The organism is Fictibacillus aquaticus, from assembly GCF_002245695.1.
Classification (GTDB): Bacteria; Bacillota; Bacilli; order Bacillales; family Fictibacillaceae; genus Fictibacillus; species Fictibacillus aquaticus.
This window is the reverse complement of sequence record NZ_NOII01000001.1, coordinates 1,031,149-1,088,399: the sequence shown is the minus strand read 5'-3', so window position 1 is coordinate 1,088,399 and position 57,251 is coordinate 1,031,149. Positions and strand designations below refer to the sequence as shown.

Below are 57,251 nucleotides of genomic sequence, written 5' to 3'. Positions count from 1 at the left end.
AGGAAACTTTTAAAAAGAATCCATTTACAATGAAAAGACACCCAATTGTCAGAGAAGAGCAGATGCCTGTTTTTGTTGCGTTTCTTTATGATTTGATAATTGACATGAGAACATTGCCATCCCAAGATGAGTTTGTGCGAGCCTATATGAAAAAATATTATCACCATGTTTCTCCTAATGGTTTAATTTATCATGCGCTAGTTTATAAGACAACGAATGCATATCCTTCGTTAGTTCGTGACTTGCATTTTTACTTTAAACTAATAGAAAGCGAAAAATTTGATGATGTGTTACTCTCATATGCTTATGATATTGAGGCAAAGCAAGATTTAGTTGTCACTAAGCAGAACAAAAAACTAGGTTTGCAGCTATTTAGCGGGAACGACAGCCATATTCCCTTAAAGAAAAAGCAAAGCAATCGAAGGCATGTTACATTAGAGTATCCAGATTATTATTTGCCTTTATTTGGTTCAGAAGTAAATGCAGTAAATATCGGGACAGAACAAAATAGCTTTTATGTATATAGCACTTCTGATGTTAAAACGGTTTATAGCAAACTTCAAAATAGTAGTACATTAATGGATCAGATAGATGAATCTACATATATGTTTCCTATTGAGAAAAAGAAGCCAACAGTGGTTGAAAACGCAAAATCGTTATTTAAGAAGATTGTGAATCCTATAAATGTAGAGTTACCTTTACATTCTTATATTTATATTGGGAAAGATAAGGCTGACAACCATGAAGATTTCTTGAAAAAACTCTTAAAGAACGGGGTAAGAGTAGAATGGATTTCTCCGCATTTAATAGCAGAGTCTTTAGTAACACTAAAGAATTTAAGGGTTCATTCTTGGCGGGATGCATCAAAACATGATTTGAAGATTTTAGATGGAAAATATAGTTTCAAAGATGCTACCTTATTAGAACAAATCGGCAATGAATCTGCTTTTAATTTTGAACAATACAAAACAGAACATGCACAAACGGATAAACATTTAATTGTTGAAGCAGGAGCAGGCAGTGGAAAAACAGAAACGATGATTTCCCGTATTTTTTATCTTCTGCATATGGAATATCTAAAAACACTTGATGATATTGTAATGATTACTTTTACAAATGAAGCGGCAGACAATATGAAATCCAAACTTTCAAAAAGGCTTTATGAACTTTTTTTAATAACTGGTGACACTCGATATATTGGATGGAGTGAACAAGTTCCATCTATGCGTATTATGACAATTCCTTCCTTCGCGAAAACCCTACTTCAAGATTTTAGTACAAACTTAGGGCTGGGGAGTAATTTTTCGATACGAACACTAACCGTTGTTCGAAGAAAAATCATAGCGGATGAACTAGATAAATATATAAGAAATAACAATCTAACTTTTAAAGAACTAGGTGAAAATAAAGAATACGAATTAATTAAAATGGTAGATAGTTTTTGGGTCCAACTGGAACAAAAAGGAATTACGATAGAACAACATAGTAAGGTTAGTTGGGGAGATATACCTTCAGAAAAAATAAACAAAAACTACTATTATATGTTTATAAAAGTTCTTTTAGAATGTGAAAAAAGATTCAATGAACTGAAACTTAATAATAATACTCTTACAGTCAACGATCTTACACAAAAAATTAATGATATTAAAAAGTTTCTTGATTTGAAACATTTGAGAGCACCTTTTAAATACCTTTTCGTGGATGAGTTTCAAGACACTGACGACATCCAAATCAATTTAGTTAAAAGTTTAACAGAATTAACGAGTGCTCAATTATTTGTAGTTGGAGATATAAAGCAATCAATCTATCGATTTAGGGGTGCGAATTACACAGCGTTCGATGTGCTTAGTAAAGAGCTTGGACAGAAGAACATTAAAAGAGACTATAGATTAAAAAAGAACTATCGCACAAATGGAGTTCTCTTAAACAAGTTAGAAGACATATTTGATACGTGGAGAGATGATAATGATCAAATCCTTCCGTTAGCTGATAATGAAGGAAAATTTATAGAAAATCGGTTAATGCCTACTATATCGACTAATAAATACATTGAACAATATCGTTTTGAATCAATCGATGATATTAATAAATATGATTTTTCTCATAAGATTCAAGATCTTTATAAAACCCTTGAAAAAGATGATAAAAGTAAAAGTCCCGTGGAGCTAGCTATTTTGGTAAGAACAAATTACCAGGCTATAGAGATACGCAAAATTCTTGAAAAAATAAGAGAAGCGGATAGAAGCTTTAATTATGAGATCAAAACAGGAGGGGATTTATTTGCATCTGAAGCAGCTAAGGATTTATTAATCTTATTTAATGCTATGTGCTATGACGATGATCCTGAAAGTTATTTCGCTCTTTATCAAACTCCTTTCACTAAGAAGGCGTTTGATTTGCAACGTTTATTGCCACATGAAGGGGACAAAAGAAAAATACTGGCGGAAGAATTGTTTGACGAAATAGAAGGCCTTGAAGAAGCAAGAAAGGGTTTACGAATTAAACCTACGCTCCATGTAATTTACGAATTTTTAATGACCAATAGATTTGAAAATGTATTAGCCTCATCAAATAAACAACTACATGATATTCAAAAATATAGATTGAATCTATATAGAATGCTTGAACTTGCCGCTGAAGGGAATTCTGTAAGTGCAGTGAGCATTTATAACTTAAGATATTGGCTTGAAGTACAAATAGCTACAAATAGAAACGAAGACGAGATGGACGTAGACATCACGAACTGTGAAAAATTAGTACGAGTTATTACTGTTCATAAGGCGAAAGGATTAGAATTTGACACTGTATTCATACCTTTTACACAATCACCTTTTGAGAAAAAACCTAACCAAGAGATGATAGTGACAAAAGAGAACGACAATTTTAAAGCGGGCTGGAAATTAAAAGTAAACGTCTCGAGAACTGAGTCAATTGTGTCTCCATTATACGAGAATTTAAAAGAACAAGAGAAAAAAGAAATTATTAGAGAAGAAGCAAGACTTCTTTACGTAGCAATGACTAGGGCGAAACATCGTCTGTATGTCTTGACTCAAACACCAAAATATTTTAAAAACAACAAGTATAATTGGTCTGATCTTATTCGACTGGAACTGGGGAAGAAATAGATGAGAAAAATATTAACCTATCAAGCACCTTCGCAACTAATACGATCTGATTCGCGGTTTCAACAAGAGTATGTTGATTGTATTCATATTGTGGCAACCAACAGTCTTAAATCTGGAATAGGAGAATCTTTAAGAGCCTACCAATGGATTAAAGGGCCTATAATTACGTTTAAAGAACTATTTAAAGAATTAGCTGGTGATAGTTGGTCATCTTCTAAAGCTCAACTAAAACAGTTTCTCCAGTTATCTGAAGTGTTATCAAAGTTATGGGAAAAAGATAAGGGGGATAATCTTCTTAAATTGCAGGCAAAAGAAAGAAATCAAATGCAATTACTAAGTACACTTAGAACCCTTACTGAAATTGGCATAACTTCCAATGATATTTCTAAACAAGAAAAAGATTTAACTGACACAGAGAAACTGTTTAAAACAGTTTGGAGCGAAATGGAGTTTACCTTAAACAGGGATTCATTAATATTAAAAAGATTTCTTACAAAGGAGACAGAAATAAAAATATTTAAAGAATCGTTAATCAATTGGGCTAAAAAACTTTACCACGAAAAATCTACAGATGCGATAAAAACGGTAAAGAGAACAACAAGTAACCTACCACCTAAAAACTTTTCAGAAGCAATTGATACTTCTTTAAGAAATAAAAAGCTTATCCTGCATGGGTTTTACTTCATTACACCAATTCAGGAATTAATTTTTCAAGCACTTGAGAAAGAGTACGAACTTATTTTTCTGAATTCTTATGATCAGAGATTTCCTGAAACTTTTGAGACAGTAAAGTACTTTCTAGGCATGGATAAAAATAAGGTTTTGTCCTGCGTCGACCAACCTGTAGCTCTACATCCTCTTGCAGCCAAGCTAATAGAATCATTAGAAGGAGAATCAAATATTCAGATTGAACAAACGCTCACAGCTTACTTTGATCTTCCTCAATTTATTGAAGGCGAATCTAAGCTTCTTAAGAAAGATAAGGAAATACAAGAGTTAGATACTGAAATTTCTGAACAACCATATCATCTTGTTACTCCTAGAGCAAAAGAAGTAGAGGAACAATTGATTGCCAATGGTCTTGTTCCTTCTTCAACTCAAAAACTGACTGATTATCCTGTTGGTAGGTATTTGTATCAACTCCATAAGTTTAAAACTAGAACAACTAATTCAGTAACAGGTGATGTGAAATATCAGGAGAACGTAACACCTGAAGTGGTTCTCGACTGTTTCTCATCAGGATGTCTAGTTGTGAATGATGAAAATATGCGCTCGTATGTAAAATCTCTCGAGAAAATTATTCCCTATTGTGAAAACGTCACAACGTTCGAGGAATGGTATAGTAGGATTGAAAGTTTAATAAACGAAATTAAACTGTGGGATGAGAAGGTTCTTGAGAATAATGAACAAGCATTAGCTAATAGAACACACAAGTTTCATGCCCTCCCATTTAGGCAACTTTCATACTTTTCAGTTGAAGTTAACGAAATTAATGTAATTCTTAATGGAATAAAGCAGCTTGAAAAAATTCAAGAAGCATTGTTCTCTGGTTGGGATAACAATAGAGTTGATATGCAAACTCATTTAGGAAAATTGGAACAACTCGTATTAAAACAGGTGGAAAACTATTTCGACGATTCTGAAAGAGAAATTGTTAAGAGTATCATTAATGATATTTCTCAGTTAAAAGACGATGAACTTGAGTTTTCATTAAAGGATATAACAAATGGATTATTGTTCTATTTAGATGGTTCCCTGGATGAAAGCCAAGAGGATGGAGATATTGAAAAAATATTTAGTTTTGACAGTGCTGATGGAGCACCTTTTAGAATAAACAGAAACTATCATCTTGCATTCGTAGATCATAAAGCACTTCCCGTTGAACAGAAATATAATTTGTGGCCTATTTCAAGAGAACTTTTAAGTTCATTTGAAAAAAAAATACCTGAGCTCTCATTATTCGAAGAGAGAAAAAAACGCAATAGCACTATAACTAGGTATCTTCTATATGTTCTTTTGCATTCTGCAGATGATGTTCGTTTTTCTTATGTGAAAAATTTGGGTTCTGAGTCTAGATTAGAACCTAATTTATACATTAAGTTACTTGGTTGTAAAGAAGAACAAAGTAGTTGGAATTATAAACTTGATGAATCAGAGAAAAAAGAATCACCAACTAACTTAGCACTGCCAACAAAATGGACTTATACAATGAAAAGAGAAGCTCAAGTTTGCCCTAAAAGAGCATCTTTTAGCTTTATCTTAAATGAACATACTACTTTCACCTGCGATTTCCATCATGGCTTTTTGTATGAAAATTTCATTAGTGTTCTAAAATATTTAAACTTTTTCGGAAAAGAAACAAAAGATATCAAATCAATTGTAGATTCTTGGTTTCCACAATGGAGTAGTATGAAGAAAGACTTTCTCCATGACTATATAACAACAAAATATCGATATAGGGGAATATCTCCAAAAAAAGTGGAAGTGGATGGAGTTAGTTATAGTCAGGGAATTGGTTATCTAAGCTTATTGCCTACAAGCTATGCAGAAGCCAGGGGGAATTTAATTGGTGAAAAGGATATTTTCCTCCATGAGGCCAATCCCGGAAAACATTGTCGTTATTGCCCGTATATCAAAAGTTGTAAGGATGGTGTTTATTCTATTGATTTCGAAGAGGTTAAATAATCTGAAAAATAGTCAATAATTTTTTAGCCCAAGATATTCTTGGGCTTTTGTGTAGAGGAATTCACCATACGTTATTAATTAATACTTTTTAAAATCGTAATGGAAATTTTATGCGATAGAGTAGACTATAACATGGCTTCTGGAATTTATCCGTTTAATTTTCTAACAAGGAAGATCTGTCAAAGTTCTATAGGTGCGAAAAGAGATGAACTCCATAACGTTGGTAGGTCTGAATTCTTGACTAGGAAGGGAAGGCTACATAATGGTGAATAAGAAAAATAACGTAATAATCATTCCGGATCTAGAACCGTCAAAACGTTCAAGGGAATATAAAAAGTATAGTTACAATATTAGAGATACCATTATATATGAGTACATGTTTAATGCAAAACCACACAGATCATTAGATCAAAATATTTTAGGAATTGCATCAAATAAAAAAACAGGGCATGAATCAATGAATGTTCTTCACTATATAGGTCTTAGAGATAAACATAAAGGAATTTTTAAAAATATTAGTATAACGGAAGCCATAAATATTATGGAACAACAGGATAAAGATTTTGAATTAGTTATTCAGTCGCTTTATAGGCTCATTAATCAATTAGAGAATCAAAAACAGTTTGAAGAAGTAATTGCAAAGGATATTGATTCAGAAAAGGCGGAAGAAGATGATTATTATAAAGAGGGTATAGTTAAAGAATATTATGGGAAGCGGTATGAAAGAAACCTGGAAAACAGAAAAAAGGCGATCGAGATCCATGGAGTGACTTGTATAGTCTGTGGATTTAATTTTTCTTTAGTTTATGGAGATCGGGGAAAAGATTTCATCGAGGTTCATCATGTTATGCCATTAAGTACTCTTGGTCAAGAAGTTTTAATAAATCCAAAAGACGATTTAGTGCCAGTTTGTTCTAACTGTCATAGAATGATACATCGAAAAAAAGAAAACATTTTATCGATTAGTGAATTAAAAGAAATTATAGAATGTAATAGGAAGTCCAGTATTTGATGAAGTTAGAAAAAGGGTAAATTTATTTTGTGTCTTAAATATCTTACATTGCTGCTGAGTTAGTGATTTAAGTTGTTAAATTAGTTTTACATAATAAAAAAAGCGCTCCTCGATATGGAACGCTTTTTTTACATTTTAAATTCCAATTCCATTTGCCTACCATGTTTGAGATTTATATTTCCTTTTTCGGCAAAATATTGGTTTTTAATTTCTTTTGCAATAGCCGTAACAAAAAGAGGGGGGACCGCATTTCCAATTTGACGCCATTGCTCTTTAAAGTCTCCAAGAATTTCATAATCATCGTCAAATGTTTGAATTCGCTTTATTTCTAATATTCTCAGAAAGCGATTTTTCCAATGAAATGGTCCCATATTGTTTGAGTTACTTGCTTGAATCGTCCAAGATGGTCGATCAGGTGATAATTTTAAAAGAAATGACCAATATCGAGATCTCCATTTAAACTTTGGTTCAGGATGTCCTCTTTCAGCCGTGAAATAAAGATAATTGTCTCCGGGGGGAACTTCTCTAAGCAAATCTTTATGCTTTGATCCTGCTTGCATTTCGGCATCTTCAGGTAAATCAAAGTCTATATCGCCTATAGCTTGCCCACAAGTCACCCAAGGTTTTTTTCCCTGATCTTTAATGGAATCGTATTTATCAGGGATGTAATGTGTTGGCTTCGGAAAAACAAAAGGATCACCAAAATCTTTTCTTATACCTACACATATAAAACGTTCACGTGTTTGAGGAACACCGTATTCTGCTGTATTAAAAACATCCCAAGTGATATGGTAACCTAAACCATTTGCACGTTCTTTTAGTAAATCAAAAGCTGCTTGGTGGGGTTTGAAAATAAACCCATGGACATTTTCAAAGAAAAACACCTTTGGACGTAATTCTTCTAATGCTCGAAAATACTCATGTAAAGTAAAAGAATTTTCATCTTCTAATGCACGTTTCTTTTCAGTTCTGTAAAATCTAGATTTTGAATAGGCAGGACAAGGGGGTCCACCCACTAAACAATCAATTTCTTCTACTTCAAGACGTTTAGGTAAATTGAGAAAATCTATTTCTCTAATATCCTTACATTCTACAATTTTACCCATATTGTTTTTATCAAGTGTTTGACATGCAACTTCTACAATATCAGTGGAATAAAGTATTTCAAAGCCAGCCTTTTTAAAACCTACGTCGATTCCTCCGCCACCTGAGAAAAGACTTACAACATTCATATTTCTTCACCAACCTCAAAAATGGAAAATCACAAATGATTTATTTAATTCCAATACATTCACTTTCTTTACTAACAGGTAATCCATCAAGACTTTCTTTTAAAAATTCTATCATAGCTTTCCCCATTAATGGAGGAACTGCATTTCCAATTTGTTTCTGAATAGATCGTCTATTACCAAAAAAATGATAACCTTTTGGAAAAGTTTGTATAGCTGCTATTTCAGGAACACGTAATCTTCTGGAATTCCAATGAAAAGGGCCAACCCAAGGTCCTGGTTGGGCTGTGATTGTCCATGATGGTCTATCTGGATGTAATTTCAATAAGAAGTTCCAAAAACGTTTGTCTGCCACAAATTTAGGGTTGGGATAACCTGCCCATGCGGTTAACGCTTTATAATTCATGCCTGGAGGAACTTCCAACAAATCTTCATGGTATGTACCACCAACAGTTAATTCTTCTTTTTCAAAGTACATATCATTATCAAATTCAGAAATGGCTTCACCAACTGAAACAAAAGGTTTGAGGTGAGAATCTAATAGATCTTCTGAATCACCATGTGTAATTAAAGGTTCTTCTGTCTTAAAATTGCCTTTGGTTCCAATAATAAAAAGTCTTTTTCTTTTCTGTGGAACACCATAGTTTAAGGAATTTGCCCTTACGATTTTATATCGATAACCAGCTTCTTGAATTATTTCAATAAAAGAATCAACAATAACTTTATTAGTAGGGTGTAATAAACTTTCAACATTTTCAAAAACAAAGCCATCTGGAGAAAGATCCGTGACAACCCTTAGAAATTGATTGACAAGATCTGCTCTTGGATCATTTATACCTCGGCGGATTTTATTAGTAACCCAATATCCATTTTTTGAGAACGGTTGACAAGGTGCTCCTCCAATTACAATAAAACTTTCATTTTCTTTTAGTCCAGAAAGACCTTTAATTTGTTCACTTGAAAACTCACTTAAATCTCCACAAATAGCAGTTGTATTATGGAATTCTTCATTTATTTTTAATGTTTCAATACAATCCTTTTCTATGTCAATACTGAATGCAACAGGTATACCAGCCATAAAACTAGCGATATCTAATCCACCAGCACCAGAAAAAAGACTAATAGCCTTCATATAATGTATCAGTCCCTTATTCATTTATTTTTCTTAAGTTTATTATACCAAACATTAGCTCTGTTTTGAAGCGATAATAAACAACTACGATTGTTTATTATAACATGATTAAAAGTTATTATCGATTAGTTTTATGGTAGTATTAAATGTATAAAATTCCCTATGTCAGAGGAGAGGTTATGATATGCCGAGTTATTATCAAGCTAACAAAGATGGCACTGTGGAGTTGGCAGAACAGCCAATTGGGCCAAATCGTAATGAAATTGTACAAATATTAAATAGTGCACTGAGGGGTAACGGATGGAATGTAGATCATTCAGAGGTAGCTTCTCAACCTTTTAAATTTAGAATAAGTGCAAACAATTTTGCGATTGATTTATATATATATTGCTGGCGAATTTCTAATGGAGGTAGGGAGTCTCGTAAGTATGAGCAGAGAATCCAAATTGGATCTTCAGGAAGTGAAGGGTTTGAAATTGATAATTATTCCCAGTCTGCAAAAAAAGGATTGCTTCTAGGTATATATTATAGGGAAGAAACTGAACCCATTATTGTTGCTTGGGAAACTGAAAAAAATAAAAATCATGGTTCGTCAAAATCGTGTTTTGTGGATATAAATTCAATAGCAATAGCACTTAGAGATGGTTTTATACAAACAAGAGATAATCGAAATAATTTAATTTGTGCATTTAAGAAACAGTTTTTAAATTATTACATTTCTAACCTCAATCTTTTACATAATATCGATTTTTCTTCTTCTCCAACTAAAGACAAAGAACTCTATAATACAGAAGTTAAAGAAACAGAACAAACCTTTATAAGTAACTTCGTAACTGGTGGTATAAATAAAATCATATATGGTGCACCTGGCGTAGGCAAGAGTTTCAGTTTAGGAAAAGATGGACTTAGAGTTACATTCCACCCAGAATATACCTACTTTGAATTTGTTGGTGGATTAAAACCTGGGAAGGATAATAATGGTGAAGTTACATATGATTTTATCCCTGGACCATTTTTGAAAGCATTAAAAATTGCTTACGATAATCCTGATAAAATACATACTTTAATAATTGAGGAAATAAACAGAGCAAATACAGCAGGAGTATTTGGTGATATTTTTCAACTTTTAGACAGAGATGAAGTTGGATGGAGTGAATATTCAATTGAGAACTCAGATATTTTAACTTTTATTAATAATGATCGAGAGATACTTATTACTGAAGTCAGAATACCAAGTAATTTAAACATATTTGCTACAATGAATAGTGCTGATCAAGGAGTATTTGTTTTAGATTCTGCTTTTAAACGAAGATGGGAATTTGAATATTTGGGAATCTCCTTCTCAGATGCAGGACATGCACAAACTCCATTAAGATATGCTGGATATTCAATATCGTGGTTTAAATTTGCATCCATTTTAAATAAATATTTAGCCTCATCATTGAAAATCAATGAAGACAAGTTGATAGGACAATATTTTATTAAGAAAAATGAATTAGCCGATAATAAAAAAATCGCTTATAAGTTATTGATCTATCTTTGGGATGATGTAGTAAGACATCAACGTAATGAATTCTTTAATGAAAAATTCGCAACCTTCTCTGAATTGTCGGAGGCATTTATTTCGGGTAATAAACCTATATTTATTGAAGAAATAGATCAGCTGCTTTATAACGAACAGAACAGTGATATTGAAAACGATGAAACTTATGAATAATTGTCACTTTTTTATCGAATACGAATGGAGAAGTATAAATGGAACGCAAATTCCATCCGTATTTTACGAAAGAGGTTTTTGTGAAAAATCCAATAGTGGTTCTGTAAAATTTAAAGTAGTAGGTATACTCGAACACGACGGGGAATTTTTTATCATTTTTCCAAAGGGAATGTATATACCCTCACATGATAAGGAAAAGGTATTAACCACACAATTATTATTAAAGACTTTGAATAAATACTCCTCAACAAATATATTGGGTGCCGAAGAGTTAACGTGGATGGGAAGTGCTAATTCATCTAAATTATTCCAAACTGCAAACTGGATTATTGAGGATTTTAAGCAAAACGGTCTTATTCATACTAATAAACGAAAAGAGCAGCAAAATGGAAATGGCAGGATTGAATGGTCAAAATCCATTAAACAAAAATCTCCAATAATAATTAATAAAAAGTTCTACTATTTAGATGTAATAACATCTAAAAATGATATTGTAAGTGATCAAGAATTAACAATTATGCATTCAATAGTATTAACAATGGTTAAAGACTCTTATGGGTGGTTATTTGATTTTGATTACCAGCATGATTTCCCAAATAATAATTATTCATTAAAATACATGTTGTATATCTTAAACAAATCTTTAAGAAATACAAATATTGATCGAGAAACGAGGCTTTTTAAGCATTTAATTACTTTTCTTAATAGAAAAGTTAATGCTAACCTTATGAATGTATTTGTAACAGCTCATTTTGCAAACATATGGGAAGCTGCTTGTGCAGATTTTATTGGAAATATGAGAAGCTTACATTCTTTAGTACCAAACCCGTACTGGATATTTGAGGATAATAAACAATTGACTGCACAGATTCCAGACATACTTTTCAGTAAAGGAGATTCAATTTTCATTTTTGATGCTAAATATTATCGTATTAAAGAGGGGATTGATAAACTTCCTGGATGGGGGGAAATAGTAAAACAGTTGTTTTATGGACTGTCATTATCTAAGCAAGAAATAAAAATATATAATACATTTTTATTTCCAAGTAGCTATACATCAGGAATAAAATATCTTGGATTTGCGAGTGTTAAAAATAAAGAGAGTGAGTTTGGGCTAGTATTAGCTTTTGGTTTAGACGTTAGTATAGTTTTAAAATATTATAATAGTAAAAACAAAATTATTAGGAATCAAGTAGTAGAAAATTTATTTTCAGAAATAATAAAGATTGAATTTGGTAATCTTTATAATATTACTTAAATTACTGTTTCCAAGCTTTATATATCAATACAAAAAGAAAAGCTGCCATTTATATTATATAAAATAAAGGGTTCCGTTTTCGGGTGCTTTCTTAATAAATGACACAAGAATTGACGTATGAATTGTTATACGTCTTTTTCTTTATTTATCAAGGTTTCTGCGGAAATTCTTTTACTTTGACATAACAATTGACATCAATTTTATGATGGACAATAAGTATTGTACAATTAAAAAAGACGGCCTAAACTACTGTCAATTTCAGTGCCGTTTTGAGTGACAGTATTATATATCCTACTTTAACTAACGGAGCAGGATAGTAAAAAAATCACACTCACAAAATTACAAAATGTTACAATTAACAGGAAAGCTTTTTTATAATTCGATATTTATATTTTGGGAGGGAAAATTAATGTTTAATGGCTATGAAAATGAAGACGATTATGTTCGTTCATTGAAAAAAAATGAAACTTATCGTTTTTCATATAATTATGAGATTGTTGTAAACCGGTTTGGAGATGGTGATGATGATGTTGAGCTTGCAGATGCGTCCGTAGATATTACTGTGTCTTGGGATGATTCATCAGTTCCTGGATACATAATATCTTGGAATGTGGACGCACCAACTTCTCTTCCGAATGAGTGGACAAATAGCAAAGAAGAAATAGTTAAGGAAGTTATCGTTAGGTACCTTTATAGTGACTTAGAAGCAAATGGAATTTCATCAGAGACTTTTAAGTTTGTGTAGTATCACTATGCTATCGCTGATAGGAATGATAACAAGCTATATTGGAGGAAATAGAGTTTTAAGAGAAGTACTTAAAGTAACGGGAGCTTTAGTTAAATAAAGTTTAGGTATTCCTAATAAAGAAACTCGCCAATTATATGGCGAGTTTACTTTTTTATATACCAATAACGATGTCAAAACGACTGCCATTTCGGCACGTATTTTAGAAATAGCACCTCAAAATGGAACCCTTTATTTATAAAATGGCAGCTTAAATTATTTAGCCCAAAGATTTTTAAATACATTATATAGATCGATAGTTCTTTGGTCAATATTTGGTTTTTTCCATTCTGATACATTTCCTAATATTTTATTTTGAGGGATTACACTTTCTAAATATGCAGATTTCTTAATTGAAAAATCACTATTTTTTATTCTGGAATTTAATCTATTAAACAACACTGTTAAATTACCAATTTTGTATTTTAATGTATTTCGTTCATCTTCTTCAGGGAAATCTGTTAACCATTGACTGCCTTCTGAAGGGATAACAGGAAGTATGTGTTCTAAATTAACATCTCTGGAGTTAGCATTTATAACGATTTCAGTATGTTGACTATTATATATTTCCTTTAAAATAAATCGAATTATAGCTTCATCTTTTCGAGACTCTATAAGTCTGTTATTAAAACTTTCATAGAGTTGTGCATCATTTATCATTTCATTACTTATTTTTAAGAGTATTTGATCTATTTCAGTAATTTCTTCCTTATAAATCAATTTAGCTAATGCAGGGTAAAAAAGCTCAAGAGTATTTGCCTTATTATCAGCAATAAATATGTTTCTAAGTTGAAGTGCGATTATTTTCTCCAATACTATATTAATCTCAGATATATGATAATCTTTTAAACCCATAGCTAAAATCACAGGCTTATATTGATTAGCACTTAGAAGAGCTAGATTGTTTACACATTGTAAATACTTATTATTTTGATCCTGAGTTCCATCGATTCTTTGTGAAGGATTATCAATTTTCATAAAGATTTCTGAGGTTCGTTTTAACTCATTTAGAAAGTCTATTGCAGTTGAAGGGTCTTTTAAATTAATTAAATTAGAAATTTTACTATATATATTGCTAGAAGCGGTTTTCCCATTTATTGTATTAACATAAGCGTGTAAAAATTTACTTTTATTTATTCTGTCAGTATTTATTTCAATTGAGGACCATATTGGCTTTACTGTATCTTCATCTAAAGTTTGTATGAGTGTATTTTTAAGAACATAAAAATCTTCAATCTGTAATCCAGTACTGTTTAAAGTTTCAAACATTTCTTCTGCAATATTCTCAAACGATGTCTCAATTATGATAACTAGTATATGTTCTAATACAATATCTATAAAAGCAACGATTTCATCTTTATTAGGCTTTGGACTAAACCTCTTATGGATTAAATCCTTAATATAATAATAGTTTTCATATAATGCTTTGTCATAATCACTAAATACATGTCCTAATGGAAGATCTTGTCCTTTAAAAATATGTTCATGAAGCATGTAATTAGCAGCTACATTATCAAATACAATTTTTAAGTTTGTTGCGGAAGAATCTTTCCAATGTGAAGTATAGAGGTATAAGTTGGTTAGTGTGTTTGCTGAACTAGTGGAATTTTCATCTATTTCTCTAAGTTCACTTATAAGAGCTGATAATAGTAGTAAAGAAGTAACGGTTCTTTGTTGACCATCATAAATGTATTTTTTGTTTCCTTCCTCTTCATCTATTCGAATAGTAATAAAGTTTAAAATATGAGTACTACTAGAATCTTTACTTGTATATACGGAATAAAAATCATTAAATAGTCTTAATACTTGTTCTTCTTTCCATTCATAAGGTCGTTGGCTGTAAGGTATATATAAAGTTCCATAAGATAAATTCAAAAGGTACTCTAATTTTTTAGTATCTGCTTCTAATAACTTCAATTTCATTAACACCCCTTATTTCTACAATTTATTACAAACTTATTATACAATTGTTTTTAATTTACGTCATAATTAGTATAAAAAATGCTTATATTGCTATATAAAGGAGTTATTTATGCCAATTTATAAAAAATTAGTACGTGACCGCATTCCAGACATAATTAAAAAAACAGGAAAGTCTTTTAATACAATTATTTTAGAAGAAACAGATTTCGTTGAAGCTTTAAAGAAGAAATGCTTCGAAGAATTAGATGAATATACTGCAGCTTCTACAAATGAAGAGGCTATTGAAGAACTGGCTGATTTACTGGAACTTATGCATGCTTTAGCAAAGGTTCATGGTGCTTCAATAGAAAAAGTAGAGGAGGTTCGCCAGCAAAAAGCAGAAAAACGCGGAGGCTTTCAAGAACGTATCTTCCTATTGGATGTTGAAGATTGATGAAACAGGTTCAACTGATAACAAGTCACTTGTACAGTGAGTTTGCAGACAGAATTAAATATTCCAATTCCATATATATTTTAACTTCTTTTGTCATGAAATCTGGTGTCACCTTGCTGGCACCGTTATTAAGAGAGGCGGCTGACCGGGGAGCTGAAATACATATTTGCACAGGTGATTATCTCTTCATTACTCAGCCAGATGCCCTGGATTTACTTGAATCAATTAATCCTAATATTGAAATTAGGTTATTTAAGAGCAATGGAAAGTCATTTCATCCAAAGGCTTATTTATTTCAAGCTAAAGAGGAGAACGGCTCTTACATTATTGGCTCCTCCAACCTTTCAAGATCTGCTCTTACTACCGGGACAGAATGGAGCATTGCATTATCAGAGCAGGTAGATCCTGAAGTTTTTCGGGAAGCACTTACAGAGTTTCAAAAAACCTTTTTACACGCGAATACTATTCCATTAAATAAAGAAACTTTGAAAGAATACCGCGAGCAATACGACAAGTATCATCAGAAAAATCCTAATCTAGTCCGACAATGGTCAGCAGCTGAGGAAGAAGGAATGATGCTTCCTGAACGTCCAAAGGAGGAAACAGGCGAAAAGATTGCTGAAGCAGTTGCGCCTTACCAAACCATCTCACCTAGGCCATCTCAAGTTGAAGCATTAAACATGCTGCAAAACACATTGGACGAAGGCTATGACAAAGCGATGGTAGTTATGGCAACTGGACTCGGCAAAACATATCTTGCCGGGTTCTTTGCCCAGAATTTTAAACGTGTGTTATTCATTGCGCATAGAGAAGAGATTCTCTATCAGGCGAAGCGTTCTTTCCTGCATATCATGCCTGATAAAACAGCGGGTATCTATAATGGGAAAAGCAAAGAAGGGGAGACTGACTTTGTTTTTGCTTCTATCTATACATTGGGAATGCAGCGCCATTTGGAAGTCTTTGAATCTGATAGCTTTGATCTTATTGTAGTCGATGAATTTCATCATGCAGCCGCACAAACTTATCAAAAAGCTCTAGATTATTTCAAACCGAAATTTTTGTTGGGCATAACAGCTACTCCTGACCGGATGGATGGCAAGGATGTCTATGCTATCTGTGCCGGAAATGTTGCTTATCAGATTCACTTTATAGAAGCAATTCAAAATCAATGGCTTGCACCGTTTCATTATTACGGTGTCTATGATGATACAGATTATAAGCAAATCACTTGGCTTGGCAACCGGTATGATGAAGAGGAATTACTGGCAGTTCAGCTAAAAGATGAAATGGCAGAAAAGGTATTTAATGCGTGGTCTAAACATAAGCAGACAAGAACCATTGCCTTCTGCTCATCAATCCGACAGGCAAACTTTTTATCTTCTTATTTTGCGACTCGTGGAGTGAAGACGGTAAGTTTAAATTCAAAAACGGTTGAAATGAGTCGGGGAGACGCTATCAGGAAATTGGCTGATAGACAGCTGGATATCATTTTTACCGTAGATCTCTTTAATGAAGGCGTGGATATTCCTTCAGTCGATACACTTTTATTTGTCAGGCCTACAGAATCACTTTCCGTTTTTACCCAGCAAGTGGGACGGGGACTACGATTACATGAAGACAAGAACTACTGCAATATTATTGATTTAATTGGAAACTATCGAAATGCGGATATTAAAATGCAGTTGTTTAATACACAACCATCTGGAGAAAAAAGACCAGGTACCGTTATACCAACAGCGCCAGCCGGCTGTGTTATAGATTTCGACTTAGAAGCTGTAAACCTATTAAAAGAATTGCAAAGGATAAAGCAGCCGAGAAAAGAAAAACTCCGCGAAGCGTATTTTGAATTAAAGAGAGAGCTTGGACGCCGGCCGACATACAAAGAAATGCACTTGCAAGGAAACGCACCGAGCCAAGAAATCAGACAGGAATTTAAAACTTATGTAGGATTTCTTTATTGGATGGATGAACTGTCAGAATTTGAAAAACAAGCTTTCCTTAAGCATGAAGACTGGTTAATTGAAGTAGAAAAAACAGGAATGAACAAAAGCTATAAAATGGTTTTATTAAAATACATGCTTTCAAGGGGTGTCGACCGCTGGCTAGATCCTGTTACTCCTGAAGAAGCGGCAAGATATTTTCATTGTTATTTAACGGAAAAAAATTTCCGGAAGATTATTGATTTCTCTGATAAAGGAACAAAGCAACTCTGGGAGTTTAATGAGAAAAAAGTAAGCAGGCTTATTGCTACCATGCCTATGACTAAGTGGAGCGGCAGCTCTAATGGAATGTTAACTTTTAAAGAAAATACTTTTAAAGTAAATACAGCAATAAGTGAGGAATCAAAGCTATTTCTTTATAATTGGACGTATGAGATTACAGAATACAGATTGAAAGATTACTTTGCCAAGAAAGAAAATAAAAGACTGTTAGTAAATTAATCTCTTAGGGTTTGCAGGTGAATTTTTCTGCAAGCCTTTTTATTTAATTTAACACGTAAAAAGTTGTAGACAATAATCTGACTATTTAGTAATATAATCCTTGGAAGGAGGTAAATAGTGAAATAATTAAAGTGGTTAATAGGTAATTGGTAATGGGTTTATTAAATCTATCATATTGGAGGCCAGTTAATGCAATCGTTGCAGTATATGTCGGAGTATGAAATTTCTAGGGCCACAATGGCAATATTGCCGTATTTTAATGAGTATGGTTATTTGTATTCTGAAGTCCGTGAGTTTGGACGGACTGTTTATGTTGCTGAAACACCGATGAACATTATTAAAGACAACTGTCTGTTATTTGGCTCTACATATCAAGGACGAATTGATGCTATTCGCCAGCAGATCGGCAATAGGACTCTTACCCCGGTTTTAATCAGTGAAACATATGGATTGTGTTTCTTCCCTCTAGAGTCACCTACCTCAGAAAAATGTATTTGGGTGTCGCATCCTAATGTGAGAACAGTTAAGTCAATTGATTCTAAAAACTCCACCTTGGTTTTTCATAACCGTACTTCAATCGATGTTCCTCAAGCACGCAACTCTTTACTAACAAAAATTCAAAAAACAGCCCAAATCCGCTGTGACTACTTACTGCGCAACAGAGAAATTGAAATGGATTTTTCATGGCGTGAATTTTAATTATGAAACTCTTAAAAAACAAACACTGTTTAATGGCCCTCCACTATATAGGGGGTTGTTGAATGAAAAAATCAAAACAGCTGAAATCGTATGAAATTCATACTAACACGATGGCTCTCCTTCCGTATCATAATGAAGAAGGTAAACCAATGACAGAAGTATGGGAAGAGGACCAGAATCTTTATGTTGAAAAACCGCCTCTTAAAGTTTTGAATGAGAGCTGTATATACTTGGGCAGTACGTATGAAGGGCAGCGTGAAGCAGTTAGGCAGGCAATGGGATTCAGCAGTCTAGCTCCCATAATGATCAGTGCCCAGCTCGGCATCTTTTTCTTTCCAGTAGAGTCACCGAAAAATTCATCTTGCATCTGGCTTTCTCAAACTCATGTTCAGCGTATTGAGGCAAAAGAAAGCGAGTTAAGCCGTGTTATCTTCTCAAATGGGTCACATATTCTTATTCCGCAGTCTAAATATTCACTAGAAATTAAACTGCACCGCACCGCGCATTACCGCTTTGTCATTAGCGAGCGTGTGAGCGAACGGCTTATAAAATATTAAGTAAAGGCACCCGATGTTGAAAAGGATCGGGTGCTTTTGTTATTTAATGGGAAGCAGTGCTATATAAATAAGTCATACAGTCTGGAGGGGGAAACAGATGACTAATGTATGGGTTGTACCGGTGCTTATGTTACTGCTTAACATTGCCGCTGCGGCTGTAATCTCAAAGCCTTCGCTTAATGTAAAAACTCTCCTTTTCTATGGTTTGGTTCTTATGATTTCGCTGATGTATCCTTACGCACTGTATGATGATTATGTGAACCCTTTAATCGGGGCTAACATCGGGCTTGGCCTGGCATTTATGTTCGCTGCCAGCTGCACGCTTGCTCTCACTGTTATCGCACTTGTTATGTTTTTGACTCGAAAAAGCGGGAAGAAAAAGAAGTAATTCAGGCTTAATCGTTCGTTAACTATTTTATTTTTTTTACCGATACATAATAAAAAGGGAGGGTTGTTATGAATGCAAATTTGCTGAAGGCGCTGCAGTACAGAGGGTTTATAGTGAGAAAAGGTGAAGGCGGCATTTATTTCAGCCGGGGTAATCATGCGAGTGAACTGGATAAATTGACGAAAGTCTTTGAGGAATTGCAAATCTCTTTTGCAATTGAGGACCGGCTCATTGTTCCTCAGTCCGAAAAGCTGACGGAAGAGCAGGCATACAAGCTAAGTTGGTATCCTGCTCGGAACCATGAAGCAGGCGGCACTCCGCTGGGGCAGTATTGGAGGTCTTTTGCGAAGCGTGATCACAGTTATAAGATTGATACGTTTGTCCTTGAGACCGGTGTGGCGGCTTTATGCAAAGCGCTGAGTGCGGTTGGCATTAACGGCATCAGCAGCTGTGACGGACATGGCCAAAGAGCTCCATTTATTGCGCTGACTGGCGTGCATAATGGAAGCTGGTTTAATGTCCTGTTTGAAGAATACATAGCAAAAGAAGCAATGTTGCATTACACATGGGGCATGAGAGAGTTTCATAGGCGAGATCCCCATTTTACAGCGGAAAAATCAGAGCATCAAAGCTGGGATTTATCACTCGTATTAGAGGACACGTTCAAGATGGCAGAGCTGCTGTACGCGAGGCAGGATGAGCTGATTGCTGTAAGAAAGAAGATTATGAAGGGAAAAGCTGTCGCCAGAATGCGCAAAGGAATGAATCATGTTGAACTCCAGGAATGGATGCGCCAGCGGTATAAAGAAGAAACAGCAAGCACGCTTACCGTTTAGCGTGCTTGCTGTTTTTTGTACCACTCACTGGCTCTGGTGTCTATGCTTTGTGCAAGTTCGTGCTTGCCCTTAATGTACGATTCGATGTCGTGCGGAAACTGTTTGGCGAGCTCGAGTTTAAGAGTACTGTATTGTTCTCTTTCTGTTTCGTGTGTACTTAGATAATCGCGGAAAGCCAGGTGGCGCTCAATCTCCGGGCTGCCGTCTTCATACGCGTGCACATGGTGAGTGCGCTCGTTCCCGCCTTTAGGGAAATACCGCCGGCCTGAAATGCCATATTCCCCACGTGGCTCATAGCCCATCTGCACCATCTGCTCGTTGTAGCGATCAACCGCCTCAATATCATTCACAACAGGCAGGATATCAATGACCGGTTTTGCCGCAAGACCTGGAATCGATGTGCTGCCGATATGGTGGATCGCAATGATAAGATCGCCGAATACGTTTCGCAGCTGTTGTGCTTCTTCTTCAAACCTTTTCTTCCAATCCTTGCTGAAAGGGAGTACTTCCACTTTTCTCATGAACTTGGCTCCTGTCTGTTTATTATCTTTATTTTAGCGGAGGAGTGGGAAAGGGTGTAGTATAATATTGGAAAAAAGGAAGCGCTTATTATGTCCAAAAACTATACCGTCTTTTTTATCCTATTGTTCAGTTTTTCCATCATGGGAGGGTACGCGCTGAAGAATTCTGTGGAGTACGCTGTTACTGCCGGCTATGGTTTTGGAATGGTGTTTATGTTGGCGGCTGTTTACTTTCAAACTAAAAAAAGTGTAGAAAAGAAAAACAGCTGAGGGCATTGTAGTAGCCATCAGCTGTTTGAACTTATCTGTACGTATAATGTGAGTAAATGTAGCTGCCATTGTAGTAGCGCTGGAACAACAGACCTTTAGAGAAGTCCTGGCGGTACTCAACGTAATCAAACGTGTTCACGAGCCGCTGTCCTTTAATCGACGTCTTCGCTGTCAGCTTTCCATCCTTCGTCACTTTAAATAACGAGAACGTATCTGGAACACTGTATTCGTTTAGGAAGTAGATGTTCTTGTAGCTGTCCACTTTTACAGCTCTTGTATTCGTTATGGCTCTGTTCACTGTGCTTGGAACTGTGACGTTTGATACCATCTTGCCTGTTACATCAAACCAGCGAAGCTTAAGCGAGCGCCAGTCATACGCGATCACGAACTCACCTTTGTCGTTATACTGCATGCCGCGGTGGTCGCTCTTAAAGTTAAACGAGTTCAACAGCCTGTTCGACTTGTCGAAAAGATAAATATAATAGTCGGCAAGAGCGCCTTTTTGCGCGATGACCGCATAGTTGCCCTGCAGAGATGTGATTGCGTACTGATAATCATATCCGTCCTCGATTGGGTGTGACAGTAATTGTCTCCCTTTTACAGATGTTCCGAGAACTTTTACATGATCTTGATTGTCATAATAGTCGAGGTCAATCACATTGCCTGTTCCAGTGTAAAAGGCTTGTCCTGAAAAAGTACGGATCCACAGGCTGTTGCCTGATTTTGTTTCGATGTTAAACAGATGCCAGTTGCTGGCTTTTAAATTGAATCCGTGAAAGAACAGCTTTCCGCCAGGTGTGACATCCAGTCCTGCACTGCCGTAAGCGAGAGTTTTCTTCCATTTCAGCTTTCCGCTCGAGAAGAGGGCAGTAAGGTAAACTTTGTTCGAGTTGATTTCTTCGATAAGGTAAACAGAAGTGTCCTTCGCAATTTTTGCCGCAGTAATCGTGTTCCTTGTCTTGTAGTGGAACAGCTGACGGTTGCTGCCGTTATATAGCTTAAATTCTTTTGAAGAATAAGTTCCTTTGTAGCCGTTATAGCCTAAGGCTACGTTATGTACATTTGAAACTTTCGGGCTTTCATAGCTCTTCGCGAGAGAAGAGGAATACGCATACGCGCTTGGGGCAGTAAGGCTGAATGAAAGCAGCAAAGCTAAAACAGCTGCTAAACTCACAAACTTCTTAAACATCGATGACTCTCCTTCTTATGTCGTTTTTTTACTATTTAATAGTACCTTATGACTACTGAAAAATAAATCTATTATTGGGATATAACAGGAGGTTAGGAGATGGAAATTTCCATGATCGCAGCAATGGGAAGTAACCGCGTAATCGGGAAAGACAATGACATCCCTTGGCGGATTCCGCGGGACTGGGAATACGTAAAGAAAACAACAAGCGGCCACACGATTATTTTAGGCAGGAAGAACTATGATTCCATTGGCCGGCCGCTGCCAGGCAGGCGGAATATTGTGATGACACGGGATATGAATGTAAGAATAGAAGGCTGCGAGATGGCATGGTCGGTGGAAGACATTTTCCAGATGTGTGCTGAGGAAGAAGAGATCTTCATTTTCGGCGGTGAGGAAATTTACAAGCTGTTCATGACATATGCTGAGAAGCTGTATATCACGAAGATTCATCATGCGTTTAAAGGCGACACGTTCTTTCCGGAGTGGGAAGAAAATGAATGGGAGGAAGTGTCGGTAGAGAAGGGGATTACTGATCAGCACAATCCATACTCCTACACATTCCACATTTTTGTTAGAAAAGTAATATGGAAATGATTTTCCTTATATGGTAATTTAAATACATAAGAAAAAGCGCACAGCAATTAAAGCAGTGCGTGGATTTCTGAACTCAATTTAGTTTTTGTTACGTGCAGCATTTTCTTCGTATCTTCGTTGTTAAAAGGGGTATCCTGATAAAAGTCGGCGAACGATTGGTGCTTGTATCTTGGTACGACATGCATGTGGAAATGAGTAAGCTCGCTGAAAATGCCGCCGTTCTGACAGATGGTGATTCCGTCCGGCTGATACAGCGTTTTAATTGCCTTAGCGATGTGTCTGGAAGCGTGCATGACGGCGTTTGCGGTTTATCGACATCCTCAACATGTACTTTTGGCAGAATTAACACGTGCCCTTCATTAAAAGGATCATGGTCTAAAATACAGCAAACATGGTCATCCTCATATACAACATGAACAGACTCTATTCTATTCGAGAGCCTGCATCCTAAGCATTCCGAATTCATCTCAATCACAACCTTATTGCGTTTTTTACATTATAAAAAAAATACCTGCACAGGAGTGATTTTGTCATGCCAAATTTATCTATATTAAAGGCAGGAATATTGGCTCATTTCAGTTCGACGATTATATCCGGTGTTGCTTATGCGTGGATTGGGGACTTTTATCATATGTCAGCCAACATTCTCATCGCACTCGCGTGGTCGTGGCTTTATGAGAAGAAAGTGAAGAATATAAGTATCTAGGGAACAATAAAACGACTACATAGAGATAAAATCTGCTATAAATCAAAAGGGTGATAAAACTTGAAAGTGACTTTTTGGATCGTTCTATCAATTATTGTTCTTTTATTTATAGTTGTATTTATCCCGCGTCTTCTTTTTCAAGGTAATGGGTTTTAAATAACGGTATTGGATAAAAGAAGCTCTCATTATTGAAAGCTTCTTTTCTTATGAAATTATTATTTTTCTTACAAAATAAATAACTTGGATATTTTTTACTATAAATAGGTATATCTTACCTTTCTTTGTTTAGTGAATCGTCATAATATTATGTTAATAAAACATTTGGAGGTAATTAAGATGAAGAGGAAGCTCAGTTTCTTATTACCGTTCGTGATTTTATTAACTGCTATTTTCTCTGCAGAAAGTGTACTAGCCTACTACAAAAAATTCAAATATAGCTATGATACAACCTTAAGAGGCGGAGACCGGATGATCAAATCACAAAACGATATCGTGTTTGTGTTTGATTCGTACAAATGCCGAAAAGGGAAGAAAATGAGAGTGGATATACGGCACAATGTGTCATGGGGCCGCGATACACTGCTCTCCAGAAAGTGGATTCCAGAGTGTGGAGGTAAAGTCGTAAATTACGGTCATAAACCTAATATCCCAATTTATATTGTCCTGTCTAAAAAGAATGATGGCTATTGGGTAAAAGGGAAAGGGAAGATTTATACGCAGAAGCGATAATAAATAAGGGGCTCCCAATGATGGGAAGCCCCTTTTCGTATTATCTTGAACTATGTTTCTCAATGGAAACGATAATTTGATTCCAGTCTTCACTATGAATCTCGTGACCTGTTCCTTCAAGTGTAATAAATTCCGCATGGGAAATGGATGTTGCCAGTGCAAGTCCATGCTCGTACGGCAGAGCGGGATCGTCTGTACCGTGAATAACAAGTGCAGGTACGGTAATCTCATCCAATCTGTCGTAATACTCGCCACCGCCTTGCAGCAACGCGTGATTAAAGCGGCTCGGCAGCTGTTTTGCGCGTGTCGCTTCTCTTTCTGCCAGCTTCATCATTCGTTCTTGCTCGAAGTGCTTGGTGCCGGATAGCGTTTTCCAGCCATTTGCCAGATAGTCAATGACCGCCTCCATATTAGACCAGTCTATTGAAGCACTCTTCGCATGATATTCGAGAATGCTTGGATCCATCGGGGGCAGTTTCTCCATTTCTTTTCCGAACGGGCTAGAGGCAATAAGTGTAATCGTTAAAACGCGATCTGGATGTTGAATGGCAAGAATCTGACTGAGCATGCCGCCCATTGACATGCCAACGATATGAGCCTTCTCAATGGAATAAGCATCTAGAACACCGATAGCATCGTCAGCCAAGTCGCTGATCGTGTAGTTCGAGGTACCAGGCTCGTACGTTACCGATTGTCCAAGGTCGCGATGATCGTACCGGATGACAAAGCGTCCTTGATCCGCCAGGCGCTGGCAGAATTCCTCATCCCACCAGTCTAATGAACTCATCGCTCCCATGATCAATAGAATGGGAGGGTCCTTCGGGTTGCCGAAGCTTTCTGAACATATTTCAACTTTATTAATAGACAGCATTTGCTCGTTCATTTGTGAAACCTCCTTAGCCATAAGTGGTATCACTACCCACTTCTGCACTGGAAAAGAAATTCCTTTTCAGGAAGCGGGTTTTGAGCGTATGTACCTATACGGTATAACGTTTTTGGGGTACGGTACCATGAGTACCGTACCCCAAAAAAGAAACACCCTATTCTGAATCCCTTTTTTCGCTTTTGTTGTAGGCGATTCCGCAGGAGCAGCGGCTGTCTCCGCATAATATGTGGTAAGCTGGCGGGAATTCTTGGTTGACGCGCTGAACGGCTTCAGCAAATTCCCGGTTGCCGGCTGGAACAGGAGGGAGGGCGTCAGCTTTTTGTTGTGTATCGATATACGCACCAGGGGGAACGAACCGGTTATCGGCTATGCGGACACCATTGGTCACGACCGCATTGTTTGCTATGAAGACACCGTTCCCGACAATCGCGTCATAAACGATGGTTTTGAATCCAACAAACACTTTATGTCCGATAAAACAAGGACCGTGGATAAGAGCGCCGTGTGCGACGGACACTTCCTTGCCGATGAAGATGGAATACTTTTTCCCATCAACACGAACAAACTTATTTACGATTCCATGGAGAATAACGCCATCTTGAAGGTTCGTGTTTGACCCGACATAAAACGGCGTTCCTTCATCTGCTCGAATACTGACAAGAGGAGCGACAAACACATTTTTTCTTAATGTCACATCCCCGATCACAGCTGTTAAAGGACTGACGAACGCACTTTTGTGAATGGTAGGAGAAATCTGCACCGGATTATACGAAGTCTTTGGGTTAGGGCTGATAAACGGCTCAAAACATTCCACTGAGTTGCTGCTTTCCAAAGAAACCACCTCTTGATGATTTGATTTTATCAAGGTATGCAAGGTGGGCAGCTAAGGGAACCGATGTCAATAAGAAAAGGACTTCCGGTTAGGAGGTCCTTTTGTAAGCTACCTTTTAAAAAGCTTTCTTTGCTTCATATAATCGATCGCCTTCGTTTTATTCTTTTGACTCGATAAATAGTCGGCTTCGTTTTTCTCGCGGTGATAGTGATGCAGACTTTCTTCTGAAAGAGTGCCTTCAGAAATGGATTGTGTAACGGCACAGCCAGTCTCGTTTGTATGCGTGCAGTCCGAAAACTTGCAGTTCCTCGATAACTCTAGTATTTTTTCAAATCCATGATAAAACGGCTCAGCAAGATCCTTCTTATTCAAATGGGTAATGTTCCTTTCTCTTCATTTATACAGCTTTCTTATTGTCCAAAAACTGAAAGCTTGAGGTGTCGAGTGATGTATTTGTGCCAGTTTCATCGGCTGTTGACCTTCTCTTTACTACATTCGGCTCATCCATTGCACGGCGCAGTCCTTCGAGCATGAAGTTGAAGGCCAGGATACAGACGGCAAAGCCGAGTACTGGGAAAAAGACGAGATGTGGATAGAGGTTCAGCTGATACCAGGCTCCTCCGATAAGACCGGACCATTCATTTGACAAAGAAACAGGCAGCTTAAACTCTTCGGAAAACTCCCTCATTATTGTTCCGCCGACAAAAAGCGATAGGACACCGAGTTGTGCCATTAGATTAAGAGTACTTATAACCTGCTGCAAGAAAACAACAAGGAGCCTTCCTTTGAGATGAGGTAATACATGTTTCCAAAAAATGTGTAGATATCCTGCTCCCATGAGGCGTGAGCTCATTATGAACTCATTTTGGCTGATGATTCCGATCTCTTCTTTTATTAGAACACTTAGAAGAGGAACAGCAATCAGAACCATAATCAACATTTCAAATAATATTTTTTCCATTAAAGAGTATCCTGTGGTCATGATAATCGGTGAGACGATGAGATAGACGAGCATGACGGATGGCAGGTAATAGAAAGCTTGCACACTCCCGGTTATGAATCGGCCGCCGAACTTAAACCAGGAGAGCACGAGGCCGCCAAAAAAGGATAGCAGCAAACGGGCAAGTGCCACGCCGAGCGCTATGCCGATCGTGTACTTTGCTCCTGAAACCATCATATAAAACAAGTCAGTTCCAAACTGATTCGTGCCGAACCAGTTAATTTTATCAGGTGTAAAAGGGGCTTTATCAATCGGCAGCTCTCGTTCATCGTAGCGGAATTGATCTTCAGGTATCACGTTGTTCATCACATACTTATGATAAAAACTGAATGCTAGAATTCCTGCTATGATGAGGAATCCGATCCAAAACAGAGGCTGTTTCACTATGCTCTTCATATACTCTCTCCCTCCCATTTCGAGGTAATCAGTCTTCCTGCCGTGAAGAACAAAAACATCGGCACGAACATGAGGAGCATACAGACTGTAAAGATTTCCGGTTTCTTGGTCAACATCATGAAGTACATGATTCCTTTTATGTTGAAGATATACTCTATGATAAACAAGTTGGACAGCATGAACCAAAGGATGGTTTTCGTATGATGAAAGACGCTTACTAACGCGTTAGGCAGCACATGGCGCCAGAGGATGCGGAATTTTTTTAAGCCAATAGACCGCGCTGTTTCTACATACTGTTTGCTATATTCCTCACCAATCGTCAGTAGGATGATGCGCAGGCACATCATGAAAGGAAGGATTACCAGACAGATAATAGGCAAAGTATATGTTTTCGCTCCATTTATAGAGACCACTTGGAACAGAAGAAAGTTCGTTTTTTGAAAAAACCATATAACAAAGAACTGTACAGCTATGGCTACGAGCACGTCTGGAAATGAATCGAGCATGAAAAGGCTGACTCGGATTTTCCGAATCCAGCTTTCTGGGAGTAAAAAGATAATTAAAGCCACTATCAGCGCCAGCACGACTGCGATGGTAAAGGCCGAAAACAGAATGGTTGAAGAGTAGATAAAAAAGTCCCAAACGAGTGGGAATATCGGCCGATTAATAAAATCGGGCGCTTGATACATGATCTCTGAAGGATGCAGAAGCTTCGAGATAACCTCTTCAATTCCCGTTAAATAGCTCGCGGTGTCGAAATTCATTCCGTTAAACAAAAATGGTACCGATCCCAGAAGTACGATGCCAATCACAGACATCACAAAAAACAGCAGGCTTTCTCCTAAAACAGAACGTACTTTCAGAAAAATCCCCCCTAAATATTTTCTTTTTCTCTATTTTCTAAATAATAACAAATATTTACCATTTTCTGCTACTAAAAGCACTTGACTAAGAACGGGGTCCGGTACCATTTCTGGTGAGTTAGCTTCGTGTGCGGATTCTTCTGAAATGGTACCGGACCCCATCCACTAAAAAAGAACTTTACAATTCTTGTTAAAAGTGTAAATATACACTTAAAGAGAACTTTTGGAGGCTGTTGTTGATGAAGAAAAAAGTGCTGGCGTGTGCGCTGCTGGTGTATGGGCTTGCTGCTGCGGGGAGTATGACCATTTATTCAGAGCAGCAGTCTCAGGTGAATGTTAGGGATGTTGGCCGTCTGCTTCCGACGATGGTGAAGGAAGTCCGAAGTGTACAGGACAGTTATGAACTGCAGGAGTGGATGAAAAACACGTCAGACACCATCTCAATCGCCGGCATGCAGCATAGCCAAGGCGGACAGACGATGTACCCAGGTGCTGTGATGCTCGACATGAAGGGGTATAACAAGATCCTTCACCTTGATCGAAAGCAGAAGAAGATTACCGTTCAGAGCGGAGCCACATGGCGGGATATCCAGAACGCCGTGAACCCGTACGGATTGTCAGTACAGGTAATGCAGTCGCAGAACATCTTCACGGTTGGCGGCTCGCTCAGTGTGAATGTCCACGGCCGTGACATCACATACGGCTCGCTCATTGATACGGTGGATTCGTTTCGCTTGCTGCGGGCAGACGGCACTGTGATCAACGTCAGCCGCAGCGAGAACAGTGAGCTGTTTCCGCTTGTGATTGGCGGCTATGGACTGTTCGGCGTTATCCTCGATGTCTCGCTTAACCTTGCGGATGATGAACTGTACCAGCTCCGAACTGCACAGATGGACTACGACGAATACAGCGATTATTTTAACGGAAAAGTGAAGAGTAAATCTGATGTGCGGATGCATATAGCGAGACTTTCTGTTGCGCCTGATACATTTTTAAAAGAGATGTATGCGACGGATTATGTACTGTACCGCGATCAGAGTAAGCGGGAGAAATACTGCAAGCTGCGCGAGAAGGAAGATATCGTGCTGCCAAAGATGATGCTTGGGCTGTCGCGCTATAGCGACTGGGGCAAGAACACCCTTTGGGAAACGCAGCGTGATTATTTTATGAAGAAGGATGGCAAGCTGCAGACGCGCAACAATGTGATGCGTTCTGACTCGGCATTCATGGAATATGAGAACGGGAACAAGACGGAGCTGCTGCAGGAGTATTTTGTGCCGTTCGATAACTATGCGGCTTATGTTGATGATTTGCGGGCACTGCTTGAAAAAGAAGAGCTGAACCTGCTAAACATTAGTGTTCGGTATGTGGGGCACGATGAGGATGCAGTGCTGTCGTATGCAAAGGATGATATGTTTGCACTTGTTCTGCTCATTAACCAAGGCCGGAGTAAGGAAGACATCAAGAAAACGGAGAAGGTGGTGCGGAAGATGATTGACGTAACACTCGCGCACGACGGAAGCTATTATTTGCCATATTACCAGTATCCGAGTCAGGAGCAGCTGGAGGAAGCTTACCCGCGGGCACAGGAGTTTTTCCAGGCAAAGCGGAAATATGATCCTGAAGAACGATTCCAAAATTTATTTTATAAGAGGTACGGAAAATGAACTATAAAACATTCGTCACATCACAAAGTATCATGATGACCGCAAGCTCGATGGTCTTTCCGTTTTATTTGCTGCTCATTCGCAACATCGGCGACAGCTACGCACAGTTCGGCTGGGCATACGGACTGTTTGCGCTGACCGCAGCCCTGGCGCACCCGGTCGTTGGAAGGCTCTCGGACCGAGTTGGTGATAAGTGGCTTCTCTTGCTCTACACATGGGGGATGGCAGGCATGATGCTTGTGGTGCCGATCATCGAGAACGTCGGACAGCTGTATGTACTGCAAATCGTGATGGGCGTGCTCGGTGCGGTGCAGAAAACAACAGAGAAAACGGTGTTCGCGAGGCAGAACGATGAAGCCGCAGCAGGCAAGAGGGTAGGGAAGTACCACCTTTGGACGACCATCTGGGGAGCTGCAGCTGTCATTGCTACCGGCTACCTAATCGACTTTCTTACCATTGGCAGCCTGTTCTACGTCGCCTCCTTTTTGTATGTTGTGTCAGGGCTAGTTATGGGGTACGGAACCATTTCCCGGAGCAGGCGGGAAATAATTGTGGATGAGGGACTATGAAAATAATTAATAGTAGCTTAAGCTGACTGAAATGAAACCATCCATATTATTCCACCGTATGATATCATCAAGGGAAATAATTAGAAATGGGGATGAAATATGGATGCAGTTGTTGGTGTATTGGTTGTTTTGATAGGCTTATTCTTTGTTAAGTATCCATATTTTATTTGGGAAACATCTATAGGCTGGCAGTTAAAAGATGCCGAACCAAGCGATATGGCCTTAAAAGTCAACCGTATAATTGGCTACATTTTGATTACAATAGGAGCTTTTTATGCACTTGATTATTTCTTTGAGCTATAACAAAAAGGCGTACGATGCGTACGCCTTTTCTTTGTATAATCAATAAAATTCATCTGGCTTTTCTTCAAGTACCCAAGGAATATGAGCCTCAAATTTAAGTTGGAGAACCGGAGATGGGAGCCCTTCTGGAACAAATTCTGTTTCATCGGAGAAACCAAAAGTGAAGTTGTCTATTTGGAAGGTACTCTTTTCCGTCCAGTTAGAGGTTGCACACAATTCCCCATTAAGAACTCTGCCTACAGCATGATAAACGCCGATGTACATTCGCATTCCTTCTTCAGTTGCAGGAAACTCTGAAAGATGCGCTGGGAATGAAGAGGTTATTCCTAAACTGTGAAACAATGAAACAACAGAAGAGTCAAAACTTTTACTAGCTGCAATATAATTGTTGCAATATAAGCAATTGCATACCTCAAGGCCATTTTTATAAAACTCACGCGTTCTAAGAATATCAATCTCTAATAACCAGTTTTCTATCTGAATTTGCTGATACATTTACGTCCACCCTCAAACGTTATTCCCTTGCGTACTCCTTTTTAATTGTGAAATTTGCTTCCCAATCAAGCCATCCATTTACGCAAGACTTTCAAATGCAATTGATAGCTTATTTTGCAGTAAATTTTATACAATAGAAATCCTAATAACACACCTAATACATTACAAATCACATCGTCTACATCAGTCGTTCTCAGATACATACCGCTGAAGGTTTCTAGAAATTGCAGGCACTCAATGGAAATTGAAATAACAAATCCAATTAAAACAGTTCGATTAACTGATCTGAATTTATGAAAAAGAAGTGGCAAAATAAATCCTAAAGGGAAGAACAAAAAGATGTTGCCGCCGACGTTCCTTATTATGGTTTTAATCATAAATAGGACATCTCCACCGTAGGCTGTACCTACTTGACTCATATCTTTCATAATGGAGGCTAAAGGTACAAAATTGGTGCTATAAGATAAATTATTTGTTTCGGGCTGAAAATGAAGGAATATTGGAAATAGCGTCACGGAAACAAGCATACAAAGGTAAAGGACGAAGAGGACTTGTACGGTTTCTTTTATCCAATAGACAGTGCTGTTTCTCTTGAATCGCCGCAAAACCATTATTCCTCTTATAATAAGATAGGTTGCTAACCCTAGTAATATAATAAAATTGCCGTCAATTAAATAGACCATTCATTACTCCAATCTTAAGAATATTTCTCCTCATTTTACATAATGGAGTGATGTGCAATCAAATATCATTTTTCAAATCGAACCAAGGTTTTAGCAGGCAGCTTTAATTGATCAACGTCAAAACCGCTTATCGGCAGAGTTAATTTACCTTCCCGCGGGTCACATTCATCTTCAATCCAGCAACTGTACAATTCAAAACAATCTCCTTTAGCTAGGTAACCGTCCATGATTCTGCACAGCTCCAATAACTTTTCCTTTGATTCCTTTAATGTCGGTTTGTAAACATGTTCTGTCAGTTCAATTCCCCAAGAACTAGAAACTTCATAAACAAACGGGGTTGAAAATTGATGTTTTTTCACATTTTCCAAATGGTCATCATCTGCAAAACAAGGACCGAAATATATGAGGTTGTCTGGTTTTTGATCACTAAAATTTATTTTTACATTACATCCTACGTAACTAGCAAGACTCATTCGTAGCACTCCTTCTGGATAACACCTAAACTTTGAGTAATATAACTGTAATATTTGTAATGTAGCGGGCTCTAGATACCTAACTTACTTGTCTTCTAGAGTCCGTAAATTCTCTTTTTAAGGCTTAAAGTAATGGGAGGAATACAGCTATTAGCGATTGGTTTATATTTCAATTACGGGATACTAGATTCCTTTAAATTGAAAAAAATCGCTTAGTAGACCTCGAGGAATAAATCCGAAATAATCTAACTGTAAATCGCTGGTAACGTTAGCGGCTGCTTTATTAAGTAAAATAAAGGTAATAGATGAAAGGAGCTGCATGATGACTGAAACAATTGCTAGTTATGAAGATTTAATGAAGATGCTAGATTCACTTTTAAGAGAACCTGAGGCTTTTTGGGATGAATTTTACCAAGATCGAAGTAAGCCTGTTCCGATATTTGCTGACACCCCGGATGAAAACCTTAAAGCTTATATTAAAGAAGGCATTTTAACTCCAGGAAGAGCATTAGACCTAGGATGCGGAGCGGGTAGAAACGCGATATTCTTAGCGGAACATGGATTTGAAGTGGATGCGGTTGATCTATCGCAAAGCTCACTTGACTGGGCAAGAGAACGTGCAAGGGAACGGAACTTGCCCATCAATTTTATACATAAAAATATCTTTAACCTAGATTTAGAAGAAGGCGCATACGATCTCATCTATGATTCAGGCTGCTTCCACCATATCGCCCCTCACAGGAGAATGAGTTACCTGGAGATATTAGATAAGGCATTGAAACATGGAGGATACTTTGGCATCACTTGTTTTGTTCAAGGAGGTAAATTGGGAGGAGCGGACATATCCGATTGGGAAGTGTACCGGACGAGATCTCTTATGGGGGGTTTAGGATTTACAGAAGAAAAATTAATCAGGATCTTCAGCAGCCTTAAACCGGTTGAGGTACGAAGGATGAGGGATGTGAGTAAAGGAGAGGGGTTGTTAGGGGTGTCTGATTTGCTGGCAGGGTTATTTCTTAAAAGATAATCGGGCACATACTCAAACTGCTGAGATTGACTCAGCAGTTTTTTTACATCTCGCTAACCTTTTTTGAGTCTAATGCTTTCTTAGCTTTCCACACATGAATAATACTAGGAACACCTGCAGCCATACTAACTATGAAACTCCACATTACATAACGCCATTCTCCGGTATAGATAGCGACACCGATAAAAAATAAAAGCTGTCCCGCTAGTGCAAACCAAGCAGCCACCCATGCAAATGTTAAATTTTCCTTCATCTCTATCACTCCTCATTGTGAGATTTTTTTTTTGAATTTTCTCCAGCAAGCAAATGAATAATAACAGGCTAATCCAAACATGAAGAAGCCGCCTATCCATACTTCGAATGTTTCAGGTAACTGGGGAATCTCCCAATTATTTACCATATAACTCTTTATTAATCGAATAAGGATAAAACATGCACTTAGTATAAATAGTTCTTTTACGAAGGAATGCAGGTTCAACTCGTTTTTCTCCCAGCGGATAATCGCAAATACTATGATAAGCCCGAAAATTTCCATGCCTGCATACCCCCTTAAAAATATTGTGGATTCCAGTAATTTCTATTTTGATTTTAGCTTAACAAACGCAATAATAAAACAAAAAATGGAAGCTTGAAGATACATGCACATGCACAGTAATATATCCCTATACTCCACTAGTTTAATGATTCAATGGTCGTGTTTATCGGGTTCCCTATTTTGAATTGTCAGACTTCGTGCTAAAATGTTGGTGAAACGTTTCGATTGACCAACTGCCAAGAGAGAGGGATGGGATAACATGTTCAAGAAGACGAGTGCGGCATTAATCTTTGCTTTGCTTTTAAGTGTGTTCTTTAATACTGCATCAGCACCAGCAAGTGCGGCTGGCACAACACAAGACGCTCTGAATCGAGCAGAATTGAAAGCGATTGCATATAAAACATACAAATTTTTCAGCGATCATACCGATCTGAAAACGGGTCTTACGTATGACGCTGTTCGAGTGAACGGCGATGAGATGACATATGCGAAGCACACGTCACCGACAAACGTCGGAATGTATATGATGAGCACGGTTTCTGCGCAGCAGATGGGCTTTATTTCTGAAGCGACGGCAATTCAGCGCATTCAGAAAACACTTGGTACACTTGAAAAATTGGAAAAATGGAACGGCCTTTTTTATAACTGGTACAACACAACTGACGGTTCTGTGAAAAAGGACTGGGGACAGTTTATCTCTCAGGTCGATAACGGCTGGCTTTCTGCTGGACTTATCGTTGCTGGACAAGCTTATGAAGAAGTGAACCCGCAAACGAGCAAACTAGTGGAAAACATGAACTACACCACGCTGTATGACCCTGAAGTAGGGCAGTTCTTCGGCGGATATGATGTCGCCAAAGGTGCACTGACGGAGCACCATTATGGTTTGTTTAATACAGAGCCGCGTGTAGCGAGCTATCTTTCCATCGGAAAAGGCGATGTTCCTAAAGAACATTGGTGGAAGATGTACCGCACGATGCCAGCTGATTGGGACTGGCAGGGCCAGGTGCCTCAAGGACAAAACGCAGAATATGACGGCGTCACGGTTTTCGAAGGGCATTATGAATATAATGGGGTAAAATTCGTGCCTAGCTGGGGCGGAAGCATGTTTGAAAGCCTCATGCCCGGCATCGTTTTAAAAGAAAAAGAACTTGGCAAGAACGCATTAGGATTGAATAACAAACGCCACGTAGAACTTCAAATCGCATATGCGAAGGAAAAAGGATACAAAGCATGGGGACTTTCGCCAGCAGCCACTCCTGACGGATATAGCGAGTTCGCGGCTACTCCAACCGGCACATCCGGCTATAAAGACGGCGGCGGGCAGGTAACCGCGCATGCTACATTCCTCGCGCTCGAATATGCGCCGGAAGCAGCTATGAAAAACATCAAGGTGCTTAAAGAATTAAACACCTACGCAAAATATGGATTTTATGATTCTGTTAACGTGCAAACTGGTGAAATTGCAAAAGCTTACCTTGCACTCGACCAAGGGATGATCATGGTATCGATCGCTAACTATTTGAAAGATGGCGTGATCCGTGATTACTTCCATAAAGATCCGATTGGGCAAAAGCCGGAAGAGTTGCTGGAGAAAGAAAAGTTTTCGATTCAATAAGGAGTGAGAGCATCAGCTGCGGCTGGTGCTTTTTCTATTTTATAAGAGGATTATGTCTACCTGCGTTGAATGTTACTAGCAAATCACATCACGTGGCTGGAGGGATAGCATGGAAACATTTTTTCGTTACAATTGGCAGGTCAGAGAAGAATGGTATCGCTGGTGTGAGGACGTACCGGGGGAGGAATTGCTTCGCGTCCGGACAGGCGGAATCGGAGGGATATTGCATACTCTTTTTCACATTGTCGATGTAGAATGGAGCTGGATTCAAGTCCTGCAAGGAAAACAGGATTTTCAAGAAAGCTTTGATGGTTACAATAGCTTGGAGAAGGTTCGAAAACTGGATGCCGATTTCCGTCAGGATGTTAAAACGTTTGTACAAGCTTGGGACAGCAGCATGGAAACGCGGCCGTTTTACGATCCTAAACCTGATGGCACTGTGTACATCGATGCATGGGGAGAAGTGATGCGCCACACCATCGCCCATCAAATTCACCATATTGGGCAACTATCGATTTGGTCTAGAGAGATCGGCAAACAGCCTGTGTCGCCGAATCTTATTGGTAGAGGGTTGATAAAGCCCTTAGTAGCTAAATAAGTTAAAAACGCACTAACTCTAGCTTGTTAAGATGAACTTCATTAATAGTATAATAGTCATAAAAAAGTGTCTTAATATCTTAACCGGCTCGGAGGAAGACTGCCTGATGATTGTACAAACTGTAATGCCGTTAGAGCTATATAAAATCATGCGTGAGCAAGGGTACTATGAAGGAAATGAGAAGTATATTTGGGATTCATTCATCGGCCCATACAAATGGATGATGGGTGAAATGAAGAAGCGTATTCCTCATTATGATGGGGAAACGTATCCGGTTTGGGTATGGCAACGAACCGTGAATCGTAACGAGGAATGTCTTTTAGCTCCAGGAAGAAGAGGCGTTATTTTGATTCTGGATATACCAGACGAAGATATCCTTTGGTCCTGTTTCACTAAGTGGCATTCTATACTCAATGATTTTCCTGTTACCTTAAGTGAGGAAGAATGGAATCTGTTCATAGAAAAGGATTTTAAGGATAAAGAAGAAACATGGTCGCGCATCTTTGACTTCGAACTACTTAAAACAATAGATCCTGATTGGTATAAATTTGAACCAGAATGGATTCAGGGTGTGACGCCTCGAATTGAAATGAAGCATGTGAAGAAGGTAAAACGTTTTATTGCTAAGTAATCGTTTTTTTCTTTGGGGTCCGGTACACTTTTCGATGAACTCGCCGCAGAAGCGGCTTCATCAGAAAAGGTACCGGACCCTGTTCATTTAATCCCAAAAGTTCATTTGTTTTCAACTTTTTTGAGGAAGAAGGGGATTGTCGTATGAACGGTGAAGGTACTATTAAGAATTGAAATTTACCTAAGGGAGCTGTTCACATGATTTACCTATGCCTAGGTTACTTTAACCCGGATAAAATGAAGGCGCTCACGAAGGAAGAGCTGGATACGGTAATGAAAGAATGTCAGCCTCATCTAGAGAAGTTATATAAAACTGGTCAAGTAATGCTGGATGCCGGAGTCGAGTCAGAGTCAAAATGCTTGCAGCGTGTGAACGGGGAGTTATCGGTCACGGATGGGCCGCTTACAGGTACGAATGAGACGGTCGGCAGTGCTTTCTTCATCGAAGCTGAGAACATGGAGGAGGCAATACACGTCGCGTCAATGCATCCGACAACACAGGTAAGCAAGGGCATGCAGCTCGGCTGGCGCATCGAGATCCGGCCGGTTCACTACTTCAAGAAGGATGAACAAGATAGCTAGTATCATTTTCTGTAAGCTGCCATTATAGGTGGCTTTTCTTATTTTGGTATGACGAATACAGCTTGCGGGACGATTTCTACTAATTTATGATAGTAGAAATAATAACACCGATGGAAAGGAGAACGACGATGCCTGATTTTCTGGAAAGCCCAAATGGCACTTTCCCATCTGTTTGTTCACTCGACTGCCCGGATCAATGCGGGCTGCTTCTTCATAAAGAGAACGGAAAAATTATTAAGGTGGAGGGTGATCCTGATCATCCTGTCACGAAAGGATATATCTGCAATAAGGTCAGGCATATGACCGAGCGAATTTATGATGAAAAACGGCTGAAGTATCCGATGAAGAGAATCGGTGCAAAAGGTGAAGGTGAATTTGTTCGCATAAGCTGGGACGAAGCGATTGAAACGATCACCTCACGCTGGAAGGAACTGCTGAACAGTGATGGTCCGGAAAGTATTCTGCCTTACAGCTTTTATGGAAATATGGGGAACCTAAGTGCGGAAGGGATGGACCGCCGTTTCTTCAATCGTTTGGGAGCATCTCAGCTCGACAGGAGCATCTGTAACGCAGCCGGCGCAGTCGGCTATAAATATACGATGGGCGGCAGTTATGGCATCGATCCTGAAGATACCATCCACTCCAAGCTGTTTATTTTTTGGGGAGTTAATGCGGTAAGCACGAACATGCACCAAGTCACCCTTGCCCAGCAAGCACGGAAACAAAATGGTGCGAAGATTATTGTAATTGATGTGCATCAAAACAAAACGGCCAGGCTAGCAGACTGGTTTATTCCGATTTTGCCAGGAACAGACACTGCTCTTGCACTAGGACTGATGCATGTTTTATTTGCCGAGAATATGGAGGACTCCTCATTCCTAGAGCAATTTACTATTGGTCATGAGCAGCTGCGTGAACATGTTGTACAGTATGATCCTGTGACTGTATCAGCCATTACGGGTGTACCGGCAGAAGATATTGTTAAACTTGCCAGAATGTACGGAGAAACGTCACCTGCTTTTATCCGGATTGGAAACGGTCCGCAGCACCACGACAACGGCGGTATGTTTGTAAGAACGATCTCGTGTCTTCCTGCTTTAACAGGTCAGTGGCTAGTAAAAGGAGGTGGGGCGATCAAGGGGAATTCTGCTTACTTAGCGCACAATGCGGATCGGCTGCAGCGGCCAGATTTGTTAAAAAATAAAGAAACACGAGTAATTAATATGAACTTGCTCGGAGAAGCCTTGCTCACGTTGGATCCTCCCGTAAAAGCACTCTTTGTGTACGGAACCAATCCAGCAGTTGTTGCTCCAGCCGTCAATAAAGTTCAAAAAGGTTTGAAACGTGAAGACTTGTTTACGGTCGTCCATGATTTATTTTTAACAGAAACGGCAAAATACGCAGACATCGTGCTGCCGGCTACATCTTCCATTGAGAACACAGATTTCTATACATCGTATTGGCATCATTACATTCAGCTGCAGCAGCCTGTCATCGAACACTTCGAGGAATCTAAGTCAAATGTTGAAGTGTTCAGACTGCTGGCGAGAGGTATGGGATTTACTGACACGGCATTTAATGACACAGAAGCGGAACTGATTGACCAAGCACTGACGAATCCGCTGAATCCATATATGGAAGAAATCAATTACGAATCCTTAACGAAACATCAGTATCTTAAGGCGAAGGCGAAATTTCCTGATAAGCTCCCAACTCCAAGCGGGAAAATCGAACTTTATTCTGAAAAGATGCAGCAGGACGGATATCCGCCATTGCCAACGTATATCCCTTTAGTGAAAGACTCTGAACATCACTTTCAATTTATCGCAGCTCCAAACCATAACTTTTTAAATTCAACCTTTGCTAATCAATCAAAACATGTTGGTCTTGAAAAGGAGCCTGAAGTAGTGATTAATTTGTTTGATGCTGAAAAGCTGGGAATAACCCATGGAGATCAAGTTCGGGTTTGGAATGAACAAGGTGAATGTGTATTAAAAGCGAATGTAGGTGACACCGTTCTTCCGGGTGTGGCCGTTACGCAAGGTCTTTGGGCTGATGATAAAGGAACAAAGCATCTCGTCAACACGCTTACACCTGACCGCATCGCAGACATGGGAGGAGGAGCGACGTTCTTTTCAGGGAGAGTTTCTATAAGTGCAGCTCCAAGTCTTTAATAAAGGTGTGAGAAAACGGCCAGAAAAATCGGGTCGTTTTTCTATCGTTTATTAAAACTATTCCATAATGATCCATCAACCATAAAGAAACCTTCGTGTGAACACGCTGCTAATACACATGTATCACCTTTATAAAACATTAAATCCTCTGGCAGCTCTGTAATCCAGCCGAAAAGAGACTTGCTGCGGTCTTTTAAGAATGCTTTTGTTGAATTATTTAAATGAAAATAATAAACGTATGCTGTATCTTTGAGAAGTTTTGTCGTTTCCCACTCTCTCTGTACTTTTCTCTCGATGAGATGAACGTTTATATCCGCAATCAAATATTCGACATATGCAAGACGGTCCTCGTCATTATCCATTAATTGTCTATTTTCCACAAAGGCAAAACGATCACATTGTCTTGCAAGTAAATCAATTAACTGATGATATCGTTTACCCTTCACATCTTCATAAATACATAGCATTCTAGGAATTCCTGCCTTTCAGTTCAATGATAACCGATTTTGAAAACAGCGCATCCGTTTATAACAAAGTGTATCTGTATAATAATGTAAAAAAGTAATGACAGCAACGAATTTTATGTATGGGGAAAAATCACTCCAAATGGGGATGGAAATGTTTTCACATTATGTCATGATAAACAATGCGATGAAATGAAAAGGGGGTACGGTACCCGGAGTACCGTACCCCAAAAGGAAGAAAAAGAAGGAGAGTCATAATGAAAAAAATCATCTTGCTCTGTGTAATGGCTTTATTAATGAATGTTCAATCGGTAAGCGCCCACTCTAAGCTTGAAAGTTCCGCACCGACAGAAGGGGAAACGATTACGGGAGATGTGCCTGAGATTACACTTACATTCAATACAAGCATTGAAGAATTGAGCAGCTTCACTGTTGTGAAAGATGATGGATCGGATGTCCCCGTTGAGAATGCGGCGGTTAGCGGGAGCACGTTAACGGGTACGGTTCCTAAAGATCTCGAAAACGGATCATACAAAATCAATTTTAAAATTGTCGGTGAAGACAGCCATGTCGTCGAGGGAACGACCTCTTTTACCGTGAAAAGAGAAGAACCAGTACAGGAAGAGCAGCCTGCACCAGAAGTGAAGAAAGAAGAAAAGAAGAAGAATGAAACAGCAGAAGCGAAAAGCACTGAAACGGAAAAAGAGAATAAATCTTATGTGGTGCCAGCATTGATTGCAGCTGCAGCAGCTGTTATTGCTTACTCGATTATTAGAAGGAAGAACAAATAACAAAACGAATTGAGGTGCCATGATGAAAAAGCTTATTACTGTCTTAGCCGTCATTCTTAGTCTTTCTATGCTGGGAGCATGCGGATCTGGTGATAAACATGATGAACACGAAAATCATGAAAAGCAGGACAGCTAATCAATAAAAAGAGCCACCGAGATAAAAAAACACAGCGACTTCTTTTGAGAAGACGCTGTGTTTTTTGTTGATTGTTAGGTTAATAGAGGATTTATCTTAGCTTGTAAAGAAATGTTTAGGGAAGCGAACGACTCCGACTGTAAACGGCTGGTGATAGAATGATCAATACCTTTGAACTGAAAATCAATATGTTAGGCACGAAAATGAAAGTCTATCTTTTTCAAGTAGACGATATACTGATCGATACAGGTCCGAAGTGTATGGCGAGTGAAGTTCAGGACATTGTGAGAAATCTGGGTATTAAACGGGTCGTCCATACTCATCATCATGAAGATCATACCGGCAACAGCCCTTGGATCGAGGAACAGTTGAACATCCCGCAATACATTCATCTGCTAGGTGTCTCTTTGTGCCAGAAACAGACAAGACTGCCTCTATACCGTGCGCTAATATGGAACAATCGGAAACCGTTTCATCCGTTTCCGCTTGTGGAGTCTTTAACAACAGCAAACTATCATTTTAACGTTGTACATACTCCAGGCCATGCCGAAGATCATATCGTTTTGATCGATGAAGAGAAGAAGATTTGCTTTTCTGGTGATCTTTATTTATTTCATTCACCGCTTATTCATTTCTCATTCGAATCTGTGCCAGAGATTATCTCATCTCTTAAACTCACACTATCTTATGATTTTAAAGATGTGTACTGCTCTCATAACGGTCATTTAATCAATGGCCGCAGACTGCTCGAAAGAAAGCTGGAGTATCTTTTGAAGCTGCAGGAAAAAGTGTTAAAAGCACATGCTGAGGGAACACCGCCAAAGATTATAAGAAAAACATTGTTTCCGAAAAACAAGCTGTTTCAATATGTGTCATTTTTCGAAAACTCACCATCACACACGGTAAATTCATTGATTAAAGAATCTATTCAATAATGCATGTAAGTAACGGAGGTCGAGTTATGGTAAAGAAGAAAAAGCAAACATATGAATGGATCCTATCATTATTAGGTGCACTGTTATTAGCCGTTATTATTCGCAGTTTTTTCTTTAGTCCTATTGTTGTTGACGGAGAATCAATGAATCCCACTCTTCAAGATAAAGACCGTATGATCGTAACAAAGATCGGGGAATACGAAAGATTTGATATTATAGTGTTTCACGCTCCAGACGGCAGAGATTACATCAAACGTGTAATCGGACTTCCGGGAGACAGGATAGAGTATAAAGATGATGTTTTGTATGTAAACGGTAAAACGTATGATGAGCCTTATTTAAAAGAATATAAGGAAAGACTCAGTGAAGGGACACTAACAGATTCCTTTACACTAAAGGAAACACCAGTAGGCAGTGAAACAGTTCCTAAAGATCATCTGTTCGTTTTGGGAGATAATAGGAGGGACAGTGAAGATAGCCGTGAAATAGGCGCTATCCCGTTTAAGAAGGTCATTGGAACAACAAACATTGTTTATTTTCCGATCGATGAAATGAAAATTATAAAAAAATAAATCGACGAGCTCAGTTGATTTCAGAAGTGCATTTCTTTTGCTATTGTGATATTTAATCAACTGCAAGAGTAACGAAAAAAGCCCCCTTTCCAGAAATTTATCCTTAGAAAGGGGGCTTTTCATTATATTGGAACTCCTTGCCGCCGAAACACAAAAATACATTGTTAAATAGAAAGAAATGTGGTAAATTTATATAGTTACACGGTTATTTTGATTTTATGTGTATATTATCCCTATTTTAATTATACATCATAAAATCCATACCCGTCAACCCCTTATTTTTATAAAAAAGGAGTGTTTGCGATGAATGCGTATCTTCGCCAAGAGCAAAAACGAGTGGACAGCGTAATGGAGGTCATTTCTGATCAAATCAATCGATTGGAGGACGAAACTTCCAGGCGTGTGATGGAAGTTGTGAATATCCGCAAACACTTTTGGGATGAAGTAAAGGTGAATTTAGATACTTTCGATGATTATCTTGAGACGATCATCGGCTTGAGGCAAGAAGCTCAAGCTTTGTCTGTCAGCCAAAGCACCCATAGACATGCTTCCAAGAGATTATCTGCGCTGCGGCGTATGCAAGAGGTGCCCTATTTTGGCCGAATCGATTATATGGAAGAAGGGGATTCTTCTGCGGAACGAATTTATATAGGCACCTCAACTCTCTGTGATGAAAGTGGAGAACATTTTCTCGTTTACGACTGGAGAGCGCCGGTCTCGAGTGTCTACTACGACTGTTCCCCAGGGCCTGCCAAGTATACGACACCCGGAGGCATTATCCATGGCACGCTGGAGAAAAAGTGGCAATATCTCATCCGGGACGGCATTATTCAATCGATGTTTGATACGAGTCTCACGATTGGTGACGAGATTTTACAGCAAGTGCTGGGTAAAGGTTCAGACAAACAGATGCATAGTATCGTTGCGACCATTCAACAAGAGCAAAACCGTATCATCCGGCACGAACGCGGGCTGATGCTCATTGTACATGGTGCGGCTGGCAGCGGCAAAACATCAGCTGCACTTCAGCGGATTGCTTATTTACTTTATAAATATCGAGATGTGCTGAATGCGGATCAAATCATTTTATTTTCACCAAATTCAATGTTTAATCATTACGTGTCCAATGTGCTGCCAGAACTCGGCGAAGAGAATATGCAGCAAGTCACATTTCAGGAATATTTAAATCGCCGCTTAAAAAGTGATTTTGAAGTTGAGAATCCTTACGATCAATTGGAATATGTGCTGACGGCAGGGGATGATCACTTATACGAAACCAGGCTTTCAAGCATCAGGTTCAAGGCTTCTACTCGTTTTTTTGACGCGATTAACACATACAGTGAGTCACTCGAACAATCCGGAATGGTTTTCAAAGGAATGAACTTCCGAGGAAAAACAATGGTTACTGCTAAACAAATGGAGGATGCGTTTTATAGCAGCGACACATCACTTCGTTTTCATAATAGAGTTGAAAAGTTGAAGGATTGGCTGCTAAAGCAAATAGATGCAGCCGAAAAGGTTGAGTGGGCAAAGCCGTAGGTACAGGAAGAAATCGAGCTTCTGAGCAATGAGGATTACCATAAAGCACATACCTACTTAGCGGGAAAGCGAGGCTATAAAGGAGAGGCGATTCATGATTATGAAATGGAGCCTGAAGCGCTTGCCCGGTTAATGGTAAGCCGGAAGTTAAAGCCTCTGCGAAAGCGGATTAAGGCGCTTAGTTTCATCGACATTAAAGGAATATACAGGCGGTTTTTTAATGATTCGATACAGGTGAAGAAGTGGGTTGGCTATGACCTGCCCGGAGAGTGGCCGGATATTTGCCTCTCGACCGAAGAAATGCTGGACGAAGGTAAACTATTTTACGAAGATGCGACTCCATTTTTACTTTTAAAAGAATTGATTCTAGGCTTTCAAACGAACAGCTCGATCAAACATGTCCTTGTGGACGAGGCGCAAGATTATTCTCCGTTTCAATTCGAGTTTTTGAAACGGTTGTTTCCTTCAGCTAAAATGACCGTGCTCGGTGACTTTAACCAAGCGATATTTGCTCATGCGAATGAAAGTGTTGATTTTCGTGTGCTGACTGAGTTATATGGTCCGGATGAAACGATTTCGATTAACTTGACCCGAAGCTATCGATCGACTAAACCGATCGTAGAATTTACACGGGGACTCATACCTGATGGCGAAAAGATTGCGGCTTTTGAACGTGATGGAGAAAAACCTATATTAACGCAGCTGGCTACCCGGGCTGAATTGCACCGCGCCATCGCTTCCAAAGTGGAAGACTTACGGAAAAGGGCGTACAGCACTATAGCGATTATCTGCAAATCTGCGGCAGAAAGCATCGCTGCATACGATTCCTTGAGCGGCATTGAAGATATTAAACTCGTAAAAAGCGGTACGATGGAATTCGAGCAAGGCGTGGTTGTTATACCGGCGTATTTGGCCAAAGGTATCGAATTCGATGCAGTTATTATTTATGACGCATCAGAAGAAGTGTATGGAGATGAGAGCCTGCGCAGATTGTTTTACACGGCCTGCACGCGGGCTATGCATCACTTGCAGTTTTATAGTGTAGGCTCGTCCAACCTGTTTTTGCGGAATAACCCGTCGACCTAACGCACCCTCAACTACACCAAAAAATGCAGTGAAGCCTTCAAAAGGTTCACTGCATTTTTTTATTGGTTCTATTAGTTTTTTGTATATTGTAACGCGGAAAGAGCTTGTTTAAGGCTTCCCAACGTTTGTACACGGTCAAGCTGGACATTCAATTGGATTGCTTTTATGGCAAGTTCGGGCCTGAAACCAGTTAGGATTATTCTAACGCCAAGCAGTTTCAAAGCATCAGTCAGCTGAAAAACCTCAATAATGGAGTTTTCGTTCAATGTGTATACACCTGATAAATCAATGATAAGCGCGGTTAATTTTTGCTCCAGGCACTGATGTAAGACGGTGTCCTTTAGAAACATTTCCTCAGATTCGATCTGTCCTTTTAATGGGAGTACGCCGAGCCCTTCAAAAAGCGGAACGACTGAATAAGCGTATTGCTGAAGTGTATTTTTAAGTTCAGCATCCTTTTTTTGATAGTTCTCGACGTACGTTTCACAAAAACGATAATGAGCAAAATCAAAGAGAATCGCGATTTTTTTTATTACATCAAACCACTCGGTCATCGGAATGTCTTCAATTTCAGCGATATTCTTGAGAACTGCAATGATTTCCAATCGTACGAAAGGAATAGGCTGCAGTGCAACATCAAGAGACTGGCCGTATTTCACAGCAAAATTAGCCGTCTGATCTGCCCAATTCATTAATGTTCTCTCGGCTTCTTGTAGGTCGGAGTTCATGAGAGATTCACCGAAAAGTATAATGAACGTTTTAATAAATTCGTGTGACATCTCTTTATTGTGCGGTATGTTATTTTTAACTGGAAATCTATTAAAACGATCTGTTAAAACTTGTTTCGCGATGTGAAAGGACTGATTACTTAATTCATTACCAATCTTGTTAAGTAAGGATTGGTTTATCGTCTCCAACGTCAATTCTCCTTTTTAGTGGAAAGGGATTTTAATCCATTATAAAGTATAGTCATTTAGTTGGATATGCGAAGTTATGTCGAAACATAGCACTACCGTTATGTTTACAGTACAACCAGGGGTTGGGGCGTGCTTTTGGCCATTAAAATCGGTCTTATAATTTTTTTAACAAGTTATTGGTCTTTGACAATGCTTGGAATGGCGGTTTATTTCTGATGAACTTTGGAACTTTAATTTTAATGAGAAAATATAAAGTAGAATTGCTTTTTATGTTGGTGTAACGTTGCATTCCATGTATACTGATATGAAAAGAAAAAAGGCAGGCGTTTAAACAGAATGAGAGTAGCATACCTAGGACCTCAAGGAAGTTTTTCAGAAGAAGCAGCGCTGCGTTATTTTACGAATGAAGATGTGGAATGGCATAAAAGCGGTTCAATCGTCGATGTGCTTGAAGCTGTCGGCGATGGAACGGCCGATAAAGGAATCGTGCCGATCGAAAACTCGATTGAAGGTACGATTACGATTACTGCCGATGGATTATTGACGCACGATTTGTTTATCGAAGCAGAGGTCATTTTTCCGGTTTCATTAAACCTGCTTACGATTGAAGGAGCTTCGCTGGACGAGATTAATGAGGTGTGGTCGATCGTGCCTGCCTTGGCTCAATGCAGGGATTTCATCAGGCAGTCAAAGGTGAAGACACGGCAATTCGACAGCACATCTGCAGCTGCTCAAGCAGTAAAAAATCAAGAGCGAAAAGACGTAGCAGCTATTGCATCGAGGTATGCAGCTGAGGTCTTTGATCTGCAAATCGCCAAAAGCGCTATTCAAGATAACAGCAACAACCACACGCGTTTTGTCGTGATTAGCAAAAAGAAGTGCAAACCTGTGCAGGAGCAGACGAAAACAATGCTGCTCATCTCGCCGACTGAAGACTATTCGGGTGTGTTGTCTTCTATTCTGAACGTCTTTTCGGCACTTTCGATCAACTTAAGCTGGATTGAATCACGGCCGACGAAAAAACAGCTCGGAACGTATCACTTCTTTATCGAAGCACTGAACGGCATGCAGGAAGAGAAGATGAAAAAGGCGATCACGATTCTGCAGGCATTCGGGCATGATGTGCGGGTGCTCGGGAGTTATGGTACGACGAAGCTTTAAAAGAAATAAGCCGAGGGTAAAGTCAAAAGTGAAACACTTGCATCTGCGAGTGTTTTTCTTTTATACAAGTTCTTCCAAAATGATAGTATTAGAAGAGAAGGATTTCCGGTGGGGGTACGGTACCAAGTCGGTACCGTACCCCCAGTAATCTTAGAAAGAAGAAAAGGAGCAAATCTATTGAATTACTTTGTCATTGGCGATGTTCACGGCTGTTATCATACATTTAAGAATATGATCAATACTTATTGGGATCGTGAAAGAGAAGTTCTGATTCAGCTTGGTGATTTAATTGACCGCGGGAGAAATTCTCCGCAGATGGTCAGATTTGCTCGGGAATTAAGTGCGGAATTTCCTAATACAGCAGTGTTTTTAAAAGGCAATCATGAGTTTGAAATTATTGAGCATTTTTTCGTGAAGCATAATGAAAACTGGCTCCGGCAGTGCGGCGATGATACGTTGAGGCAGTATCAAAACGTGGACCGAGACTGTGAGAATGATGTGAGATGGATGAAAGAGCTGCCGCTGTTTTGGGAGAATAATCACTTGTTTATCAGCCACGCGGGAATATCGGAACAAGGCGAGGACCCGTTCAATGAAGATAACGAGTTTGGTGTGTTGTGGAACCGCAGCCCATTGAAAGATATCGGCAAGCTGCAGATTTACGGCCACACACCATGCGATATCCCGACACACGACAATAAAAGCAACGCTTGGAACATCGATACCGGCGCTGCATACTTAGGCTACCTAACAGGCGTAAAGGTTACTCCAGCAGGGGAAGTCATTCAGTTTATCAGGGAAGATACAGACCTTAGAGACAGATAGAAAGCACCAGCGGCCCGGCTGGTGCTTTTAGCGGCTTTAGCTTCTAATCTTAGGCAGATATTGCTCAGACTCAATAAAACCATCTTCAAGCAATACATATGGATGTGTTTCCATTAACACTGTTTTAAGGTAGTCGGGCATCCTTGCTGCTTCGTACGCACAAATTAAAGGAAATGACATTTCATTGACCGCTCCGTCTATTACTTTTTCTAAATCCTCAATAAGGTGAAGCGGATCTTCCATCGTGGCCCATTCAACATGTGCCCAAAACCGGAATGTTTTATTATTTTCCAAGTATGGCTGTACCGTTTTACTAAAATAATTCACGATCGCAGGAGGATGATAGCTGCCACTTGAATAATAGAAATCGAAGTTGTTTACATGATGGAAGAATTCGCGCTGTTCTTTCGAAAGCCGTGTGTTCAGTTCTTTTTGAATCAAGCGGTGTATTCGTTCGTTTTCAATAAATATAACGTAATCTCCCGCCATGATACCATTTTCGATATAACTCACAGCTTGTTCAACGTAATTCTTCATGTCGTTATACTTATATACGACATGCACACTTCTTTGCTCATCAAATAATTGGTGCATTCTGCTATTCAAGTAATCACCCCTCATTTCCTATTTTTTACTATTAATACTATTTTACTTCATTTCGGTAAATAAAGCGAAATATCGATTTTTTTACGGGGTAATAATTAAGGATTCGAAATTTTCTTCAATGGTATCTATGAATTTGTTAATGTTTCAAACGTGAGGATAACTATATACAAGTTCTTCCAAGATGGTAGAATTGAGTGACTGATTATAAAAGGTAAGAACTATCTAGTATGAATGCAGGATTGGTCTTGTCGACGTAATAGAATGGAGTGCGAAAAATGATTAAGTTAGAAAAAGTAGATGAAGTTGAATTTAAAAGATATATAGATTTTTTGATTCCTGATCATGCGCAGGAAATCACCAAAAACTTTAACCTAACAATGGAGCAGGCGTTGGAAGAAACAGAAATGATGATGAATGACCTGTTTAAGGATGGATTATCTACTGATGGGCAATATTTATACAATATTAAAGACACTCATTCCAACGAAAAAGTCGGATTTCTCTGGTACAGTATCATATCAGAAATTAATCAAGCCTATTTGTACCATATCTTAATCGACGAATCCCAAAGAGGCAAAGGGTATGGAACGAAAACGCTTGAAAAGCTTCAAGCTATGCTCAAAGAATATGGCGTGAAATCAATTGGATTAAGTGTTTTCGGAAGTAATGAAGGGGCTTACCGGTTATACAAGAAACTCGGGTATTCAACTACAAGAATATCCATGGAGATAGTTCTATAATACAAATGCTCAGAATGGAAAATCTGGGCTTTTTTTTATGTGATCAAAAGGGAGGAAAGTGTTCGGGTTGAATATAGATAGAGAGGGATAAATAGAAATGGAGCGGGATAATGGCGAACAAAAGCTACGGGAAATATGAAGTGCCTGAGACGCTAAAGAAAATTATAGCGTTGCAGAATGAATTAAAGGAGCGGGGGAAGCTGCAGTATGGCGATTTACTCGGTCTGTATTTTGCAATAGAGGGCTTGGAATCAAGGTATTTGAACACCCCGCTGGATGTCATCCCGTTCGCACGGCCGGGAGTAGATGGTATTCATTTTGGATTTTTGACGGAATTTGGACAAGTTCGGGATTTGGAGGAAGCGTACATTGTCCGAGTGATCCCAATGGATTTTGATGATCCGGTACAAATTGTAGCGAGGAATATACGGGACTTTATGACGTTATTGTGCTGTCATCCTCCTGCGCTCGAGGTGCTGGATAACAACGTAAGTGAAGAATATTATCTTAAGGTTGCAGAGGAGTATCCAGATATCACTGGGGGTAGTCAAAAGGATGAAGTAAAAGAGCTGTTTCAACAAACTTTTCAATTGCAGCCACTTCCTGATATCTTGGACTATTATAATACAGACCGAAATGAACGGTACAAGGAGATAGTGGTGGAAACTGAAGATGGCATTGGGGTAGTGAATAGGGCGAGTGAGACAGAGGAGCATAAACGTTTCGATTTGAGGCGGCAAGAAGAGTTGCAACTATCAAAGATTCAGCCTTTTTTTTCGTCTGCAGGCTATGAATCCAGACTGGCATTTTTGCGGGATGCGCAGTCGCTTGGATTGCTGCATGAAAATGGAGAAGTAAAAAGCTTTTTGGTGGATCAGCTGATCTTGATGGGCTTGGAGGATGAAGCGGAGAGGCTGTCGCATTCTGACTAAGGAGGAATTAGGATGACATTTAACCGTGCGATGAACATTAAAGTGACGGATTATGATTTGAGATGGGCTGCTAAGTTTGAAGAAGAGGCAGCCAGGATACGGGATATTTTTAATGGAGAGCTGGTGGACATCCATCATATTGGAAGCACGTCGGTTCCTGAACTGAAAGCGAAGCCTGTTATCGATATGATGCCGGTCGTTCACGATATTGAAAAAGTGGATGCGTTTAATGAGAAGATGATAGAAATTGGGTATGAGCCGCTTGGGGAGGCTGGTATGCCTGGCAGGCGGTATTTCCGCAAGGGCGGGGAGAACAGGACACATCAAATACACGTGTTTCAGGTAGATAATCAGCATGATATCGGGCGCCATCTCGCAGTTCGTGATTATTTACGATCGCATCCAGAAGAAGCGGCGGAGTATGGCGAGTTGAAGGCGCGGCTAGCGAATGAGTTCCCGGATGATATTGTCGGATACAGTGAAGGCAAGGATGAGTTTGTGAAGAACCTGGAGCGAAAAGCGATGGAGTGGCGTGAAAGATAGATGAAACGGAATTTTTGGAAGAGGGCTGTTTACATGAAAATAAGAAAAGCAACGTCTGCTGATGTAAAAAGCATCGCGAAAGTACACGTAGATAGCTGGAGAACGACATACCGAAATATTGTGCCGGATGAACATTTAAATGAGCTGACCTATGAAAGTAAAGAGCAGCAATGGGAGTATATTTTATCGAAAGCAACAGTATTTGTTGCAGAAAACGAGAAGGATGAGATCGTTGGTTTTGCAAACGGCGGTCCGGAACGATCAGGAGATTATCCTGGATTTGATGGAGAATTGTATGCGATCTATGTGCTGGCTGAATACCAGCACAAAGGGATCGGGAAGATGCTGATGGAGCCTTTGGTTGAAGAGCTTAAAGAGCAAGGGATTTTCTCGATGATCGTTTGTGTTCTGGAAGATAATCCCTCTCGACAGTTTTATGAGAAGCTCGGGGCTAAGAGAATCGACACCCTTAAGATTGAGATAGAAGGAAAAGAACTGAACGAAAGTGTATACGGATGGGAAGACATTAGGGGGCTAGTGAAATGAGTGCAGTGAAAGAGAGAGTTCTGGAACTGACAACGGCTGAACAGTGGAAAGAAGCTTACCCTGTTATGAGCCAGCTTCGGACGGACTTAACAGAGCTTGAGTATGTTGAATTGTTGAGCGAGATGGCAGAGGAGGGGTACCGTCTTTTTGCCTGGTATGATGGTGATGCGATTGTGGCGCTTGCTGGAGCTGGATTGAGGATTAACTTTTACAATAAGCGACATGTGTTTATTTATGACCTGATAACGGATAACAGCCGCCGTTCGCTTGGATACGGTGAAAAGCTTCTGAATGCTGTCCATGAGTGGGCAAAAGAAAACGGAGCGCATTATGTGTCGTTAGAATCAGGTTTGCAGCGCAAGGATGCTCATCGCTTTTATGAAGAAAAGATGGGTTATGAGAAGTGGTGTTATTCGTTTAGGAAGAAACTTTAGTATGGAGAAATTAGCATATGAGAAACCTGCCTTTTTGTTAGTCGCACTGGATGGTTTAAGCTTATGCCAAAATGATTGCCACTAGATAGGCAAGACCCGCAAATTTAGAATTAGACCCGTAAATTTCAATCTAGACCCGAGAAACTCTCACTTCGACCCGCAAATTCAGAATTAGACCTGCAAATCCGTTCCAATGACATATGTAAAAAAAAAACAGCCCCAAGAGGTCATGTCGATGACCTCTCGGGGCTGCTTGATGTCCACTCTATATGGACTTTTTTGCATTTTTGTCTTTTCGGGGTACCGTACCCCCGAAGAATTTTTTTTATGTTTTCTTACTTCATCCCCGAAATGGTATACCCTTCAATGATGTGCTTCTGGAATAGCATGAAGATGATGATGATCGGTACTACCATAAATGTTGAGCCGGCCATCTGCAATGCGAAGTTTCCGCCGTATTGACCTTTCAATAAGCTTAAACCGACTGACAACGTGTACAGGCTTTCATCGTTGGCGATAATCAACGGCCAGAGGAAGCTGTTCCATCCTGCGATGAACGTCAGGATACCCTGCACGGCTAGGATTGGGCGGGAAATCGGCAGGATAACCTGCATGAACACTCGGAACTCGCTTGCGCCATCCAAACGTGCGGCTTCTAACAGTTCATCAGGAATCGTGCTCATGAACTGGCGGAACAGGAAGATGCTGAACGCCCCGACCAGTCCCGGAAGGACGATACCGGCCATTGTGTTTGTCAGACCCATCTGGTTCAGGATCAGGTATACCGGAATCATTGTGACCTGACCTGGAATCATCATCGTTGCCAGGACGAGATAGAACAATTTGTCTTTGCCTTTAAACTTGTATTTAGCGAAAGCATAGCCTGCCATTGCGTTCAGAAAGAGTCCGCCGAATGAGCAGAGCACGACGATGATCGTGTTTTTCAAGTAAACACCGAAGTTCATGTTTTCGAACAGATATGTGAAATGCTCGAGCGTGAACTCCTCTGGCCACAGCGTTGGAGGAAACTGCAGGATTTCGCTTTCCGGTTTAAAGGACGACAATATCATCCAGATAAAAGGGATGGAAACAAGAAGTCCGCCCAGCGCTAGGATGATTCCTGCGATCCATTGCTGTGTGTTGTAAGACTTTTTGGCATTAGTTAAAGCTTTATTAGAAGCGTTCGTTTTCATGTTCTCACCTCATATCTTCTCACTTTAAAAGTCTGTATCTTTCTTCTGCAATCTGAATTGAATCATCGTGATGATGATAATTGCGATGAACAAGATGAATGAGCCTGCTGCTGCGTAGCCGAAGTTGCTTAGCTGGAATCCGTTGCGATAGATGAATAACGCGACGGATGTCGTACTGTCGAGCGGTCCGCCTTTTGTCATGACGAAAGGCTCTTCGAAAAATTGCAGCCAGCCGATCATCGTTGTGATCGATACGAAGAAGATCGCGTAGCGCAGAAGCGGAAGCGTGATGTTCGTCAGCTGTTTCCAGTTGCTCGCGCCGTCAAGCTGTGCTGCTTCGTAGTATGTTTTCGGAATTCCTTGCAATGCAGCGAGGAAGATGATCATGTTTACGCCGATCGCACGCCAAAGGGCGAGGGCGATGAGCGAGACTTTGGCCATCGTCGGATCCTGCAGCCAAGGAACAGCCGGAACATTAAAGAAGCTTAGCAAGTAGTTGAACAGACCGAACTGCGGGTTATACAGATACGCCCACACGACCGCAACCGCGACCACGTTTGTGATCGAAGGCATATAGAACACGAGACGAAACGCTTTGAAGATGCGGGCTTGTCCGAAATTAATGAGAAGCGCGATACCAAGCGAGCAGATAATGACGAAAGGAACGCCGAACACGACATAAAAAAGGGTGTTTCCGATCGATTTTAAGAAAATAGGATCTTTGAATATTTCTTTGTAGTTCTCTAGGCCGATAAACGAGATGTTCGACCAGTCGGCGATGCCGGCCAGGTCAATATCCGTGAAGCTGATGATAAGTGCAACGAAGATCGGCAGGAGAGAGAATAGCATAAGCAAGGTGATAGCTGGCCCGATAAATAGATACGGGGTTTTGTTTGAATAGCTTTTCATGTCTGTCCCTTCCTTCCATTAACGCCCGAGTGACCGCTATATAAAGGACAACGAGCAGGATAACCTGCTCGTTATGCCTATAGAAACCGGACTTATTTCTTTAAAATGTTTTCTGATTTTTTCTGGAAAGCATCCATTTCTTTTTCTACATTCGCACCGCCGCGGTAGATTTTCTCATAGCTAGAAAGGTACGTTTGAGCAATTTTTTCCCATTGTTTGATGACTGGCATTGGCTTGGAAGATTCCATCTGCTCGCCGAACGCTTGGTAAAGTTCGTTGTCTTTTAATGAAGGATCTTCCCACGCCTTTTGTGTAGAAGGCAGAGAGTTTGTCATGTCCATCCACTTTAGCTGTGTTTCTGGCTTGCTCATGAATGAAAGGAATTTTAATGCTTCTTTTTCATGCTCTGTATGCTCAAATACTGACAGGTTTGATCCGCCTAGAGCAGAAAGGTTGTTTTCTTTTGCAGGCAGAACAGCTGTTGACCATTTTCCTTTCAAGTCAGGAGCTTGGTCGTTGATCATCTTGATCATCCACGGTCCGCTGATGAACATTGGAAGGATGCCGTCGTTGCCGAATGCCTGAATGATATCAAGTCCAAGGTCTTCTTTCGGAGCAGCACCTGATTTGTAGAAACTGTTCAAATATTCAACGGCTTCAACGAATTTCGGCTCGTTAAACATTGGCTTGCCCTCAGCGTCCAGAAGCTCGGAACCGTTCTGGCGTGCGAACATGAACGATAAGCTCTGCTCTTTAGGATCAAGCGTGATGCCATACTTGCCTTTGCCGCGGTCAGCCAGCTTGTCCGCTGCATCCTTTAGCTCGTCCCAAGTTTTCGGCGCGCTGTCATAGCCCGCTTCTTTTAATAGATCAGAACGGTAGTAAAGAACACGAGTATCGATGTACCAAGGAACACCGACCATTTTATCTTCGTACTTTGTCGTTTCAACTGAACCTTCATAATAGTTTTTCGGATCAAGCTCCGGGTAGTCTTTCACATGCGGAGTCAGATCTTTCAATGCTCCTGCAGAACCGAATTCAGGAATCCAAGTCGTACCCATCTGAACAACGTCTGGGCCTTTTTTTGATGCGACAGCTGTTAATAGCTTGTCATGCGCTTGATCCCAAGGAATCGCCTGTACTTTAACATCGATCTTCGGATTTTGCTTTTCGAATTCTTCCGCGATCTTAGGAAGGGACTTCGCTTCTTCACCCATTCCCCAAACAGTGATCGTTGTTTTGTCACTGTCTCCGCCAGAACAGCCGGATAGTGCACCAGAGACAACGAGTGCGCCGAGCATCGTGCTTGCCATTGTTTTCTTAAACCAATTCTTCTTCATGGTAGTTCCCCCTGTTCTTAAGTAAAGAGTGCCCCAAAAGCCGCAGTATTTGCAGCGCTGGTTAAAGATAAATGCTGTGGTATAAAGGTGAAACGTTTTGATTAACTCTGAAAAAAATATTGTGAGATAGTGAAATTAGTTGTTGAAACGTTTCGATAAGCACATTATAATTCAAGTTGTAATCGTTTTCAATACACGAAATGAAAAATACTTTTATTTTCCACATTGTGGGCTGTGAAACCTTGATAATAAAAGGTTTTATAAGTATGATGGCGATGTGTTCTACCTAACTTCGAAATTGACACTCAGGAGAGAGAGTCATATAATCGCCTTGACTTCAATAGAAACGTTTCGAAAAACAAAATAGTGTCCATATTAATAGAGGAGGATATGTTAATGACCACAAACCGTATCCAAAGTCTGCTGCAGCAGATGACATTAGAAGAAAAGATCGCCCAGCTGACACAGCTGGCTACGCCTTTTTATAAAGGAGCATCAGACGGCGGGCAGATCACCGGTCCGATGGCGGAGCTTGGAATAACGGAGGAGGTTGTGCAAAACACCGGTTCTGTTCTTGGTGCTTCAGGGGCCAAAGAGGTGCGCAGCATCCAGGAAACTCATTTAAAAGAAAACCGTCTCGGCATTCCACTATTAATGATGGCAGACATCGTGCACGGATTTAAAACGATCTTTCCTGTTCCGCTTGCGATCGGCTGCTCATGGGATACGGAAGAAGCAGAGCGAAGCGCAGAGATTGCTGCGAAAGAAGCATCGGTTTCAGGAGTGCATGTAACGTTCGCACCGATGGTCGATCTTGTGCGCGACCCGCGCTGGGGAAGAGTGATGGAGAGCACGGGAGAAGATCCTTATCTGAACAGCGAATTTGCTCGGGCGTTCGTCCGCGGTTTCCAGGGCAATAATATGACGGAGGAGACAGATCGCGTAGCAGCGTGCGTGAAGCACTTTGCCGCATACGGTGCAGCAGAAGGCGGACGCGACTACAATACCGTCGATATGTCCGAACGGCAGCTGCGTGAATCGTATTTGCCAGCTTATAAAGCCGCGCTCGACGAAGGCTGCGAGATGGTCATGACGGCGTTCAATACGGTAGAAGGTGTACCGGCAACCGGCAACCGCTGGCTCATGCGCGATTTGCTGCGTGAGGAAATTGGCTTTAACGGTGTGCTCATCTCTGACTGGGGTGCAGTAAAAGAAATGATACCGCACGGTGTGGCAGAGGACGAAAAAGAAGCGGCACGAAAAGCAATCGAAGCCGGCGTTGATATTGAGATGATGACATCAACGTATGTTCATCACGTGAAAGAACTGGTTGAAGAAGGATCATTAGAAGTGAGTTTGATAGACGAGGCTGTGATCCGGATTCTAGAACTGAAAGAGAAGTTAGGGCTTTTTGAAAATCCTCACCGAGGAGCGGATGTGGAGCGTGAGCAAGAGCTTATCATGCACGCCGATCATCGGAAGGCAGCAAAAGAGCTCGCAGTTAAATCAAGCGTGCTGCTGAAGAACAGCGGAATTTTACCTTTGAAAACAGAGCAGAAAGTAGCACTCATCGGACCTTTTGCGCAGAGCGGAGACATTCTTGGACCATGGTCTTGGCAGGGATCGAAAGAAGAGGCGGTTCAGCTTTATGATGGATTGCTTGAAAAATCGAGCGGAATTTTCGTGGCTAAAGGATCGGATATTGAAACAGGCTCTGAGGAAATGTTGAACGGGGCGCTCGATGCCGGCGAAAAAGCAGATGTGATTGTTCTGGCGCTCGGTGAGCATTCTGATATGAGCGGAGAAGCGGGTTGCCGCGGAGATATCAGGTTGCCGGAAGTCCAGTTGGAGCTTTTATCAACAATAAAACAGCTCGGCAAGCCAATCGTAGTTGTCCTCTTTAACGGACGTCCGCTTGATCTGACAGGTGTTGTTCAGGAATGTGACGCGATCGTAGAGGCGTGGTATCCGGGAACAGAAGGCGGAGCGGCGCTGGCAGACCTTTTATACGGTGATGCAA

The 57,251-nt window shown here is 39.7% G+C and carries 56 protein-coding genes and 2 pseudogenes (2 of these 58 only partly in view); 37 read left to right on the top strand and 21 right to left on the bottom strand.

Features of this window, described 5'->3' with window-relative positions; translation table 11 throughout:
- The 3 genes from CGZ90_RS05655 to CGZ90_RS05645 form a co-directional block, all read left to right on the top strand.
- Positions 1-3,125: the 3' portion of a UvrD-helicase domain-containing protein gene (locus tag CGZ90_RS05655; RefSeq protein ID WP_165766780.1), read on the top strand. 79 nt of this gene lie to the left of the window's left edge; 3,125 of the gene's 3,204 nt are visible here — the last part of the coding sequence; its start codon lies beyond the left edge, outside the window; it ends in the stop codon at positions 3,123-3,125.
- Positions 3,126-5,810 carry a hypothetical protein gene (locus tag CGZ90_RS05650; RefSeq protein WP_094251333.1) on the top strand — a complete coding sequence of 895 codons (2,685 nt, stop codon included), beginning with the start codon at positions 3,126-3,128 and terminating at the stop codon, positions 5,808-5,810.
- Between the two features lie 262 nt (positions 5,811-6,072).
- On the top strand, positions 6,073-6,822 hold the full coding sequence (locus CGZ90_RS05645) for an HNH endonuclease (protein ID WP_094251332.1): 750 nt from the start codon (positions 6,073-6,075) through the stop codon (positions 6,820-6,822).
- A 128-nt stretch (positions 6,823-6,950) separates the two neighbouring features.
- Here the strand turns inward: CGZ90_RS05645 and CGZ90_RS05640 are convergent, their stop codons facing one another.
- Positions 6,951-8,054 (bottom strand): DNA cytosine methyltransferase, encoded by a 1,104-nt coding sequence (locus tag CGZ90_RS05640; RefSeq protein ID WP_094251331.1) that lies wholly within the window; start codon positions 8,052-8,054, stop codon positions 6,951-6,953.
- Positions 8,055-8,094: 40 nt separating this feature from the next.
- The gene (locus CGZ90_RS05635; RefSeq protein WP_240515352.1) at positions 8,095-9,183 is read right to left on the bottom strand and encodes a DNA cytosine methyltransferase; all 1,089 of its coding nucleotides are present in this window, start codon (positions 9,181-9,183) and stop codon (positions 8,095-8,097) included.
- 184 nt (positions 9,184-9,367) lie between these two features.
- Here CGZ90_RS05635 and CGZ90_RS05630 point away from each other — a divergent pair, with 184 nt between their 5' ends.
- The 3 genes from CGZ90_RS05630 to CGZ90_RS05620 all read left to right on the top strand — a co-directional run bounded on the left by CGZ90_RS05630 (position 9,368) and on the right by CGZ90_RS05620 (position 12,903).
- Positions 9,368-10,900, top strand: a complete 1,533-nt coding sequence (locus CGZ90_RS05630) for an AAA family ATPase (RefSeq protein ID WP_094251329.1) — start codon at positions 9,368-9,370, stop codon at positions 10,898-10,900.
- Entirely contained in the window at positions 10,884-12,158 is a 1,275-nt protein-coding gene (locus CGZ90_RS05625; RefSeq protein ID WP_240515384.1) for an LlaJI family restriction endonuclease, read from the top strand. The genes CGZ90_RS05630 and CGZ90_RS05625 overlap by 17 nt, the downstream gene beginning before the upstream one ends.
- Positions 12,159-12,567: 409 nt before the next feature.
- On the top strand, positions 12,568-12,903 hold the full coding sequence (locus CGZ90_RS05620; protein ID WP_094251327.1) for a hypothetical protein: 336 nt from the start codon (positions 12,568-12,570) through the stop codon (positions 12,901-12,903).
- A gap of 255 nt (positions 12,904-13,158) precedes the next feature.
- On the opposite strand, the gene CGZ90_RS05615 is transcribed toward CGZ90_RS05620, so the two are convergent.
- Positions 13,159-14,865 carry a DUF262 domain-containing protein gene (locus CGZ90_RS05615; protein ID WP_240515351.1) on the bottom strand — a complete coding sequence of 569 codons (1,707 nt, stop codon included), beginning with the start codon at positions 14,863-14,865 and terminating at the stop codon, positions 13,159-13,161.
- Positions 14,866-14,974: 109 nt separating this feature from the next.
- On the opposite strand from CGZ90_RS05615, the gene CGZ90_RS05610 reads away from it, so the two are divergent.
- From CGZ90_RS05610 to CGZ90_RS05585, 6 genes are all read left to right on the top strand, one after another.
- Complete coding sequence (locus CGZ90_RS05610; protein ID WP_094251326.1) at positions 14,975-15,298, top strand: nucleoside triphosphate pyrophosphohydrolase; 324 nt, start codon at positions 14,975-14,977, stop codon at positions 15,296-15,298.
- Complete coding sequence (locus CGZ90_RS05605; RefSeq protein WP_094251325.1) at positions 15,298-17,739, top strand: DEAD/DEAH box helicase family protein; 2,442 nt, start codon at positions 15,298-15,300, stop codon at positions 17,737-17,739. Before CGZ90_RS05610 ends, CGZ90_RS05605 begins: the two co-directional genes overlap by 1 nt.
- Before the next feature lie 189 nt (positions 17,740-17,928).
- Entirely contained in the window at positions 17,929-18,438 is a 510-nt protein-coding gene (locus CGZ90_RS05600; protein ID WP_094251324.1) for a competence protein ComK, read from the top strand.
- Positions 18,439-18,500: 62 nt separating this feature from the next.
- Complete coding sequence (locus CGZ90_RS05595; protein WP_094251323.1) at positions 18,501-18,995, top strand: competence protein ComK; 495 nt, start codon at positions 18,501-18,503, stop codon at positions 18,993-18,995.
- A gap of 97 nt (positions 18,996-19,092) precedes the next feature.
- The gene (locus tag CGZ90_RS05590; protein WP_094251322.1) at positions 19,093-19,383 is read left to right on the top strand and encodes a hypothetical protein; all 291 of its coding nucleotides are present in this window, start codon (positions 19,093-19,095) and stop codon (positions 19,381-19,383) included.
- A gap of 68 nt (positions 19,384-19,451) precedes the next feature.
- Positions 19,452-20,219 carry a hypothetical protein gene (locus CGZ90_RS05585; protein WP_094251321.1) on the top strand — a complete coding sequence of 256 codons (768 nt, stop codon included), beginning with the start codon at positions 19,452-19,454 and terminating at the stop codon, positions 20,217-20,219.
- Here CGZ90_RS05585 and CGZ90_RS05580 read toward each other — a convergent pair.
- Positions 20,216-20,740, bottom strand: coding sequence for a GrpB family protein (locus CGZ90_RS05580; RefSeq protein WP_094251320.1), 525 nt, complete (start codon positions 20,738-20,740; stop codon positions 20,216-20,218). The two genes, CGZ90_RS05585 and CGZ90_RS05580, sit on opposite strands and share 4 nt — an antisense overlap.
- Before the next feature lie 90 nt (positions 20,741-20,830).
- Between CGZ90_RS05580 and CGZ90_RS05575 the strand changes: the two genes are divergently transcribed.
- Positions 20,831-21,010: a hypothetical protein gene (locus tag CGZ90_RS05575; protein ID WP_094251319.1), complete on the top strand. Its 180-nt coding sequence runs from the start codon at positions 20,831-20,833 to the stop codon at positions 21,008-21,010.
- Positions 21,011-21,041: 31 nt separating this feature from the next.
- Here the strand turns inward: CGZ90_RS05575 and CGZ90_RS05570 are convergent, their stop codons facing one another.
- On the bottom strand, positions 21,042-22,199 hold the full coding sequence (locus tag CGZ90_RS05570; protein WP_094251318.1) for a hypothetical protein: 1,158 nt from the start codon (positions 22,197-22,199) through the stop codon (positions 21,042-21,044).
- Between the two features lie 99 nt (positions 22,200-22,298).
- On the opposite strand from CGZ90_RS05570, the gene CGZ90_RS05565 reads away from it, so the two are divergent.
- Positions 22,299-22,796 (top strand): dihydrofolate reductase, encoded by a 498-nt coding sequence (locus tag CGZ90_RS05565; protein WP_094251317.1) that lies wholly within the window; start codon positions 22,299-22,301, stop codon positions 22,794-22,796.
- A 47-nt stretch (positions 22,797-22,843) separates the two neighbouring features.
- Here the strand turns inward: CGZ90_RS05565 and CGZ90_RS05560 are convergent.
- A pseudogene (locus tag CGZ90_RS05560) lies at positions 22,844-23,262 on the bottom strand (HIT family protein).
- A 66-nt stretch (positions 23,263-23,328) separates the two neighbouring features.
- On the opposite strand from CGZ90_RS05560, the gene CGZ90_RS20650 reads away from it, so the two are divergent.
- A complete protein-coding gene (locus CGZ90_RS20650) occupies positions 23,329-23,502 on the top strand; it encodes a hypothetical protein (protein WP_165766779.1) in 174 nt (57 codons plus the stop codon).
- A 336-nt stretch (positions 23,503-23,838) separates the two neighbouring features.
- The gene (locus tag CGZ90_RS05555; protein ID WP_094251316.1) at positions 23,839-24,231 is read left to right on the top strand and encodes a hypothetical protein; all 393 of its coding nucleotides are present in this window, start codon (positions 23,839-23,841) and stop codon (positions 24,229-24,231) included.
- 40 nt (positions 24,232-24,271) lie between these two features.
- Here the strand turns inward: CGZ90_RS05555 and mle are convergent, their stop codons facing one another.
- The 5 genes from mle to CGZ90_RS05530 form a co-directional block, all read right to left on the bottom strand.
- A complete protein-coding gene (gene mle / locus CGZ90_RS05550) occupies positions 24,272-25,114 on the bottom strand; it encodes an alpha/beta fold macrolide esterase (RefSeq protein WP_094251315.1) in 843 nt (280 codons plus the stop codon).
- Between the two features lie 157 nt (positions 25,115-25,271).
- A complete protein-coding gene (locus CGZ90_RS05545; RefSeq protein WP_240515350.1) occupies positions 25,272-25,949 on the bottom strand; it encodes an LbetaH domain-containing protein in 678 nt (225 codons plus the stop codon).
- Between the two features lie 108 nt (positions 25,950-26,057).
- A complete protein-coding gene (locus tag CGZ90_RS05540) occupies positions 26,058-26,321 on the bottom strand; it encodes a ribosome small subunit-dependent GTPase A (protein WP_094251314.1) in 264 nt (87 codons plus the stop codon).
- Between the two features lie 25 nt (positions 26,322-26,346).
- Positions 26,347-27,345: an ABC transporter permease gene (locus CGZ90_RS05535; RefSeq protein ID WP_165766778.1), complete on the bottom strand. Its 999-nt coding sequence runs from the start codon at positions 27,343-27,345 to the stop codon at positions 26,347-26,349.
- Entirely contained in the window at positions 27,342-28,163 is an 822-nt protein-coding gene (locus CGZ90_RS05530; protein WP_094251312.1) for an ABC transporter permease subunit, read from the bottom strand. Before CGZ90_RS05530 ends, CGZ90_RS05535 begins: the two co-directional genes overlap by 4 nt.
- 284 nt (positions 28,164-28,447) lie before the next feature.
- On the opposite strand from CGZ90_RS05530, the gene CGZ90_RS05525 reads away from it, so the two are divergent.
- The 3 genes from CGZ90_RS05525 to CGZ90_RS05515 all read left to right on the top strand — a co-directional run bounded on the left by CGZ90_RS05525 (position 28,448) and on the right by CGZ90_RS05515 (position 30,747).
- Complete coding sequence (locus tag CGZ90_RS05525; RefSeq protein ID WP_094251311.1) at positions 28,448-29,875, top strand: FAD-binding protein; 1,428 nt, start codon at positions 28,448-28,450, stop codon at positions 29,873-29,875.
- Positions 29,872-30,444, top strand: a complete 573-nt coding sequence (locus tag CGZ90_RS05520; protein WP_094251310.1) for an MFS transporter — start codon at positions 29,872-29,874, stop codon at positions 30,442-30,444. The genes CGZ90_RS05525 and CGZ90_RS05520 overlap by 4 nt, the downstream gene beginning before the upstream one ends.
- A gap of 99 nt (positions 30,445-30,543) precedes the next feature.
- Complete coding sequence (locus tag CGZ90_RS05515; protein ID WP_094251309.1) at positions 30,544-30,747, top strand: DUF6199 family natural product biosynthesis protein; 204 nt, start codon at positions 30,544-30,546, stop codon at positions 30,745-30,747.
- Between the two features lie 39 nt (positions 30,748-30,786).
- Here the strand turns inward: CGZ90_RS05515 and CGZ90_RS05510 are convergent, their stop codons facing one another.
- The 3 genes from CGZ90_RS05510 to CGZ90_RS05500 form a co-directional block, all read right to left on the bottom strand.
- Positions 30,787-31,242 (bottom strand): hypothetical protein, encoded by a 456-nt coding sequence (locus CGZ90_RS05510; protein WP_094251308.1) that lies wholly within the window; start codon positions 31,240-31,242, stop codon positions 30,787-30,789.
- A 65-nt stretch (positions 31,243-31,307) separates the two neighbouring features.
- Complete coding sequence (locus tag CGZ90_RS05505; protein ID WP_094251307.1) at positions 31,308-31,925, bottom strand: VanZ family protein; 618 nt, start codon at positions 31,923-31,925, stop codon at positions 31,308-31,310.
- 65 nt (positions 31,926-31,990) lie between these two features.
- A complete protein-coding gene (locus CGZ90_RS05500) occupies positions 31,991-32,398 on the bottom strand; it encodes a hypothetical protein (RefSeq protein WP_094251306.1) in 408 nt (135 codons plus the stop codon).
- A gap of 322 nt (positions 32,399-32,720) precedes the next feature.
- On the opposite strand from CGZ90_RS05500, the gene CGZ90_RS05495 reads away from it, so the two are divergent.
- Positions 32,721-33,425: a class I SAM-dependent methyltransferase gene (locus tag CGZ90_RS05495; RefSeq protein ID WP_094251305.1), complete on the top strand. Its 705-nt coding sequence runs from the start codon at positions 32,721-32,723 to the stop codon at positions 33,423-33,425.
- Positions 33,426-33,468: 43 nt separating this feature from the next.
- Here CGZ90_RS05495 and CGZ90_RS05490 read toward each other — a convergent pair whose 3' ends face one another.
- Positions 33,469-33,678, bottom strand: coding sequence for a hypothetical protein (locus CGZ90_RS05490; RefSeq protein ID WP_094251304.1), 210 nt, complete (start codon positions 33,676-33,678; stop codon positions 33,469-33,471).
- 541 nt (positions 33,679-34,219) lie between these two features.
- Here CGZ90_RS05490 and CGZ90_RS05480 point away from each other — a divergent pair.
- From CGZ90_RS05480 to CGZ90_RS05460, 5 genes are all read left to right on the top strand, one after another.
- On the top strand, positions 34,220-35,578 hold the full coding sequence (locus CGZ90_RS05480; RefSeq protein WP_094251302.1) for a glucoamylase family protein: 1,359 nt from the start codon (positions 34,220-34,222) through the stop codon (positions 35,576-35,578).
- A 109-nt stretch (positions 35,579-35,687) separates the two neighbouring features.
- Positions 35,688-36,176: a DinB family protein gene (locus CGZ90_RS05475; RefSeq protein WP_094251301.1), complete on the top strand. Its 489-nt coding sequence runs from the start codon at positions 35,688-35,690 to the stop codon at positions 36,174-36,176.
- Positions 36,177-36,282: 106 nt separating this feature from the next.
- Positions 36,283-36,807, top strand: coding sequence for a DUF3841 domain-containing protein (locus CGZ90_RS05470; protein WP_094251300.1), 525 nt, complete (start codon positions 36,283-36,285; stop codon positions 36,805-36,807).
- A gap of 197 nt (positions 36,808-37,004) precedes the next feature.
- On the top strand, positions 37,005-37,388 hold the full coding sequence (locus tag CGZ90_RS05465; RefSeq protein ID WP_094251299.1) for a YciI family protein: 384 nt from the start codon (positions 37,005-37,007) through the stop codon (positions 37,386-37,388).
- A gap of 128 nt (positions 37,389-37,516) precedes the next feature.
- On the top strand, positions 37,517-39,562 hold the full coding sequence (locus tag CGZ90_RS05460; protein ID WP_094251298.1) for a molybdopterin-containing oxidoreductase family protein: 2,046 nt from the start codon (positions 37,517-37,519) through the stop codon (positions 39,560-39,562).
- A 41-nt stretch (positions 39,563-39,603) separates the two neighbouring features.
- Here the strand turns inward: CGZ90_RS05460 and CGZ90_RS05455 are convergent, their stop codons facing one another.
- Positions 39,604-40,029 (bottom strand): stage III sporulation protein AH, encoded by a 426-nt coding sequence (locus tag CGZ90_RS05455; RefSeq protein ID WP_094251297.1) that lies wholly within the window; start codon positions 40,027-40,029, stop codon positions 39,604-39,606.
- Between the two features lie 254 nt (positions 40,030-40,283).
- Between CGZ90_RS05455 and CGZ90_RS05450 the strand changes: the two genes are divergently transcribed.
- The 4 genes and pseudogenes from CGZ90_RS05450 (at position 40,284) to helD (ending at position 45,085) form a co-directional block, all read left to right on the top strand.
- Complete coding sequence (locus CGZ90_RS05450; RefSeq protein ID WP_094251296.1) at positions 40,284-40,817, top strand: copper resistance CopC family protein; 534 nt, start codon at positions 40,284-40,286, stop codon at positions 40,815-40,817.
- Positions 40,818-41,111: 294 nt separating this feature from the next.
- Positions 41,112-41,888 (top strand): MBL fold metallo-hydrolase, encoded by a 777-nt coding sequence (locus CGZ90_RS05445; protein ID WP_094251295.1) that lies wholly within the window; start codon positions 41,112-41,114, stop codon positions 41,886-41,888.
- A gap of 26 nt (positions 41,889-41,914) precedes the next feature.
- Entirely contained in the window at positions 41,915-42,460 is a 546-nt protein-coding gene (lepB, locus tag CGZ90_RS05440; RefSeq protein WP_094251294.1) for a signal peptidase I, read from the top strand.
- Positions 42,461-42,763: 303 nt separating this feature from the next.
- A pseudogene (gene helD, locus CGZ90_RS05435) lies at positions 42,764-45,085 on the top strand (RNA polymerase recycling motor HelD).
- Between the two features lie 71 nt (positions 45,086-45,156).
- On the opposite strand, the gene CGZ90_RS05430 reads toward helD, so the two are convergent.
- Complete coding sequence (locus CGZ90_RS05430) at positions 45,157-46,002, bottom strand: STAS domain-containing protein (RefSeq protein ID WP_094251293.1); 846 nt, start codon at positions 46,000-46,002, stop codon at positions 45,157-45,159.
- Positions 46,003-46,338: 336 nt separating this feature from the next.
- Here CGZ90_RS05430 and pheA point away from each other — a divergent pair, with 336 nt between their 5' ends.
- Positions 46,339-47,163, top strand: coding sequence for a prephenate dehydratase (pheA, locus tag CGZ90_RS05425; RefSeq protein WP_094251292.1), 825 nt, complete (start codon positions 46,339-46,341; stop codon positions 47,161-47,163).
- A 177-nt stretch (positions 47,164-47,340) separates the two neighbouring features.
- Positions 47,341-47,988: a metallophosphoesterase family protein gene (locus tag CGZ90_RS05420; protein ID WP_094251291.1), complete on the top strand. Its 648-nt coding sequence runs from the start codon at positions 47,341-47,343 to the stop codon at positions 47,986-47,988.
- 36 nt (positions 47,989-48,024) lie between these two features.
- On the opposite strand, the gene CGZ90_RS05415 is transcribed toward CGZ90_RS05420, so the two are convergent.
- Positions 48,025-48,594, bottom strand: coding sequence for an MEDS domain-containing protein (locus CGZ90_RS05415; protein ID WP_094251290.1), 570 nt, complete (start codon positions 48,592-48,594; stop codon positions 48,025-48,027).
- A 275-nt stretch (positions 48,595-48,869) separates the two neighbouring features.
- Between CGZ90_RS05415 and CGZ90_RS05410 the strand changes: the two genes are divergently transcribed.
- From CGZ90_RS05410 to CGZ90_RS05390, 5 genes are all read left to right on the top strand, one after another.
- Positions 48,870-49,334 (top strand): GNAT family N-acetyltransferase, encoded by a 465-nt coding sequence (locus CGZ90_RS05410; RefSeq protein WP_094251289.1) that lies wholly within the window; start codon positions 48,870-48,872, stop codon positions 49,332-49,334.
- A gap of 110 nt (positions 49,335-49,444) precedes the next feature.
- Positions 49,445-50,266 carry a hypothetical protein gene (locus CGZ90_RS05405; protein ID WP_094251288.1) on the top strand — a complete coding sequence of 274 codons (822 nt, stop codon included), beginning with the start codon at positions 49,445-49,447 and terminating at the stop codon, positions 50,264-50,266.
- Positions 50,267-50,278: 12 nt separating this feature from the next.
- On the top strand, positions 50,279-50,809 hold the full coding sequence (locus tag CGZ90_RS05400; protein WP_240515349.1) for a GrpB family protein: 531 nt from the start codon (positions 50,279-50,281) through the stop codon (positions 50,807-50,809).
- A 33-nt stretch (positions 50,810-50,842) separates the two neighbouring features.
- The gene (locus CGZ90_RS05395; protein ID WP_094251287.1) at positions 50,843-51,355 is read left to right on the top strand and encodes a GNAT family N-acetyltransferase; all 513 of its coding nucleotides are present in this window, start codon (positions 50,843-50,845) and stop codon (positions 51,353-51,355) included.
- Positions 51,352-51,789, top strand: a complete 438-nt coding sequence (locus tag CGZ90_RS05390; RefSeq protein ID WP_094251286.1) for a GNAT family N-acetyltransferase — start codon at positions 51,352-51,354, stop codon at positions 51,787-51,789. Before CGZ90_RS05395 ends, CGZ90_RS05390 begins: the two co-directional genes overlap by 4 nt.
- 335 nt (positions 51,790-52,124) lie before the next feature.
- Here CGZ90_RS05390 and CGZ90_RS05385 read toward each other — a convergent pair whose 3' ends face one another.
- From CGZ90_RS05385 to CGZ90_RS05375, 3 genes are all read right to left on the bottom strand, one after another.
- Positions 52,125-52,982 (bottom strand): carbohydrate ABC transporter permease, encoded by an 858-nt coding sequence (locus tag CGZ90_RS05385; protein ID WP_094251285.1) that lies wholly within the window; start codon positions 52,980-52,982, stop codon positions 52,125-52,127.
- A 24-nt stretch (positions 52,983-53,006) separates the two neighbouring features.
- Positions 53,007-53,891, bottom strand: coding sequence for a carbohydrate ABC transporter permease (locus CGZ90_RS05380; protein ID WP_094251284.1), 885 nt, complete (start codon positions 53,889-53,891; stop codon positions 53,007-53,009).
- Positions 53,892-53,983: 92 nt separating this feature from the next.
- Positions 53,984-55,231: a sugar ABC transporter substrate-binding protein gene (locus CGZ90_RS05375; RefSeq protein ID WP_094251283.1), complete on the bottom strand. Its 1,248-nt coding sequence runs from the start codon at positions 55,229-55,231 to the stop codon at positions 53,984-53,986.
- Positions 55,232-55,627: 396 nt separating this feature from the next.
- Between CGZ90_RS05375 and CGZ90_RS05370 the strand changes: the two genes are divergently transcribed.
- Positions 55,628-57,251, top strand: the 5' portion of a protein-coding gene (locus CGZ90_RS05370; RefSeq protein ID WP_094251282.1) for a glycoside hydrolase family 3 N-terminal domain-containing protein. It continues 536 nt past the right edge of the window; the window shows 1,624 of its 2,160 coding nt (coding positions 1-1,624); it begins with the start codon at positions 55,628-55,630; its stop codon lies beyond the right edge, outside the window.

What these genes read in the sequence shown, in the direction of transcription:
- CGZ90_RS05650 (WP_094251333.1), top strand. Translation starts at nt 3,126, where the DNA reads ATGAGAAAAATATTAACCTATCAAGCACCTTCGCAACTAATACGATCT.
- CGZ90_RS05645 (WP_094251332.1), top strand. Translation starts at nt 6,073, where the DNA reads ATGGTGAATAAGAAAAATAACGTAATAATCATTCCGGATCTAGAACCG.
- CGZ90_RS05640 (WP_094251331.1), bottom strand. Translation starts at nt 8,054, where the DNA reads ATGAATGTTGTAAGTCTTTTCTCAGGTGGCGGAGGAATCGACGTAGGT.
- CGZ90_RS05635 (WP_240515352.1), bottom strand. Translation starts at nt 9,183, where the DNA reads ATGAAGGCTATTAGTCTTTTTTCTGGTGCTGGTGGATTAGATATCGCT.
- CGZ90_RS05630 (WP_094251329.1), top strand. Translation starts at nt 9,368, where the DNA reads ATGCCGAGTTATTATCAAGCTAACAAAGATGGCACTGTGGAGTTGGCA.
- CGZ90_RS05625 (WP_240515384.1), top strand. Translation starts at nt 10,884, where the DNA reads ATGAAACTTATGAATAATTGTCACTTTTTTATCGAATACGAATGGAGA.
- CGZ90_RS05620 (WP_094251327.1), top strand. Translation starts at nt 12,568, where the DNA reads ATGTTTAATGGCTATGAAAATGAAGACGATTATGTTCGTTCATTGAAA.
- CGZ90_RS05615 (WP_240515351.1), bottom strand. Translation starts at nt 14,865, where the DNA reads ATGAAATTGAAGTTATTAGAAGCAGATACTAAAAAATTAGAGTACCTT.
- CGZ90_RS05610 (WP_094251326.1), top strand. Translation starts at nt 14,975, where the DNA reads ATGCCAATTTATAAAAAATTAGTACGTGACCGCATTCCAGACATAATT.
- CGZ90_RS05605 (WP_094251325.1), top strand. Translation starts at nt 15,298, where the DNA reads ATGAAACAGGTTCAACTGATAACAAGTCACTTGTACAGTGAGTTTGCA.
- CGZ90_RS05600 (WP_094251324.1), top strand. Translation starts at nt 17,929, where the DNA reads ATGCAATCGTTGCAGTATATGTCGGAGTATGAAATTTCTAGGGCCACA.
- CGZ90_RS05595 (WP_094251323.1), top strand. Translation starts at nt 18,501, where the DNA reads ATGAAAAAATCAAAACAGCTGAAATCGTATGAAATTCATACTAACACG.
- CGZ90_RS05590 (WP_094251322.1), top strand. Translation starts at nt 19,093, where the DNA reads ATGACTAATGTATGGGTTGTACCGGTGCTTATGTTACTGCTTAACATT.
- CGZ90_RS05585 (WP_094251321.1), top strand. Translation starts at nt 19,452, where the DNA reads ATGAATGCAAATTTGCTGAAGGCGCTGCAGTACAGAGGGTTTATAGTG.
- CGZ90_RS05580 (WP_094251320.1), bottom strand. Translation starts at nt 20,740, where the DNA reads ATGAGAAAAGTGGAAGTACTCCCTTTCAGCAAGGATTGGAAGAAAAGG.
- CGZ90_RS05575 (WP_094251319.1), top strand. Translation starts at nt 20,831, where the DNA reads ATGTCCAAAAACTATACCGTCTTTTTTATCCTATTGTTCAGTTTTTCC.
- CGZ90_RS05570 (WP_094251318.1), bottom strand. Translation starts at nt 22,199, where the DNA reads ATGTTTAAGAAGTTTGTGAGTTTAGCAGCTGTTTTAGCTTTGCTGCTT.
- CGZ90_RS05565 (WP_094251317.1), top strand. Translation starts at nt 22,299, where the DNA reads ATGGAAATTTCCATGATCGCAGCAATGGGAAGTAACCGCGTAATCGGG.
- CGZ90_RS20650 (WP_165766779.1), top strand. Translation starts at nt 23,329, where the DNA reads ATGCCAAATTTATCTATATTAAAGGCAGGAATATTGGCTCATTTCAGT.
- CGZ90_RS05555 (WP_094251316.1), top strand. Translation starts at nt 23,839, where the DNA reads ATGAAGAGGAAGCTCAGTTTCTTATTACCGTTCGTGATTTTATTAACT.
- mle (WP_094251315.1), bottom strand. Translation starts at nt 25,114, where the DNA reads ATGAACGAGCAAATGCTGTCTATTAATAAAGTTGAAATATGTTCAGAA.
- CGZ90_RS05535 (WP_165766778.1), bottom strand. Translation starts at nt 27,345, where the DNA reads ATGAAGAGCATAGTGAAACAGCCTCTGTTTTGGATCGGATTCCTCATC.
- CGZ90_RS05530 (WP_094251312.1), bottom strand. Translation starts at nt 28,163, where the DNA reads ATGTCTGTGATTGGCATCGTACTTCTGGGATCGGTACCATTTTTGTTT.
- CGZ90_RS05525 (WP_094251311.1), top strand. Translation starts at nt 28,448, where the DNA reads ATGAAGAAAAAAGTGCTGGCGTGTGCGCTGCTGGTGTATGGGCTTGCT.
- CGZ90_RS05520 (WP_094251310.1), top strand. Translation starts at nt 29,872, where the DNA reads ATGAACTATAAAACATTCGTCACATCACAAAGTATCATGATGACCGCA.
- CGZ90_RS05515 (WP_094251309.1), top strand. Translation starts at nt 30,544, where the DNA reads ATGGATGCAGTTGTTGGTGTATTGGTTGTTTTGATAGGCTTATTCTTT.
- CGZ90_RS05510 (WP_094251308.1), bottom strand. Translation starts at nt 31,242, where the DNA reads ATGTATCAGCAAATTCAGATAGAAAACTGGTTATTAGAGATTGATATT.
- CGZ90_RS05505 (WP_094251307.1), bottom strand. Translation starts at nt 31,925, where the DNA reads ATGGTCTATTTAATTGACGGCAATTTTATTATATTACTAGGGTTAGCA.
- CGZ90_RS05500 (WP_094251306.1), bottom strand. Translation starts at nt 32,398, where the DNA reads ATGAGTCTTGCTAGTTACGTAGGATGTAATGTAAAAATAAATTTTAGT.
- CGZ90_RS05495 (WP_094251305.1), top strand. Translation starts at nt 32,721, where the DNA reads ATGACTGAAACAATTGCTAGTTATGAAGATTTAATGAAGATGCTAGAT.
- CGZ90_RS05490 (WP_094251304.1), bottom strand. Translation starts at nt 33,678, where the DNA reads ATGAAGGAAAATTTAACATTTGCATGGGTGGCTGCTTGGTTTGCACTA.
- CGZ90_RS05480 (WP_094251302.1), top strand. Translation starts at nt 34,220, where the DNA reads ATGTTCAAGAAGACGAGTGCGGCATTAATCTTTGCTTTGCTTTTAAGT.
- CGZ90_RS05475 (WP_094251301.1), top strand. Translation starts at nt 35,688, where the DNA reads ATGGAAACATTTTTTCGTTACAATTGGCAGGTCAGAGAAGAATGGTAT.
- CGZ90_RS05470 (WP_094251300.1), top strand. Translation starts at nt 36,283, where the DNA reads ATGATTGTACAAACTGTAATGCCGTTAGAGCTATATAAAATCATGCGT.
- CGZ90_RS05465 (WP_094251299.1), top strand. Translation starts at nt 37,005, where the DNA reads ATGATTTACCTATGCCTAGGTTACTTTAACCCGGATAAAATGAAGGCG.
- CGZ90_RS05460 (WP_094251298.1), top strand. Translation starts at nt 37,517, where the DNA reads ATGCCTGATTTTCTGGAAAGCCCAAATGGCACTTTCCCATCTGTTTGT.
- CGZ90_RS05455 (WP_094251297.1), bottom strand. Translation starts at nt 40,029, where the DNA reads ATGCTATGTATTTATGAAGATGTGAAGGGTAAACGATATCATCAGTTA.
- CGZ90_RS05450 (WP_094251296.1), top strand. Translation starts at nt 40,284, where the DNA reads ATGAAAAAAATCATCTTGCTCTGTGTAATGGCTTTATTAATGAATGTT.
- CGZ90_RS05445 (WP_094251295.1), top strand. Translation starts at nt 41,112, where the DNA reads ATGATCAATACCTTTGAACTGAAAATCAATATGTTAGGCACGAAAATG.
- lepB (WP_094251294.1), top strand. Translation starts at nt 41,915, where the DNA reads ATGGTAAAGAAGAAAAAGCAAACATATGAATGGATCCTATCATTATTA.
- pheA (WP_094251292.1), top strand. Translation starts at nt 46,339, where the DNA reads ATGAGAGTAGCATACCTAGGACCTCAAGGAAGTTTTTCAGAAGAAGCA.
- CGZ90_RS05410 (WP_094251289.1), top strand. Translation starts at nt 48,870, where the DNA reads ATGATTAAGTTAGAAAAAGTAGATGAAGTTGAATTTAAAAGATATATA.
- CGZ90_RS05405 (WP_094251288.1), top strand. Translation starts at nt 49,445, where the DNA reads ATGGCGAACAAAAGCTACGGGAAATATGAAGTGCCTGAGACGCTAAAG.
- CGZ90_RS05400 (WP_240515349.1), top strand. Translation starts at nt 50,279, where the DNA reads ATGACATTTAACCGTGCGATGAACATTAAAGTGACGGATTATGATTTG.
- CGZ90_RS05395 (WP_094251287.1), top strand. Translation starts at nt 50,843, where the DNA reads ATGAAAATAAGAAAAGCAACGTCTGCTGATGTAAAAAGCATCGCGAAA.
- CGZ90_RS05390 (WP_094251286.1), top strand. Translation starts at nt 51,352, where the DNA reads ATGAGTGCAGTGAAAGAGAGAGTTCTGGAACTGACAACGGCTGAACAG.
- CGZ90_RS05385 (WP_094251285.1), bottom strand. Translation starts at nt 52,982, where the DNA reads ATGAAAACGAACGCTTCTAATAAAGCTTTAACTAATGCCAAAAAGTCT.
- CGZ90_RS05380 (WP_094251284.1), bottom strand. Translation starts at nt 53,891, where the DNA reads ATGAAAAGCTATTCAAACAAAACCCCGTATCTATTTATCGGGCCAGCT.
- CGZ90_RS05375 (WP_094251283.1), bottom strand. Translation starts at nt 55,231, where the DNA reads ATGAAGAAGAATTGGTTTAAGAAAACAATGGCAAGCACGATGCTCGGC.